55 protein-coding genes, 5 tRNA genes and 1 pseudogene (1 of these 61 running past the window's edge) are annotated in these 57,671 nt (G+C 42.5%); 36 read left to right on the top strand and 25 right to left on the bottom strand.

The window, feature by feature from the left end:
- The 4 genes in view from ACA086_RS13100 to rsfS are tightly spaced (at most 52 nt apart) and all read right to left on the bottom strand, a layout consistent with a single transcriptional unit that may run on beyond the window.
- Positions 1–483: the 5' portion of a phosphatidate cytidylyltransferase gene (locus ACA086_RS13100; protein WP_369747178.1), read on the bottom strand. Its footprint begins 318 nt before the window's first position; the window shows 483 of its 801 coding nt (coding positions 1–483); its start codon is at positions 481–483; its stop codon lies off the left edge, out of view.
- A gap of 1 nt (position 484) precedes the next feature.
- Positions 485–1,099: an LUD domain-containing protein gene (locus tag ACA086_RS13095; RefSeq protein ID WP_371003790.1), complete on the bottom strand. Its 615-nt coding sequence runs from the start codon at positions 1,097–1,099 to the stop codon at positions 485–487.
- A gap of 52 nt (positions 1,100–1,151) precedes the next feature.
- Positions 1,152–3,155 (bottom strand): ATP-dependent zinc metalloprotease FtsH, encoded by a 2,004-nt coding sequence (ftsH, locus tag ACA086_RS13090; protein ID WP_371003789.1) that lies wholly within the window; start codon positions 3,153–3,155, stop codon positions 1,152–1,154.
- A 3-nt stretch (positions 3,156–3,158) separates the two neighbouring features.
- Positions 3,159–3,536: a ribosome silencing factor gene (gene rsfS, locus ACA086_RS13085; protein WP_369747181.1), complete on the bottom strand. Its 378-nt coding sequence runs from the start codon at positions 3,534–3,536 to the stop codon at positions 3,159–3,161.
- A 97-nt stretch (positions 3,537–3,633) separates the two neighbouring features.
- On the opposite strand from rsfS, the gene ACA086_RS13080 reads away from it, so the two are divergent.
- On the top strand, positions 3,634–4,359 hold the full coding sequence (locus ACA086_RS13080; RefSeq protein ID WP_371003788.1) for a biotin--[acetyl-CoA-carboxylase] ligase: 726 nt from the start codon (positions 3,634–3,636) through the stop codon (positions 4,357–4,359).
- An 18-nt stretch (positions 4,360–4,377) separates the two neighbouring features.
- On the opposite strand, the gene ACA086_RS13075 is transcribed toward ACA086_RS13080, so the two are convergent.
- A complete protein-coding gene (locus tag ACA086_RS13075; RefSeq protein ID WP_371003786.1) occupies positions 4,378–4,770 on the bottom strand; it encodes an SRPBCC family protein in 393 nt (130 codons plus the stop codon).
- Positions 4,771–4,774: 4 nt separating this feature from the next.
- Entirely contained in the window at positions 4,775–5,416 is a 642-nt protein-coding gene (gene pyrE, locus ACA086_RS13070; RefSeq protein ID WP_371003785.1) for an orotate phosphoribosyltransferase, read from the bottom strand.
- A 7-nt stretch (positions 5,417–5,423) separates the two neighbouring features.
- On the opposite strand from pyrE, the gene ACA086_RS13065 reads away from it, so the two are divergent.
- The gene (locus tag ACA086_RS13065) at positions 5,424–6,023 is read left to right on the top strand and encodes an NUDIX hydrolase (protein WP_371003784.1); all 600 of its coding nucleotides are present in this window, start codon (positions 5,424–5,426) and stop codon (positions 6,021–6,023) included.
- Here the strand turns inward: ACA086_RS13065 and ACA086_RS13060 are convergent.
- From ACA086_RS13060 to ACA086_RS13045, 4 genes are all read right to left on the bottom strand, one after another.
- Positions 6,020–6,424, bottom strand: a complete 405-nt coding sequence (locus tag ACA086_RS13060; RefSeq protein ID WP_369747186.1) for a response regulator — start codon at positions 6,422–6,424, stop codon at positions 6,020–6,022. The two genes, ACA086_RS13065 and ACA086_RS13060, sit on opposite strands and share 4 nt — an antisense overlap.
- Positions 6,411–9,065: a PAS domain S-box protein gene (locus ACA086_RS13055; protein WP_371003782.1), complete on the bottom strand. Its 2,655-nt coding sequence runs from the start codon at positions 9,063–9,065 to the stop codon at positions 6,411–6,413. Before ACA086_RS13055 ends, ACA086_RS13060 begins: the two co-directional genes overlap by 14 nt.
- 181 nt (positions 9,066–9,246) lie before the next feature.
- Positions 9,247–9,702, bottom strand: coding sequence for a pantetheine-phosphate adenylyltransferase (gene coaD, locus ACA086_RS13050; RefSeq protein ID WP_371003781.1), 456 nt, complete (start codon positions 9,700–9,702; stop codon positions 9,247–9,249).
- 30 nt (positions 9,703–9,732) lie between these two features.
- Positions 9,733–10,713, bottom strand: a complete 981-nt coding sequence (locus ACA086_RS13045; RefSeq protein WP_371003780.1) for a D-alanine--D-alanine ligase — start codon at positions 10,711–10,713, stop codon at positions 9,733–9,735.
- Positions 10,714–10,823: 110 nt separating this feature from the next.
- On the opposite strand from ACA086_RS13045, the gene ACA086_RS13040 reads away from it, so the two are divergent.
- The 4 genes from ACA086_RS13040 (at position 10,824) to ACA086_RS13025 (ending at position 13,716) form a co-directional block, all read left to right on the top strand.
- Positions 10,824–11,411, top strand: coding sequence for a PASTA domain-containing protein (locus tag ACA086_RS13040; RefSeq protein WP_371003779.1), 588 nt, complete (start codon positions 10,824–10,826; stop codon positions 11,409–11,411).
- Between the two features lie 4 nt (positions 11,412–11,415).
- Complete coding sequence (locus ACA086_RS13035) at positions 11,416–12,441, top strand: RluA family pseudouridine synthase (RefSeq protein WP_371003778.1); 1,026 nt, start codon at positions 11,416–11,418, stop codon at positions 12,439–12,441.
- 94 nt (positions 12,442–12,535) lie between these two features.
- Complete coding sequence (yaaA, locus tag ACA086_RS13030; protein WP_371003777.1) at positions 12,536–13,297, top strand: peroxide stress protein YaaA; 762 nt, start codon at positions 12,536–12,538, stop codon at positions 13,295–13,297.
- Positions 13,298–13,350: 53 nt separating this feature from the next.
- On the top strand, positions 13,351–13,716 hold the full coding sequence (locus tag ACA086_RS13025) for a hypothetical protein (protein ID WP_371003776.1): 366 nt from the start codon (positions 13,351–13,353) through the stop codon (positions 13,714–13,716).
- Here ACA086_RS13025 and ACA086_RS13020 read toward each other — a convergent pair.
- Positions 13,713–13,841, bottom strand: coding sequence for a 30S ribosomal protein THX (locus tag ACA086_RS13020; protein ID WP_371003775.1), 129 nt, complete (start codon positions 13,839–13,841; stop codon positions 13,713–13,715). The two genes, ACA086_RS13025 and ACA086_RS13020, sit on opposite strands and share 4 nt — an antisense overlap.
- Positions 13,842–14,010: 169 nt before the next feature.
- Between ACA086_RS13020 and ACA086_RS13015 the strand changes: the two genes are divergently transcribed.
- From ACA086_RS13015 to ACA086_RS13005, 3 genes are all read left to right on the top strand, one after another.
- Positions 14,011–14,616: a uracil-DNA glycosylase family protein gene (locus ACA086_RS13015; protein ID WP_371003774.1), complete on the top strand. Its 606-nt coding sequence runs from the start codon at positions 14,011–14,013 to the stop codon at positions 14,614–14,616.
- A gap of 270 nt (positions 14,617–14,886) precedes the next feature.
- Positions 14,887–17,433 (top strand): phosphoenolpyruvate carboxylase, encoded by a 2,547-nt coding sequence (locus ACA086_RS13010; RefSeq protein ID WP_371003772.1) that lies wholly within the window; start codon positions 14,887–14,889, stop codon positions 17,431–17,433.
- Positions 17,434–17,443: 10 nt separating this feature from the next.
- Complete coding sequence (locus tag ACA086_RS13005) at positions 17,444–17,911, top strand: BLUF domain-containing protein (protein ID WP_371003771.1); 468 nt, start codon at positions 17,444–17,446, stop codon at positions 17,909–17,911.
- A 3-nt stretch (positions 17,912–17,914) separates the two neighbouring features.
- Here the strand turns inward: ACA086_RS13005 and ACA086_RS13000 are convergent, their stop codons facing one another.
- The 13 genes from ACA086_RS13000 to ACA086_RS12940 form a co-directional block, all read right to left on the bottom strand.
- Entirely contained in the window at positions 17,915–19,411 is a 1,497-nt protein-coding gene (locus tag ACA086_RS13000) for a M20/M25/M40 family metallo-hydrolase (protein WP_371003770.1), read from the bottom strand.
- 49 nt (positions 19,412–19,460) lie between these two features.
- Complete coding sequence (locus tag ACA086_RS12995; protein WP_371003768.1) at positions 19,461–19,682, bottom strand: hypothetical protein; 222 nt, start codon at positions 19,680–19,682, stop codon at positions 19,461–19,463.
- A gap of 2 nt (positions 19,683–19,684) precedes the next feature.
- Entirely contained in the window at positions 19,685–20,449 is a 765-nt protein-coding gene (gene trpA / locus ACA086_RS12990; RefSeq protein WP_371003767.1) for a tryptophan synthase subunit alpha, read from the bottom strand.
- A gap of 33 nt (positions 20,450–20,482) precedes the next feature.
- The gene (gene trpB / locus ACA086_RS12985) at positions 20,483–21,667 is read right to left on the bottom strand and encodes a tryptophan synthase subunit beta (RefSeq protein WP_371003765.1); all 1,185 of its coding nucleotides are present in this window, start codon (positions 21,665–21,667) and stop codon (positions 20,483–20,485) included.
- Between the two features lie 2 nt (positions 21,668–21,669).
- The gene (locus tag ACA086_RS12980) at positions 21,670–22,329 is read right to left on the bottom strand and encodes a phosphoribosylanthranilate isomerase (protein WP_371003764.1); all 660 of its coding nucleotides are present in this window, start codon (positions 22,327–22,329) and stop codon (positions 21,670–21,672) included.
- On the bottom strand, positions 22,326–23,111 hold the full coding sequence (trpC, locus tag ACA086_RS12975) for an indole-3-glycerol phosphate synthase TrpC (protein WP_371003763.1): 786 nt from the start codon (positions 23,109–23,111) through the stop codon (positions 22,326–22,328). The genes ACA086_RS12980 and trpC overlap by 4 nt, the downstream gene beginning before the upstream one ends.
- The gene (trpD, locus tag ACA086_RS12970; RefSeq protein ID WP_371003762.1) at positions 23,111–24,103 is read right to left on the bottom strand and encodes an anthranilate phosphoribosyltransferase; all 993 of its coding nucleotides are present in this window, start codon (positions 24,101–24,103) and stop codon (positions 23,111–23,113) included. Before trpD ends, trpC begins: the two co-directional genes overlap by 1 nt.
- Positions 24,100–24,669 (bottom strand): aminodeoxychorismate/anthranilate synthase component II, encoded by a 570-nt coding sequence (locus ACA086_RS12965; protein WP_371003761.1) that lies wholly within the window; start codon positions 24,667–24,669, stop codon positions 24,100–24,102. The genes trpD and ACA086_RS12965 overlap by 4 nt, the downstream gene beginning before the upstream one ends.
- 1 nt (position 24,670) lies before the next feature.
- A complete protein-coding gene (locus ACA086_RS12960; RefSeq protein ID WP_371003760.1) occupies positions 24,671–26,068 on the bottom strand; it encodes an anthranilate synthase component I family protein in 1,398 nt (465 codons plus the stop codon).
- Positions 26,069–26,308: 240 nt separating this feature from the next.
- Entirely contained in the window at positions 26,309–27,850 is a 1,542-nt protein-coding gene (locus tag ACA086_RS12955) for an aryl-sulfate sulfotransferase (RefSeq protein ID WP_371003759.1), read from the bottom strand.
- 109 nt (positions 27,851–27,959) lie between these two features.
- On the bottom strand, positions 27,960–28,541 hold the full coding sequence (locus ACA086_RS12950) for a YceI family protein (protein ID WP_371003758.1): 582 nt from the start codon (positions 28,539–28,541) through the stop codon (positions 27,960–27,962).
- 36 nt (positions 28,542–28,577) lie between these two features.
- Positions 28,578–29,210 (bottom strand): NAD(P)H-dependent oxidoreductase, encoded by a 633-nt coding sequence (locus ACA086_RS12945; RefSeq protein ID WP_371003757.1) that lies wholly within the window; start codon positions 29,208–29,210, stop codon positions 28,578–28,580.
- Positions 29,211–29,219: 9 nt separating this feature from the next.
- Complete coding sequence (locus ACA086_RS12940; RefSeq protein WP_371003756.1) at positions 29,220–29,666, bottom strand: MarR family winged helix-turn-helix transcriptional regulator; 447 nt, start codon at positions 29,664–29,666, stop codon at positions 29,220–29,222.
- A gap of 184 nt (positions 29,667–29,850) precedes the next feature.
- Between ACA086_RS12940 and ACA086_RS12935 the strand changes: the two genes are divergently transcribed.
- The 26 genes from ACA086_RS12935 (at position 29,851) to ACA086_RS12810 (ending at position 53,771) form a co-directional block, all read left to right on the top strand.
- Positions 29,851–30,159: a rhodanese-like domain-containing protein gene (locus ACA086_RS12935; protein WP_371003755.1), complete on the top strand. Its 309-nt coding sequence runs from the start codon at positions 29,851–29,853 to the stop codon at positions 30,157–30,159.
- A gap of 50 nt (positions 30,160–30,209) precedes the next feature.
- Entirely contained in the window at positions 30,210–31,490 is a 1,281-nt protein-coding gene (locus tag ACA086_RS12930) for a DUF2851 family protein (protein WP_371003753.1), read from the top strand.
- 12 nt (positions 31,491–31,502) lie between these two features.
- Positions 31,503–31,730: a PspC domain-containing protein gene (locus ACA086_RS12925; RefSeq protein ID WP_369747214.1), complete on the top strand. Its 228-nt coding sequence runs from the start codon at positions 31,503–31,505 to the stop codon at positions 31,728–31,730.
- A 1-nt stretch (position 31,731) separates the two neighbouring features.
- Complete coding sequence (locus ACA086_RS12920) at positions 31,732–32,742, top strand: TrkA family potassium uptake protein (RefSeq protein ID WP_371003752.1); 1,011 nt, start codon at positions 31,732–31,734, stop codon at positions 32,740–32,742.
- A gap of 91 nt (positions 32,743–32,833) precedes the next feature.
- Positions 32,834–34,897 (top strand): amino acid carrier protein, encoded by a 2,064-nt coding sequence (locus ACA086_RS12915; protein ID WP_371003751.1) that lies wholly within the window; start codon positions 32,834–32,836, stop codon positions 34,895–34,897.
- Positions 34,894–36,507, top strand: coding sequence for an alanine/glycine:cation symporter family protein (locus ACA086_RS12910; protein ID WP_371003750.1), 1,614 nt, complete (start codon positions 34,894–34,896; stop codon positions 36,505–36,507). Before ACA086_RS12915 ends, ACA086_RS12910 begins: the two co-directional genes overlap by 4 nt.
- Positions 36,508–36,520: 13 nt before the next feature.
- On the top strand, positions 36,521–37,363 hold the full coding sequence (locus ACA086_RS12905; RefSeq protein WP_371003748.1) for a ComEA family DNA-binding protein: 843 nt from the start codon (positions 36,521–36,523) through the stop codon (positions 37,361–37,363).
- An 11-nt stretch (positions 37,364–37,374) separates the two neighbouring features.
- Positions 37,375–38,538: an acyl-CoA dehydrogenase family protein gene (locus ACA086_RS12900; protein WP_371003747.1), complete on the top strand. Its 1,164-nt coding sequence runs from the start codon at positions 37,375–37,377 to the stop codon at positions 38,536–38,538.
- A gap of 70 nt (positions 38,539–38,608) precedes the next feature.
- On the top strand, positions 38,609–38,803 hold the full coding sequence (gene rpsU / locus ACA086_RS12895) for a 30S ribosomal protein S21 (protein ID WP_019671394.1): 195 nt from the start codon (positions 38,609–38,611) through the stop codon (positions 38,801–38,803).
- An 89-nt stretch (positions 38,804–38,892) separates the two neighbouring features.
- On the top strand, positions 38,893–39,783 hold the full coding sequence (locus ACA086_RS12890; protein WP_371003744.1) for a tyrosine-type recombinase/integrase: 891 nt from the start codon (positions 38,893–38,895) through the stop codon (positions 39,781–39,783).
- A gap of 39 nt (positions 39,784–39,822) precedes the next feature.
- Positions 39,823–40,140: a ribosome hibernation-promoting factor, HPF/YfiA family gene (hpf, locus tag ACA086_RS12885; RefSeq protein WP_369747220.1), complete on the top strand. Its 318-nt coding sequence runs from the start codon at positions 39,823–39,825 to the stop codon at positions 40,138–40,140.
- 85 nt (positions 40,141–40,225) lie between these two features.
- Positions 40,226–40,299, top strand: a tRNA-Thr gene (locus tag ACA086_RS12880).
- Positions 40,300–40,320: 21 nt separating this feature from the next.
- Positions 40,321–40,402, top strand: a tRNA-Tyr gene (locus tag ACA086_RS12875).
- A 104-nt stretch (positions 40,403–40,506) separates the two neighbouring features.
- Positions 40,507–40,579 (top strand) — tRNA-Gly (locus ACA086_RS12870).
- Positions 40,580–40,666: 87 nt separating this feature from the next.
- Positions 40,667–40,738 (top strand) — tRNA-Thr (locus ACA086_RS12865).
- Between the two features lie 54 nt (positions 40,739–40,792).
- Positions 40,793–41,980, top strand: a complete 1,188-nt coding sequence (gene tuf / locus ACA086_RS12860) for an elongation factor Tu (RefSeq protein WP_369747221.1) — start codon at positions 40,793–40,795, stop codon at positions 41,978–41,980.
- A gap of 65 nt (positions 41,981–42,045) precedes the next feature.
- Positions 42,046–42,118, top strand: a tRNA-Trp gene (locus tag ACA086_RS12855).
- A gap of 64 nt (positions 42,119–42,182) precedes the next feature.
- Positions 42,183–42,368: a preprotein translocase subunit SecE gene (gene secE, locus ACA086_RS12850; protein ID WP_369747222.1), complete on the top strand. Its 186-nt coding sequence runs from the start codon at positions 42,183–42,185 to the stop codon at positions 42,366–42,368.
- 8 nt (positions 42,369–42,376) lie between these two features.
- Complete coding sequence (gene nusG, locus ACA086_RS12845) at positions 42,377–42,928, top strand: transcription termination/antitermination protein NusG (RefSeq protein ID WP_163691264.1); 552 nt, start codon at positions 42,377–42,379, stop codon at positions 42,926–42,928.
- Positions 42,929–42,998: 70 nt separating this feature from the next.
- Complete coding sequence (gene rplK / locus ACA086_RS12840) at positions 42,999–43,436, top strand: 50S ribosomal protein L11 (RefSeq protein ID WP_369747224.1); 438 nt, start codon at positions 42,999–43,001, stop codon at positions 43,434–43,436.
- A gap of 21 nt (positions 43,437–43,457) precedes the next feature.
- Positions 43,458–44,147, top strand: a complete 690-nt coding sequence (gene rplA / locus ACA086_RS12835) for a 50S ribosomal protein L1 (RefSeq protein ID WP_369747225.1) — start codon at positions 43,458–43,460, stop codon at positions 44,145–44,147.
- An 18-nt stretch (positions 44,148–44,165) separates the two neighbouring features.
- Entirely contained in the window at positions 44,166–44,681 is a 516-nt protein-coding gene (gene rplJ, locus ACA086_RS12830) for a 50S ribosomal protein L10 (protein WP_369747226.1), read from the top strand.
- A gap of 32 nt (positions 44,682–44,713) precedes the next feature.
- Positions 44,714–45,115: a 50S ribosomal protein L7/L12 gene (gene rplL, locus ACA086_RS12825; protein WP_369747687.1), complete on the top strand. Its 402-nt coding sequence runs from the start codon at positions 44,714–44,716 to the stop codon at positions 45,113–45,115.
- A gap of 131 nt (positions 45,116–45,246) precedes the next feature.
- A complete protein-coding gene (rpoB, locus tag ACA086_RS12820; RefSeq protein WP_371003742.1) occupies positions 45,247–49,056 on the top strand; it encodes a DNA-directed RNA polymerase subunit beta in 3,810 nt (1,269 codons plus the stop codon).
- 45 nt (positions 49,057–49,101) lie between these two features.
- Positions 49,102–53,400 (top strand): DNA-directed RNA polymerase subunit beta', encoded by a 4,299-nt coding sequence (gene rpoC, locus ACA086_RS12815; protein ID WP_371003741.1) that lies wholly within the window; start codon positions 49,102–49,104, stop codon positions 53,398–53,400.
- A gap of 59 nt (positions 53,401–53,459) precedes the next feature.
- A complete protein-coding gene (locus tag ACA086_RS12810; RefSeq protein ID WP_369747229.1) occupies positions 53,460–53,771 on the top strand; it encodes a DUF3467 domain-containing protein in 312 nt (103 codons plus the stop codon).
- Between the two features lie 54 nt (positions 53,772–53,825).
- On the opposite strand, the gene ACA086_RS12805 is transcribed toward ACA086_RS12810, so the two are convergent.
- On the bottom strand, positions 53,826–55,415 hold the full coding sequence (locus ACA086_RS12805; protein ID WP_371003740.1) for a peptide chain release factor 3: 1,590 nt from the start codon (positions 55,413–55,415) through the stop codon (positions 53,826–53,828).
- 391 nt (positions 55,416–55,806) lie between these two features.
- Here ACA086_RS12805 and ACA086_RS12800 point away from each other — a divergent pair.
- Positions 55,807–57,671, top strand: a pseudogene (locus ACA086_RS12800) (hypothetical protein); the annotation flags it as partial.

Below are 57,671 nucleotides of genomic sequence, written 5' to 3'. Positions count from 1 at the left end.
TTTTGTTCTTCCAATGGATGATCCTACCAGGTAGGCAAAAGAGTCGTTCACCCAAATTAGGATAAAGATTCCCATGATCAACAGTTTTGCAAAATCATCATCCTTGTAGGGAATCATGGTCAGGAATATACATCCACCACCGATATAAAAGAGACCTATGACAAATTTTTCATAGGCTCTGTAGAATTTCTTTTTAGTGAACAGGAAGTAGATCATCGTTATGTTGACCGTAATGGAAAGAAACATCAGGATATTAATAAGAACTGCATCCCTGACGATGTAAATAAACAGCCACCACAGACCGAGATAGGCTGCAAATAGGTAGTAGCCTCTTAATCCCACAAGTTTCTTGAATTCGTATAAACAGGCAAGCCCAAATACCATAAAAAGGAAGTCGAAGGCGTCTGAACTTAAAAAAACGGCCGAAAGGAGTAAAATCACGTAAACAACCCCCGTAAGTAACCGCCGTAGAAGTTCCCTCATCCTATAAATCTTCCAGTAGTAAGAGGTATAGATGCTTGGAGCTGCTGCCGTATGTCAGGAAGTCATCGGCATTTTCATTTGTAGCCTGAAAGTGCTTTAAGGTGGTGATGTTAGCAGGAATACCCTGCTTGTATTTTTTCTTGATCGCCTTAAGGCCTTCTCCGATATTTTCTACGAGCTGACTGGTAGTTGCAAAGACAATAACGTTTTCCGGGAGTTCGTTGAGCTTCTTTTCCTTTAATTGATTTGAGCAAACGAGGATGGAGCCATTTTGGGCGATCAGATGTTCACAGGTGGTAAAAAAGATCTCGCTATTACTAGCCTTTTGTGTAAAAGATATGTCTTCTTTTGAGAATTTTTGTTCCAATCTCTCATCCATGATAAAGAAAGGCGAGTTCTTCCATTGATTTTCCTCAACGATATTCCGGAGTGCTTCAGACACTTCTTTAAAGGAATCACAGTAAAGGAATTTTCCCCCATTCTTTTTAAAATGGATGGTGAATTTTTCATCAATGGGAAGATTGAGGTCGGGCATATGTACCCCCCTGGTTTCCACGGTAGCCTTGGAAACCTTCTTCTTCTTACCTCCTCCAAATAAACTGGAAAATAGTCCCATTTCTTGATTTAATCAGCTGTAATGTACTAATTTCTAGAACGAACCGGGAACTTTATTTATTATCCTCGGTCAGTTCTTCAGGTTCTTCTGTTTCTTCTTCATTGACGGAGATTTCCTGGCCTTTTTTATCAAACTTCTTTTCAAAAGGTCTCTCACCAAAGATTTTTTCAAGGTCTTCTTTAAAAATAACCTCCTTTTCCAATAGTCGTTCCGCCAATTCGGTGAGTTTATCCTTGTTTTTTTTCAGAACATCAATTGCTCTGCTATACTGTTCCTCTATAAGTTTAGAGATTTCTTCATCTATCTTTTGAGCGGTCTCTTCGCTATAGGGTTTGGTAAAGCCATATTCATTCTGCCCTGAGGAATCGTAATAGGTTAGATTCCCAATCTGATCATTAAGACCGTAAATGGTCACCATGGCTCTGGCCTGTTTGGTCACTTTTTCAAGATCGCTCAAGGCTCCGGTAGAGATTTTATTAAAGATGACTTTTTCCGCTGCCCTGCCTCCTAAGGTGGCACACATTTCATCTTTCATTTGCTCGGGTCGCACAATTAGGCGTTCTTCAGGCAAATACCAGGCTGAACCCAGAGACTGGCCCCGGGGTACTATAGTTACCTTTACCAGGGGTGCCGCGTGTTCGAGCATCCAGCTCACGGTAGCGTGCCCTGCTTCATGATAGGCAATCGTACGTTTTTCTTCCTTGGTAATGATCTTATTCTTTTTCTCGAGTCCGCCTACGATTCGGTCAACCGCATCGAGGAAGTCTTGTTTTGTAACCGCCTTCTTTTCCTTTCTGGCTGCGATCAGTGCAGCTTCGTTACAAACATTTGCAATATCGGCACCGGAGAAACCTGGTGTTTGGCGTGCGAGAAAATCTAAATCAAGTGTTTCAGCAGTTTTAATAGGCCTTAAATGTACCTCGAAAATCTCTTTTCTTTCCCTGATATCCGGCAAGTCCACATAAATCTGACGGTCAAATCTACCCGCTCTCATTAGGGCTTTATCCAGGACATCAGCCCTGTTGGTGGCTGCGAGCACAATAACGTTGGTATTGGTTCCAAACCCATCCATTTCCGTTAATAGCTGGTTGAGGGTGTTTTCACGCTCGTCATTAGACCCAGTAAAATTATTCTTGCCTCTGGCGCGGCCAATGGCGTCAATCTCATCAATAAAAATGATCGCAGGAGCTTTGTCCTTGGCCTGTTTGAACAAGTCCCTTACCCTGGATGCTCCAACTCCGACAAACATCTCAACAAAATCAGAACCTGACAAGGAGAAAAACGGAACTTTCGCTTCACCGGCGACGGCCTTTGCCAGTAATGTTTTACCTGTTCCCGGAGGGCCCACCAGCAATGCACCTTTAGGGATTTTACCCCCCAGAGAGGTATATTTATCAGGATTCTTCAGGAACTCCACGATCTCTTCGATCTCTTCCTTGGCACCTTCCAGCCCGGCAACATCTTTAAATGAAGTTCTCGTATCTGTTTTCTCATCAAAGAGTTTAGCCTTTGATTTACCAATATTAAATATCTGTCCTCCGGCGCCTCCGGCTCCTCCGCCAGACATTCTCCTCATCAGGTAAATCCAGATTCCGATGATGAGTACAAAGGGAAGAATAGTAATCAGAAGGTCCATGAACAAATTCGATTCTTTGTCGAATTCCACAATGGTATTCAGTGAATTTTCCTTCTTTATTTCTGTAATCTCATTCTGAAAAATCTGTAGATCCCCATAATCAAGGACATACTGGGGAATTTCTGCCGTGGTCGGAAAGAAGGGTTTATTAGCTACCTCCTTATGCACGTCTTTCGCCAGGGCTTCCTCAGTAAGAAAGACCTTGGCCTGATTAGTATTTGTGATGATAAGGATTTTAGAAATGTCACCGGCTCTGAGATATTGTTGCAACTCAGAGGTAGTTGTTTTTCTGGTGGTCCCCAGACTTCCACTCCCAAAAAAATTGAATGCAATCAGGAGAACGGCGATAAGGCCATAAATCCACCAAGAGCTGAATTTTGGTCTTTTTTGCGGGGTATTATTATCTTTTTCTTTAGCCATTTTTTATTGATTAAAACTACTTTCTACCAGCGTCACTTTCGCATCGCCCCAAAGTCCTTCAATATCGTAGAATTCTCTCACCTGTTTTTGAAACACGTGAACCACGACGTTAACATAATCCAAAAGCACCCACTCGGCATTGTCAGAACCTTCAACATGCCAGGGTTTATCTTTTATGCCTTTGCTAACTGTTTTTTGGATTGAATTTACGATCGCATTGACATGCGTATTGGAGGTACCATTACATAAAACAAAGTAGTCGCAAACAGTATTTTCAATGTCCCTAAGGTCGAGTAAATTAATTTCTAGTCCTTTAACTTCTTCTATTCCTTGTAATATTAAAGAGATTAACTCATCTGCGCTAGGCTTTCCTTTCTGCATCCAAAATATTTAGTTTATACAAAGTTATTATTTTTTTATTTTCTTGCCCCTAGTTTTTAACATAACATTGTACAGTTCTCAGGGGTATTTATACACTATGCAAGTAATCAAAGTTAATGCCACGGATTCCACTAACCTCCATCTGAAGAGATTGATGGCTGATACTACCTTGATTGACTTTACGGTTTTGGTCGCTGATTCCCAGTTAAAAGGGGTAGGACAGGCAGGAACAAATTGGTCTTCTGAACCCGGTAAAAACCTGACAATTAGTGTTTTGAAATATTTTAAAGCGCTAAGAGCAGATCAGGGATTTTTAATTTCGATGGCCTTATCCCTTTCGTTGATTCAGCTATTCAAGGAACTGGAAATCCCGGAATTAGCTATCAAATGGCCTAACGACATAATGTCAGGTAATAAAAAGATTTGTGGCATCCTGATTGAGAATACCTTAAAGGGATTTATGTTAAAACAATCCGTTCTTGGAATCGGAATCAATGTAAATCAGGAAAAATTTTCAAACCTTCCCAATGCAGCTTCCTTAAAACAGATTACAGGAAAGTCGTATCCCCTTGATATATTACTCAATCGTCTGCTCGATCTCGTTCACGATTCAATGGAGGAAGTAGAACATGCTAAGAAGGACCTTTCGCCAGACTATAAAAGCTTATTGTATATGAGAGATCGGCAGTTAAATTATGAAATTCACGGGAAGCAGATAATAGGGGCTATCAGGGGGGTCACTTCGGAAGGAAGGCTGCTGGTGGAAGCCGAAGGAGGCCAGCTTTTATCCTGCGGCCTCAAAGAAATCAAGTATCCCTTGTAATTCCAGAATTAAAGTAGCTTACATTTTAGAAAGGTTGTCGGAGAGCGTGCCGATAAAATTCGTAATTGGATTTTTTATCATCATCGCCATCATTGCGTTGAATTCACCTTCAAAACTAAGTGTTACCTCGCTGCTGCTCGCGTCTATCTCATCTATTTGCGCACTAAGGGTAAAGGGTAGTTTTTCACTTGCAGCGCCGAGAACAACGCGCTCATGAGGAATTTGCTCCTTCCGTTTCAATACAATCTGAGGCATGCCGTTAAGGGCAAAAAGGAAGGTGTCCTCATCTAATATCTCGAATTTGTCAATGGATTCTGGCATCAATTTCTCAAAGTTTTTAAGGTCTGTAAGAAATGAGAATACCTCCTCTTTGTTTTTATTAACTGTCTTTTTAGGGCTTTCTATGTGCATAAGTTCAGGGTTTCCAGAGCGAAGGATTTTTTCTCCACTCCATTAGCGTATTAAGTTGTTCTTCTTTTATATAATGGCTGTCAGAGGCCAATTGAACAAGTGTTTCATAATTACTGAGGGTGTGGAGCTCAATACCTTTTTTCTTGAAATTTTCACTGGCGACATCAAATCCGTAGGTGAAAATCGCGATCATCCCTTTTACCTTGGCTCCGCTTTTGACCAGGGCATCAACTGCATTCAAACTGCTTTTGCCAGTACTGATAAGGTCTTCAATTACTACGACGGTCTGATCCTGTTCAAGCAGGCCTTCAATCTGATTTTGTCTTCCATGCGATTTTGCTTCCGGTCTTACATAGATAAAGGGAAGGCCAAGGTATTCTGCCACCAGGGCGCCAATTCCGATTGCCCCCGTAGCCACGCCGGCGATAATATCCGGTTTACCGTACAACTCCTCAACCTGCTTGGCAATCTCTTCTTTGATAAAGTTTCTGATTACTGGGAAGGACAACAAAATTCGGTTATCACAGTAGATGGGGGATTGCCATCCGGATGCCCATGTAAACGGATTTTCGGGTCTCAACTTAATTGCATTAATTTGCAGAAGAAGTTCAGCAGTTTTACTCGCAGTATGCTTATCCAAAATCATTTCGCAAATGTATAAAGTTTTTGTTAATGACGCTCCCCTGGTTTTAACAAACAAACTGTCGGAAACTGTTAACGGAGAATATTTTCCTCTTAATGGGACGGCGATCAAAACCGCGATCGATGCCCTGGCCAAAAAAAAACTGGAGGCGGCATATATTTATCATCCCAACCACGAAGAAATCCTCAAAAAATTCACCAAAAAGATTCCGCTTGCAGTGGCGGCAGGAGGGGTGGTCACCAACAAAAAAGGGCAAGTACTCTTTATCTACAGGAACGATAAATGGGATCTTCCTAAAGGCGGGATTGATAAAGGCGAGACTCTTGAGGAATGTGCGATACGGGAAGTGGAAGAGGAAACCGGGGTGAAAGGACTTAAAATAGAGAACTACCTTAAGACCACCTACCACGTTTTTAAAAAAGGCGGGGTGTACAAACTAAAGGAAGTTCACTGGTACGCAATGAAAACATCCTACAAAGGAAAACTTGTGGGGCAGAAGAGTGAGAAGATTGAAAAGGTGAAGTGGAAAGGCCCCAGAAAAATAAAAAAGGCACTTGAAAACTCCTATACGAATATCAAGAGTCTGTTCGAAGTGGATAAATTCCACTAAGCTGCCTTTGTAATTTCAAGAATATCATTCTTTCTAATAGGTTTGTTTTTGAATTCCAACAAATGGTGGGTAATTTCCTTAAATCGTTCCCACTGCTGTTTGTCATAAGGATCAATGGAAGAAGTAACGATGTTGATTCTTATCTTTTCCTCAACCTCGAGTTCAAGAAACTTTTCAAGAAATTGCCATCCATCCATAATGGGCATATTGATATCCAGGAAGATGACCTGTGGAATGGTTTCCTGATTTTTTACTCTCTTACTGATATCGTCTATTGCTTCTTTGCCATTGACATAGGTTTTGATTTCCTCCGCCAGATCGAGAAGACTCAGCATTTTCTTTATTCCAAATACGGTAATCGGATCATCATCAATGATGCAAACACTTTTAATTTTTGTCATTGAAGTAGATTTTAAATGTTGTGCCTTTCCCGACTTCACTATCAACAGTTACTTTTCCGTTCATTGCCTCTATCTGATTTTTGGTAATATATAGTCCGATCCCCCTGGCGTCAGGGTTCTCGTGAAATGTTTTGTACATCCCGAATAATTTGCTGCCGTGTTCTTCCAGATCAATACCAAGGCCATTGTCTTTAATGCTCAAGACGGTATAGTCTCCGTCTGATTCGGCCGTAACCCTGACCACGGGTTTTCGCATCGGATTCCTGTATTTTATTGCATTGGTGATAAAGTTCATCAGAATACTCTCTGCATAGGCTGGCACTGCTTTAACTTCAAGATCTTCCGCTACATCATTGATGATCACAGCATTGTGGTTTTTTAAGTAGGCCGTGAGGTTTTTCTCAACATTCTGGATTTTCTCGAAAAGACAAACCGGTTTTTTATCCAGGTTGATATTGGTACTTATCGCCACCACCTCATTGAGGTTTTCAAGGGTTTCCAGAAGATTGTCTGAAGCCTCCATCAGCATTTTTATAATTCTGTTTTTTTCTTCTGCATCCGTTTCACTCACCAGGAAGTCGAGAAGCATTGAGAAATTAGCTGTATGCGACCTGAGGTTATGGGAAACGATATGAGCAAAATTGACAAGCTTTTTGTTCTGTATGGAGGTCACATTAATCAGGTCGTGTAATTCGTCCTCCTTGCGCTTGAGGTCTGAAATGTCCAGACTGATACCGATCAGACCTTTCACTTTGTCATCACTGCCCACCAATGGGATTTTTGAACTTAAGAAGGATGTTGATGTACCATCTTTTTTAACACTTATGGTCTCCTTTCGTAACATCGGTTTACGGGAATTGATCACTTCCAGGTCTTCATCCCTTGAGATTTGAGCCGACTTTTTATCGTAGAAGTCGAAATCGTTTTTCCCGATAACATCCGATTCTGTCAGGCCTACATAGTCTAGTTCGGCTTTGTTTACCAGTATTTTCCTCGATTCGAGGTCTTTGATAAAGACATTAAGGGGTAAATTGTCAATAAGGGTTTTCAATAATTGTTTCTCTTCCCTGAGCTGCGCTTCTGTCAGTTTACTTTCCGAAATATCCTGGGCGGTAGACCAGAGTAATTTTCTTCCTTTTTTATTTCCTACAAGGGAGCCACTGACCAGTACGGGAAACTGTGTGCCATCCTTTTTAATATATTCCTGTTCTTCAGGACCGAAGGTGCTGGTTGTTTCAATTTCTTTTTTGATCCTGAGTAGCTGGGTTTTAGAAACGGTCAATAGGATGTCCTGTACCTTGAGTTTTCCAAGATGCTCTCTGGTATATCCGGTCGTTTCTTCAAAAGAGGAGTTGAAGTCCAGGATCTCGCCGGTTTCAAAATCACTCAGGATATAGCTGGTAGGAGACAATTCGTAAAGTGCACGGAATTTCTTTTCACTTTCCTTTAATTTACGTCTGGCTGCTACCATTTCTTTGATCATTCGTCCTTCAGCCAGAAGCGAAAAAATATTTCCTTGTTCGTCGTAAACGGGTTTTAAACTGAAATCTACGGGGATAGGATTCTTATCCTTGTCGAGCACTACGATCTCGCTTCTCATTACTTCTCCTTCCGAGGCAGCCCTGATGATTTCCTTAAGTCCGTCCTTCACATAATCCGGAGTTGGCCACCAGTAGGCATCCCAGAATTTTTTGTTGACAACTTCTTCTTCTTTCAGGCCTGAAAATCGCAATGCCGTTTCATTGACCTCAAGAAAAGTACCCTGAGTATCGAGGATTCCCGTAAACTGATAGGAGGAATTGAAAATACTTTTAAAGTGGCGCTCCTGCCGTTTGCTTTTTAATTCGGATTTGATCTTGGGCGTAATATCCCGGAATGTACCTACGAGCCCAAGTAGTTTACCTTTTTTAAAAATTGGCTTTCCTGTAGCTATAACTGTAATCTCATTTCCTTTGGCGGTAATAAGTTCACAGCTAACTTCGTAGGCTTCGCCTTTCTGAATAGCGTTATCAAAGGCCATTGCAATTGTATTTCTACCGTAGCCTTCCTTGTAGAAGTTTATTGCTGTATCTATATTGGGTTCATAAGTTGGGACAACTTCGTGAATTTTTTTTGTGATCTCACACCATTGAAGCCGATTGCGCTCCAGATCAAATTCCCAACTACCTACATCAGTAATTTCCGATTTTGCCGCCAGAAGGGTTTCCAGCTTTTCGGCCTGCAATTCTACATTGATTCGCTCGGTGACATCTTCTGCTTGCAGGATTACACCTACGATATTTTCCTTTTCGTCATACCAGGGTATATTTTGCCATTCAAACCACTGAAGGGCTCCATCTGCTCCAAGGTGCTGATGTACACTTTCTCCACTTGCAATCCCCTTAAGACAATCTTTAAGAGCTTTTCCCCAGTCCTTATCAACACTGCCAAAAAGTTCTGTCAGGTTACGTCCTATAACGTCCCTGTTATCAAAATCAAAATCATTGATCCACTTATCAGAAACATGGACGACCTCGTAATTTTTATTAATAAAAGCAGTTGCCGTTGGCAACTGTTTTACGAGGTAGTTTAAGGTTACTGTAGGCGTTCCACGCAACATATTGTTGTAATTTCCTACTAAAGTATTCTGATTATTCATCATTACTTAATGATTGTTGTGAACCTGCCTAAAGACGTTGTGTGCGTACAATATTCTATGGAATGTAGGCAAATACAACACAAAAGTAAGAAAAAACTTACAATACTAAATAATAAGTGAATGATCGCTGATGCTGAATCCTTGGGGTAAAGTCACTGTTTTTTCCTTATCTACTGGAAATAAATCAGTTAAACCTTACCGTGTCGGGAACAAGGGAGGTGTAGTCACCTCCGTTTCTAATGACATCGCGAACAATGGAAGAGCTGATGTAGGATTTCCCGGAAGAGGTAAGAAGGAAGACCGTTTCAATACCAGAAAGTTTTCTGTTGGTATGTGCAATGGCCTTCTCAAATTCAAAGTCGGCCGGATTTCTGAGACCGCGAAGAATAAAGTTTGCATTTACTTTTTTACAATAGTCGATAGTTAACCCCTCATAGGTATCAACCTTGATCTGCTCTTGGTTTTTAAATGCTTTTTCGATAAAAGATTTCCGTTGATCCTCATCAAACATATAGGCCTTCTCAGCATTGGTTCCTATAGCTATGATGATCTCATCAAAGAGATGAATGCCCCGTTCAATGATGTCGTAATGTCCTAAAGTGATGGGGTCAAAAGATCCCGGGAAAATAGCGCGTTTCATGTACCGACTTCTATGTAGGGTTAAAGGTACTTAATTTTCATGTAAAGCCTCCTCCACGGCACTTTCAAAGAGTTCAGATAGGGAAATACCTTCCGCCAGGGCCTGTTGTGGTAAAATGCTCTGCTCTGTGAGTCCGGGAGTTGTATTCATCTCCAGCATATGAGGAACTCCGTCTATCAATATAAATTCACTTCTGGTATATCCTTTCATCCCCAGGGTGTTATAGATCATTTTGGAAACCCTACTCACTTCTTTTTTATCTTTTTCAGAAATTCGCGCCGGAGTGATTTCCTGCGATTTTCCCTGGTATTTGGCCTCATAATCAAAAAAGTCATTTTCACTCACAATTTCGGTGATGGGCAGTACCTTTGTTTCACCTTTGTAAGTAATGACGCCTACAGAAACTTCTGTTCCTACCAGACAGGATTCTATGATTATCTCCGGATCTTCCCTGAAGGCGTGTTCAATCCCTTTGCTCAACTCTTCGGGTTTGTGGACTTTGGTGATCCCGAAACTACTTCCTGCCCTGTTCGCTTTTACAAAACAGGGAAGCCCTACTTTCTTTAAAATCTCCTCTTCGTTTATTTTATCACCCTCATTCAGGTAATAGGAAGTAGCCATATTAATACCATAAGCTTTTAAAACACTCAAAAGATCTCTTTTGTTAAATGTAAGTGCAGCCTGATAATATCCGCATGATGTCTGCGGCAGGCCGAGTAAGCTGAAATAGGCCTGCATTAAGCCGTCTTCCCCCGGCGAGCCGTGAATGGCGTTGAAAACGCAGTGGAAGGAGATCCTTTTTCCCTCTATCTCAACTGAGAAGTCGGCCCTATTTACCGGATATTCCTTATCCGAATCGTCCAGGCATACCCATTTATTCGTAGATATCACTACCCGGTACGGATTATATCGTTCCCTGCTGAGGTGTTTAAATACATTTTGCCCGCTTAGTTGAGAAATCTGGTGCTCACTGGAATAGCCGCCCATGATTATGGCAATATTCAATTTCATAAGTACTGAGGTGATTGCATTTGAATGATATAATGAGCCGTTATAACTCTTTCAAAGTAAAGAAAAAAGCATTCGGTTTCCTATCTTTGCCAGGCGTTAAGCTAAACTTTATGAGGAATTTTATTGATTTTCTTCGCAGCAAGACATTTCTGATTAACCTGGGCCTGGCCCTTCTGGCCGGATTTTTAATCTCCTGGCTGGCGCTCGAATGGTTAAAATCGTCAACTCAGCACGGGGAACTCGTAGAGGTTCCCAATGTTTCAAAAATGTCGGTGATGGAGATGCGGGAAGCCATTGAAGCATCCAATCTTAGATATGAGGTTCTGGATTCGGCTAACTATGATCCTGATTACCCTCGTTTTTCAGTTATTGAACAGAATCCGCCAGCAGGAAATATGGTTAAGGAGAACCGAAAAATTTACGTTACCATAAACCCTTCAGGCTACAAAAAAATCACCGTCCCTAATATTGTCCAGGTTACCCAGCGCAACGCAGCATCTATGCTCAGGGCAGTGGGTCTCGACATTGAACGTGTCACATATATTGATGAATTGGGAAAAGACATGGTCTACTACGCCAGGTATAAGGGTAAAAATATTCAGCCCGGCGACAAACTCCCCAAAACTTCAAAGATAGAGCTCATCTGCGGGAATGGGAAGATACCGAGTCAGGCCAGGATAAGATCTGAAGCCCAATAGATTTATGGAAAGCAAAGCCGCCCAGGACCCCGGAGAAGACGATCTCTTTGAACATTACCGTTTTACAGCCGGAAAAGGTCAGGAACCCCTAAGGGTTGATAAATTTCTGATGAACTTTATTGAAAATGCTACCAGAAATAAGATTCAGCAAGCTGCTAAAGGCGGAAATATATGGGTTAACAACCAGGTTGTAAAACAGAATTACAAGGTAAAGGCTGAAGATGAAGTACGGGTGCTCTTTGAACATCCCCCTTATGAATTCCTTCTTACACCTGAAAATATCCCCTTGGATATTGTATATGAGGACGACTCCCTTTTGGTGGTTAACAAAGCTGCAGGGATGGTTGTTCATCCGGGACATGGAAATTATTCAGGGACGCTTTTAAATGCACTGGCCTACCACATAGGTGATCTTCCGGAAAATTCAAGTGGACGTCCCGGACTTGTTCATCGTATAGACAAGGATACCTCAGGACTCCTGGTTATCGCAAAAACCAGTGAAGCCATGACCCATCTGGCAAGACAGTTTTTTGAGAAATCGAGTGAAAGACAATACGTTGCCCTTGTATGGGGGAGTATTGAAGAGGATGAAGGCACTATAGAAGGACATATCGCCAGGAATCCAAAAAACAGACTACAGATGCAGGTATTTCCGGAAGGTGAACAGGGGAAGGAAGCGATTACTCATTTTAAGGTAATGGAACGACTTGGCTATGTAACCCTGGTCTCCTGCGAGCTTGAAACCGGCCGAACCCACCAGATCAGGGTGCATATGAAATATATTGGTCATACCCTTTTTAACGATGAGCGATACGGGGGTGATAAGATTTTAAAAGGCACAACATTTACCAAGTACAAGCAATTTGTTGAAAATTGTTTCAAAATTCTACCCAGACAGGCCCTTCATGCCAAAACGCTCGGATTTATCCATCCAAAAACGGGAAAAAAAATGAAATTCGATACAGATATTCCGGAAGATATGGCTGGCTGTATTGATAAATGGAGACATTATTCCCAACATAGTCGATAGTATAAGTCCTTTCAATATCTCTATCAGAAACAATTAGACAGTGTATTGAAAAATTCTAATTTTCCTTTATATTTTCGTTTGAAATTGCAGCTTTATGAAAATTGTTATATCCCCGGCAAAGTCACTTGATTTTGAAACTAAAGTGCCTGTAGATCAGCACAGCATTCCATCCTTCCTGAAAGAGACAGAAAGGATTCAGAAAGTTATGGTTAAAAAGAAACCCAGGTCGCTGATGAAATTGATGGATATTTCAGCATCCCTGGCAGAACTCAACTGGGAACGCAACCAGAATTTTAGCCTGCCTTTTACGCCGGAAAATGCAAGACAAGCTATGTACGCCTTTGACGGTGATGTTTATACGGGCCTTGATTCTTATACAATTGCAGAGGATAAATTAGCCGATGTCCAGGAAAAATTGCGCATCCTTTCCGGCTTGTATGGAATTCTAAAACCACTAGACCTAATTCAGCCATACCGTTTGGAAATGGGAACATCCCTGAGAATTGGCAGGAAAAAGAATCTCTATGAATTCTGGAAACCTATCCTTACCAATGCCCTGAATGATGAGATGGAGGATGGCGAAATGCTGGTAAATCTGGCGAGCAATGAATATTTTACTGCCCTGGATTCCAAAAAGCTCAAGGCAAAGATCATTACTCCCGTTTTTAAGGACTGGAAAAATGACAAGCTTAAAGTGCTGAGCTTTTTTGCCAAAAAGGCCAGGGGTTCCATGGTTAGGTATCTGATAGTTTCGGGTGCTGAATCTATTGAAGACATAAGGGGATTTGCGGAAGACGGATACCAGTTTAGCAGGGAACATACCCTAAAAGAGGATCAACCGGTCTTTATTCGGTAATATTTCGCAGAAGTTTACGTTTAATTTCTTGTAAGCTCTTAGATATTCAATTTATGAAAAAGGTACTCTTTCTTTTCGTCACAATGGCTGTAATGAACCTGGGCTGTACCGACAGGGACGACGATTTATCTGCGGTAAATATTAGGATAAAGAACTCGAGTTCCCTAGCATTCGACGAGGTTGTCGTAGCAGATGAAGAACATATATTTGAGAATTTAGGTTCTGATTCCTATTCGGAATATCAGGAATTCGAAATGGCATACCGTTATGCCTATATCAGAATTACTTCAGGAGAAGAGTCTTTTGTACTGCAGCCAATCGACTTCGTTGGGGAAGAAGAGTTACCCCTTGGCCTTTATACCTATGATCTCAGCCTAACAGAAGAGGGCGAGGTTATACTACAATTTGTAATTGATTAAGTTTTACTTTTTGTACTGATTTTTTCCTCTACTGTAGGTCTTTTCTTTATTTTCCTGCGTCGTCTTACTCCGTAGGACTTGTTAGCTATTTTACCGCGCTTACTGCTTTTATCTCCTTTACCCATTTTATAAAATTTTCTATAAGTTAATTATTGTTTCTCAAAGCAACAAGTTGCTAGTGGAGCTGTATTTGAACTAGTCGGGGAGAAATAGTACCTTGTTCCCCAAGTTTCAGATTCCTTGTTCCTGCACACTCATCCATATCCGCCCTTCCTTTTTCATAGCGCCACTAAGATGATTGTCGGTACATTACCTCCGCCACGTTTTACTCAGGGCGAGTTGAAATCCGGAGACGTAAATTTCTGCTACGGCAGCCGAGATGGGCAACTTTGGCGTATTCTTGATACTATTTTTGATCTTAATCTCAGTTATGAAACCTCTGAAAAAGCAATTGAAGAGCGAAAGCAGTTTTTGCTTGAGAGGCGTATCGCCATATGTGATATTGTAGCGAGTGCACGACGACAAAAAGTGGATGCTTCGGATTTGGGGATGAAGGATATTGAACTGCGTGATATTATTGGTTACCTCAGGGAATACCCGAATATTAACACACTGTTATTTACAGGAGGAAATAGTGCCAACGGTCCTGAATACCTCTTCCGAAAACAAATCAAAGAACAGGGATTGCACTTAAAAGCTGTTGTGACTGAGGTCCCCCGGATTCACGAGTTTCAGCTCGACCTTCCCCGGAGAACCATTCGTACGGTTTCACTCACTGCACCATCAGGGGCGGCGAATCGCGCAGTAGGGAGCATGGAGACTTATAAGGCAATAAAAGCGACTCGTCCTGAATTTAATACATTCGACTTCCGGGTGATGCAGTACAAATCCTATTTCTGAGCAAAAAAAAGAACCCTGCTTTAAAACAGGGCCCTTTAACGAGAACACTATGTGAAAATGAAAAATTGTTATCAATAATTACATCTGCAATATATGACCGGGGATGGGAAAGGGATAATCATTGTTGTGAAGGCTGTTGGTTTTGTTGTCAGTATGCCTTATTTTGTTATTTCGGTTCTCCAAAACAGATTAGAATCGGATTAATGATGATCTTTACCGCGCTAAATCCGATTAAATTATCGGTTCAACCAAACTAGTATAGTTAATCATATGCCACAAAGCAAACGCCTTGAAGAATTTAAAAAACTGGTCACCAACAAGTTCTATGTTTACAACAGCTTGTTTCTCAACCTCCCATACCAAAATATTGAAAATATAGGGGTAATGATCCCCCTTCTTTTCTATCAGTGTGAAAAGGGCCTGCAATCCGGACTGAAACCACAGGAAATACTCGATCATTTTTTTGAGAATTACGCCGAGATTTCCAGTGAAAAGGATAAAGTCGACTTTATGTTCAGGATCATACAATACGTGGAAAGACAAGTTGTATTGTATGATAGCGTAGAGGATGCGGCTTTTCCCAAACTACACGAATACAGCACTTCGAGGTCTATCAGGGATTATTTCCAGATGGTCGACAAGACGAAGAACTGGAATACAATATCGAAACAACTGGAGTCCTTTAGCGCCCGCATCGTCCTAACCGCACATCCCACACAATTCTACACGCCGGCTGTGCTTGATATTATTGAGGAGTTAAGACAATTGATTCTAGAGGATAAAATCAATGATATTGATGTGGTATTACAGCAACTGGGCCTTACTTCTTTGATCAATGCCAAAAAACCAACTCCTCTTGAGGAAGCTAAAAATATTATTTATATCCTCAGAAATATCTACTACGATGCGGTTGGGGAACTCTACAGCTATATAAAAGCCAATGTTCACAAGGAAAATTTCGTCAACTATGATATTTTAAAACTGGGATTCTGGCCCGGGGGAGATCGCGATGGGAACCCTTTTGTAACGGCTGAAATTACTAAAAGTGTAGCCGATGAGCTTCGGATTACCCTTATGAAGTGCTATTACAATGAACTAAAAAGACTCAGGAAGAAACTTACTTTTAAAGGACTTCAAAAGCCACTAAATCAATTGCAGGACCAACTCTATGTTGCTATGTTCGACGCAGGTAAGGCCCTGAGTTTCGATGAGATCATGGCCCCCCTGAAGGAGATTAGCGAAATGCTTGAAAGTAGGTATCAGAGCTTATACAGTGAGGACCTCGAAAAGCTTATGGATAAGGTGAGTATTTTCAGAACTCATTTTGCTACGCTTGACATCAGACAGGATCACAGTAAGCACTATCAATTGATAGAGCAAATCCTTTTAAAGCAAGGAATCGCAAAAGAATCGCTTACTGAAATACCGGAGAAAAAACTAATTGACATTCTGCTTCATAAGGAAATACGATTAGAGGAAAAGGATTTCGATGACGATATTCAGAAAGACACAATTCGCAATATTAAACAACTTAAAGCTATCAAAGCAAAGAATGGCGAAGACGGGTGTAACCGATATATCATCAGCAATTCTGAAGATGTCAATTCGGTGCTTTTTGTTCATGCGCTATTTCGCTGGTGCGGATATGCAGCTGAGGATATTGCCTTTGACATAGTGCCACTTTTTGAGACTATGATAGGGATGGAACGATCTGAGGAGATCATGAATACCCTGTTTTCACTTCCGGAATACCAAAGTCATCTGGCCAGACGCGGACAGAAGCAAACTATGATGCTAGGTTTCTCAGATGGGACTAAAGACGGAGGCTATCTCAAGGCCAACTGGTCTATATTTAAAACGAAAGAAACTCTTTCCAAAGTATGTTCGAAACACGGGTATAAGGCCATCTTTTTTGATGGCAGAGGCGGTCCTCCTGCCCGGGGTGGAGGAAAAACACATCGCTTCTATGCGGCACAAACACGGGATATCGCCAATAATGAGATTCAACTTACCATTCAGGGGCAAACGATTACCAGTACCTACGGGACAAAAGAGCAGTTTATTCACAATTCAGAACAATTACTCACTGCAGGACTTTCTAATAACCTCTTTGGGAAAGAACATGTGATCAATGCGGCCTCTCGGAAACTCATAGAAGAATTGTCTCAGTTGAGTTATAAGAAGTACGACGCCTTAAAACAGCACCCCAAATTTATTCCTTATCTGGAGAATAAAAGTACGCTGAAGTATTATACCAAGGCCAACATTGGAAGCAGACCCGGCAAGAGAGGGCAAAAGGCCAAACTGGAACTTTCAGATTTACGCGCCATATCTTTTGTAGGCTCCTGGAGCCAGCTGAAGCAGAATGTTCCGGGCTATTACGGTATAGGAACAGCCCTCAATGCCCTTGTTGAACAAGGGAGGCTTAGTGAACTAAAAAAACTCTACAAGGAAGTACCCTTTTTTGAAGCCCTGATGCTCAATAGTATGATGTCTTTATCTAAGTCCTATTTTGAACTTACTGCATATATGAAAGATGATCCGGAATTTGGTGAGTTCTGGGAATTATTGCATGAAGAGTACGAACTCTCTAAACGCATGCTGCTTAAAATCAGTAACTTTAAAATCCTTATGGAGAACGAGGTAGTTTCACGTGAATCTGTAAAAATTCGCGAAAATATTGTATTACCCTTGTTAGTTATTCAGCAATACGCACTTCATAAGATCAGTCAGGAAACCTCAAACAGAGAGGTATACGAGAAAATCGTAACACGGTCCTTGTACGGCAATATTAATGCGAGTAGAAATTCAGCATGATAAAAAAGTCATGAATTCGTATGGTATAAATAATAATATATTTCAGCTAACCTATCGTTCCAGGGCAGCAGAGGGCCTTACTGCCTCGAAGATCATGGAGATTGTCGGTGAGGCTGTTACCTTTAATAAACAGCATGATATTACAGGCTGCCTGGTGTTCGATCAGGGTTTTTTTATACAACTGCTGGAGGGTGAAAAAGGAATCGTTGAACAGCTATACACCCAAATAAAAAAGGACAAGCGTCATTTCCAATTTGAAATTTTGTCAAAAGGGTCGACATCAATGCGGCAGTTTAAATCCTGGGACATGGGATATATTTCGATGGACGAATACGCATTGGGAGAAAAGGCTGAATTGGTTAGTAAAGCCAGAGAAGCATTAGATACCATTTCCACAAAAAACGATTTTACCCCTAAAGTATTCTGGTATAATATATTTACGCTGCTTACGGCTTCAAAATTCTACAAAAACCTCTGATTGTTACAGGGTGTTGCTCAGAATTTGATAAAATACCTGAATACCATAGGCGAGTTGCCCAATCCTGAGATTTTCATTCGGACTGTGCTGGTTGTTATCCGGATTCACCATGGGAACGATAAAAGCCGGGATCTGTAATTCATTTACAAAAGGTGCAATAGGCACTGTACCTCCCATAATCCTGATTTGAACCACATCCTTATCAAAAGCATCCGCCAGGCTACGGACTAAAAAATCACCGTATTTATTATTTAAATCAGTCCTGAAAGCATCAGTTACAGGTCCTTCCCTAACAGTTATGAGCCTGGGGTAATTTAAGCGCTCTTCCCGTGTAGGGATAGAATCGGTTATATAAAAGCCCTGCTCTTTAATATGCGACCTAACCAGCTTCTTAAGTGTAGTGCCATCAGACTCCGGTACGAGTCGGATATCGATTTCGGCGGTGGCCGTAGCCGGAACTATGGTCCTGGCTTTTTCTCCAATCCATCCCGATCCCAGGCCTCGGATGTTCAGGGATGGATATTGCAGTGATTCCTGGTAAAAATCACCTACTTTATCAGGACTATTAATGGCCAGATGTTCGTTGATTTTTAAATCGTCATCGGGTACGCTTTTTAAAACAGCCATGGTGGCCTCATCGATCTCGATCCCCTTGTAAAAACCTGGAATAACTACTTTTCCATCGGTATCTTTCATTTCTGCCAGTAATTGTGCCAGCTGAAATCCCGGGTTAGGGGCATAATTTCCATAATGTCCACTGTGTTGAGGTAATTCAGGCCCGTAGGTGGTAAGACTCAAGGTTGTTATACCACGGCAACCGTAAACCACGGTTGGGCTACCCGAGGGATGCACAGGTCCATCATTAATTATAAGAAAATCGGCGGCCAGTAGATCCTTGTATGCCTTTACCGCTTTAGGCAATGGCTTACTGCTTTTTTCTTCCTCCCCATCGAGGATGACCTTGATGTTGAACGGGATTTCTTTGTTATCCTTCTGCAGTAAATCAATGGCATTCAGTAACATTACAATGGGACCTTTATCATCCGAAGTAGACCTGCCAAAGAGTCGCCAGTCATAATTGACATCTTCCTGTAAATCATCGAAGGACCTGGAAGTAAACACCCCGTTTTCAAGGGATTTTAATTCCACTTTATAGGGATTGGGTTGGTTCCATTTTGCAGGCTCGACTGATTGCCCGTCAAAATGCATATAGATCAGTATGGTGGGCTTGTCATCTTCCATTGGGAGGGCTGCAAAAAACAGCGGTCTTCCTTCTGTGGGAAGTACAGAAGTATTAAATCCCCGATCATTAAATCGGGTAGTAAGCCAGCTGAGGTTTCGATTGATGTCGGCTTCTTCAAGCGCATCATTAGGGATAGCCACAAATTGTACTAACTCGTCAATGGCATGTCTTACCTGTGATTTTATAGCAATATCGGTCTGCGGATAGGCCATCATCCCAATACAGACAATCGTAATCAGTGTAAAAAGCTTGTTCATGGTATCAGGGCTCTATAAAAAAAAATTAAATGTAAACAATTCTCAACTCCTATTGCTTAGGGGTTCTTATTTTAATTATGACTGCACGAAGCAATAATAAAAATGGGGTGCCGTGCAGAAGAAGGTCGAACCAGTCCATAAAAGCCATTCCGGTAGCACCACCGGCTACCCACTTGATTTTGCCCCAGAGATGAGGTTCGGGGAAATAGGGTGCAAGGCCCAGGGTAAGGCAGAGCAAAAGCATCAATTTCCAGTTATTAAGTAGTTCCAATTTTACGGTTTTATGGATTTAACAAAAGAGTCGATTCCCTGAGTTCCTTTTTCGGTCAGCATTTTAATAAAGGCAGAACCGATGATGGCCCCTTTTGCTTTCGAAGTCGCCTGATTAAAAGTGGCCGCATTACTTATTCCAAAACCTACGATTTGAGGATTTTTTAGTTCCATTGCTGCAATTCGATCAAAATACTCTTTTTGCTCCTCACCAAAACCAGACTTGGCCCCGGTGGTACTTGCAGAACTCACCATATAGATAAATCCTTCTGAACCACCATCTATTTTTCTAATCCGATCATCACTGGTCTGAGGAGTGATCAGGAAGATATTGAGTAATCCATGAGCCCTGAAAATCTCCTCGTATTCTTCCTGATAGACATCAAGGGGAAGGTCGGGGAGAATGAGTCCGTCAATTCCAATCTCCTCACATTTTTCGCAAAATGCTTTTACTCCATATTGAAGAACAGGATTAAAATAACCCATGATGATAAGGGGTATGGATACTGTCTTGCGAATATCCTTAAGATGTTCAAAGAGGAGCTGTGTATGCATTCCATTTTTAAGGGCAGCAGTTGAACTCTCCTGTATGGTAGGCCCGTCTGCTAGGGGATCGCTGAAGGGTAAACCTATCTCAATCATATCGACCCCGGATTTCTCCAATTTTTCAATAACGGAGACCGTGTCCTCTAATTCTGGATAACCGGCTGTGAAATAGATCGACAGCAACTTGTGATCTTCCTTAAGTTTTTCTTGAATTCTGTTCATGTTTTTATCAGATAAACCGGATTTGTCAACACTCTACAAATTAAAATAGTCGATATAGGTCTGCAGGTCTTTGTCCCCACGTCCCGATAAGTTGATTACCACTATATCATCTTCTTTAAATTTTTTATAATCGAATATGGCGAAGGCATGTGAAGTTTCAATAGCCGGGATAATCCCCTCCAGTTTGGAGACCATCAGGCCAGCTTCCATAGCTTCTTCGTCTGTGATTGCAATAAATTCGGCCCGACCTGTTTTGTACAAATTGGCATGCATGGGTCCAACCCCCGGATAATCGAGTCCGGCAGAAATAGAGTAAGGTTCTGTGATTTGCCCGTCTGCGGTTTGCATTAGCAGCGTTTTACTCCCATGAATTATCCCTACTTTTCCAAGAGCTGAGGTGGCGGCACTTTCACCTGAATTCACACCTTTTCCGGCGGCTTCCACGGCTATAATTCCTACCTCTTCATTATCGAGGTAATGGTAATAAGTGCCTGCGGCGTTACTTCCCCCACCAACACAAGCCACAAGATAATCCGGTTGTTCCTTCCCCTCTTTCTCTTTAAGCTGCCATTTAATTTCTTCAGAGATTACAGCCTGAAACCGCGCTACCATATCGGGGTAGGGGTGAGGACCAACTACAGAACCAATGATGTAGTGGGTGTCAACAGGATTATTGATCCAGTCGCGTATAGCTTCATTAGTCGCATCTTTTAATGTTCTGCTTCCCGAGAGTGCAGGCCTTACTTCAGCACCCAGCATTTTCATTCGTGCAACATTGGGCGCCTGACGGGCAATGTCGATTTCCCCCATATAGACTATGCACTGGATTCCCATTAGCGCACAGACTGTAGCTGTAGCAACACCGTGCTGTCCTGCCCCTGTTTCTGCGATGATGCGATTCTTTCCTAACTTTTTGGCCATCAGGATTTGCCCGATGGTATTATTTACCTTATGGGCTCCGGTATGACAAAGATCTTCCCGTTTCAGGTAGATTTTGGTCTGATATTTCTCGGATAGGCGTTTGGCGAAATAGAGCGGAGTAGGCCTTCCCACATAATCTTTTAAAAGTTGATGGAATTCCGACTTAAAAGCCGGGTCTTCCATAATACTGAGGTAATTCTGCCGGAGTTCTTCAGTATTGGGATAGAGCATTTCGGGAATAAAAGCTCCTCCGAATTCTCCGTAATAACCTTTCTCATCGGCTTGATAAGTATTCATTTTCACTGCTTTATTTTTTTAATAAAAGTATCTAAATCTTCTTTTTTCTTTAATCCAGGTTCGATTTCAAAGGCACTGTTTACATCAACAGCATGACATTTTGATGCCAGGGAGCTGTTCAGGAACTTCCTTAGTTTGTCCATGTCGTTTAATCCAATTCCTCCGCTCAGGAAAAAAGGGGTTTGCAAGGTGTAGGAATTCAGAAGCTCCCAGTTAAATGCATAGCCATTTCCCCCGGGTAAGGGGCCTTTAGTGTCAAATAAAAAATATTCCACAACCTCCTCATAGGGCTTCAGATTCTCAAACGGAAAAGAATCACCAACCCCTATAGCCTTGATAATTCCAACGCTGTTCCGGACTTCATCCTTCAATTCATTGTTTGTGGATAGCGCCTCTTTCAGCCGGGAACAAAATTCCGGAGTTTCAGCGCCGTGCAATTGAACATAGTCCAGTGACATGGTTCGGACTTTTTCAACTATTTCATTCAAAGGTGCATCTACAAATACGCCTACCTTTTTCAGGGTTTTGGGAAGGGAGCTGATTTTGCCATTAAAAAACCTGGGGGATTTTTCCCATAGAATAAATCCCAAATAATCAGGTTGCAGACCTGTCACCTCTGCTATATTTTCTTGAAATTTCATCCCGCAAACCTTGATCTTCATTGTTCAAGTGTTTTTATAAATTCGGTAGCCTTCCGCCCTGGATCTTCTGTTGCCATAAAGGTTTCCCCGATGAGGAATCCACGATATCCCATCCCCCTCAGTTCGCGAATCGACTCAATATTGGAAAGGCCACTTTCTGAGACTTTTACAATCTCACCGGGAATATCAGCAGCCAGTTTTCTGCTGGTTTCAAGGGAGACTTCAAATGTTTTTAAGTTCCTGTTATTAACTCCTATCATATCGATATCCGGCAGAAGGGACCGCATTAATTCTTTTTCGTCATGGACTTCCAGTAATACTTCTAAACCCAGTTCGTGCGCCAGATCTGTAAATCTTCTGATCGTATTTTTATCCAGGATGGCCGCAATCAGTAAAATGACGTCGGCTCCGTGGGCCCTGGCTTCAAAGAACTGGTATTCATCGATCATAAAATCTTTTCTCAGCAACGGTATGTTTGTGGTCGCCCTCGCCATTTGCAAATCCTCCAGACTGCCCCCGAAGAAATGCCCATCTGTAAGTACAGACATCCCACAGATGCCGGCTTGCTCATAACCCATGGCTACCTCGTGAACGGGGCTGTGATGGTTGATTACCGATTTTGAAGGGGATCTTCTCTTGAATTCGGCTATAACACCGGATGCGCTTTTTCTCAATGCAGCTGAAAGGGATAGGGCAGGGCGTTGAAACAGACTACTTGCCTCTAGCTGATGGACCGGGACCAGCTCTTTTTTTAAAGCGACCTCGCGCTTTTTGTGCTTAACTATTTTTTGAAGGATGTCCATTATTTACTGAGTTCTTGAAGTGTTCTCAATGCTTTTAAACCGGCACCACTCATCAGAGATTCCCGGGCGGAAATAAATCCTTCTGCCGGAGTGAGACCCTTAACGGTTGCTATGGCGATACCTGCGTTTGCACATACCACATGGTTCTGGGCTTCGGTACCTTTTCCCTGCAAGATATCCATAAAGATCTGAGCTGAATCTTCTATAGTTGCCCCTCCCTGGATGTCTTCCTTTTCGATTTTTAAAATACCAAAATCTTCGGGTGAGAGCATGGCTTCGGTAGCATTAGAAATAGTTTTCGTGAGTCCGGTAAGGGAGATCTCGTCATAGCCGTCGAGGGCATGTAAGATTGTATATCTTTTGTCTGTATTCTGATAAAGATATCCATACATCCGGGCTAATTCAAGATTGAAGACCCCTACGATCTGATTCTTTGGAAAAGCCGGATTAACCATGGGTCCCAGCATATTGAAAAAGGTCTTTACGGCCAGTTCACGGCGTATAGGTGCAACATTCTTCATTGCAGGGTGAAACAGAGGGGCGTGGAGAATGCAAATTCCGGCAGAATCAATACTCCTGCGTAAAAAATCGGGTTCATTGCTAAACCGAATTCCCAAAAATTCCATCACATTACTGCTTCCACATGTTGAAGAAACACCGTAATTACCGTGTTTGGTTACGTTTATTCCCGCTCCGGCGGTGACAAAAGATGCCAGGGTGGAAATATTAAAAGTGTCTTTACCATCCCCACCGGTTCCACAGAGATCAACAGGATTGTATTCATCCAGATCGACTGCCAGGCATAGTTCGAGGAGGGCGTCTCTGAAACCTTCCAATTCCTCTATGGTGACACTCCTCATCATATAAACAGTAAGAAAGGCTGCGGTCTGGGAAGGATTGTATTTTCCCCCGGCCATATTAATCAGGATTTGCCTGGCATCTTCTTTGCTCAGGATTTCCTGGTTGATCAAACGATTTAAAGTCTCTTTCATACCGTATTTCGTATCCAGTTATCTAATATTTTTTTACCCTCCGGAGTCAGTACAGATTCCGGATGGAATTGAACAGCAGACACGTCGTACTTACTGTGTCTCAGAGACATCAGCTGACCGTTGGAGTCAAATGATGTTGCGATCAGTTCGTCGGGAAGTTGAGGGTCGACTACCCAGGAATGGTATCTCCCTACGACTATTTTTTCAGGAAGGCCTTTAAAATTTGGATCTTCTTTTGTGATCTCGATTTCAGTAGCTACCCCGTGGTAAACCTTATCGAGATTGATAAGCCTTCCTCCAAAAACTTCACCAATAGCCTGCTGACCCAGACAAACCCCGAAAATACTTTTGGTTGGGGCATAAGTCCTGATGATTTCTTTTAGCAGTCCGGCTTCATCTGGTATTCCGGGCCCCGGAGACAAAACGATCTTATGAAAAGGCGCTACTTCCTCCAAGGTGAGTTTGTCATTTCTTTTTACTACTACTTCGCAATTCAACTCTTCCAGGTAATGAACGAGGTTATAGGTAAAGCTGTCGTAGTTATCGATTACCAATACTTTTATCATATCAGAGATCTTCAGCGATTTCCAGTGCCTTGTTTAAGGCACCCAGTTTGTTATAAGTTTCCTGCAATTCATCTTCCGGGTCTGAAGCTGCAACCAAACCAGCACCAGCCTGGTAATACAAGGTGTGATCTTTGCTTAGGAAAGTCCTGATCATAATGGCATGGTTAAAATTGCCATGAAAATCCATGAATCCTATGGCACCTCCATAATAGCCGCGGTTAGTGGGTTCGTAATCCTCTATCAGTTGCATGGCCCTGTGTTTGGGTGCACCACTGAGGGTTCCTGCCGGAAATGTATCAGCGACTACTTTTAATGTTGGAATATCTTTTTTCTTCTGAGCGCTAACTTTAGAAACCAGATGAATAACATGTGAAAAAAACTGAACTTCCCTGTAATTTTCAACATGGACCTCGGAACCATTTCTGCTGAGATCATTTCGCGCCAGGTCTACCAGCATCACATGCTCGCTGTTTTCTTTGGCATCTTCTGATAACTTTTTTGCCAGAATAGCATCTTCTTCATCATTCCCTGTTCTCCGGAAAGTTCCGGCGATCGGGTGGATTTCAGCTTTGCCGTCCTTGACAATAAGCTGTGCCTCCGGGGAGCTGCCAAAGATTTTAAAATTACCGTAATCAAAGTAGAACAGATAAGGGGAAGGGTTGATGGACCTAAGTGCCCTGTAGACATTAAATTCATCCCCCTTAAATTGCTGTGAGAACCTTCTTGATAGTACCAGTTGGAAAACATCGCCCCGATGACAATGCTCTTTGGCCAGGTTTACAAATTCTTTGAATTTATCATCGTGGAGATTGGTTTCCCTTTCCCCTGATTTACTAAAGGTATAGGAAGCAAAATTACGGGCATTGAGTAATTGCTCTATCGTATCCACATTGCTCTCGCGCTCATAACAATGGGCAAAGATATAGGCTTCGTTTTTAAAGTGATTGATCGCAATGATGTTCTGGTAGACCGCATAGAAAACATCCGGTATTTGATTCCTGTCCTCCTTTTTACGGATCTCAACGTCTTCAAAATACCTCACGGCGTCATAGGCCAGATAACCAAACAAACCATTGTTGATGAATTTGAAACCCTGCTCAGAAACTTTAAATTGTTTGGCAAAGCTGTGGATAGCACCAGCTACATCTGTAGTTTCAGTAATTTCGGTTTCGCTAAAGGAGCCGTCCGGAAATTTCTCGCGGATCTTTTCATCTTCAATAGTAATGGAGGCAATGGGATTGCAGCAGATATAGGAAAACGTATTGTCATTTGCCCTGTAATCACTGCTTTCGAGCAGAATGCTGTTGGGAAACTGATCCCGGATCTTGAGATACACGCTAACCGGAGTAATGGTGTCTGCCAGGATTTTCTTGTAATGGGTCTTAAGTTGATACGGCATTTTATTATGCTAAATTCGTTGGGTATGCTAGTGCTTAAGAATGCAAAAAGGCTTGTCGTGATAGACAAGCCTTTTCGTACAGTAGTACTTCAATGTGCTTCGCTCACGACATCTGACGTAAGTTACTCCACCACCAAGTATTTACTGTAATTCTTTTCATGGCATCAAATATAGAAAGGAATTTGAAATATTCAAATCTATTTAAGTGAATCTTGGGAAACTCTTTTGGTTAATATGTATTTAATATTTCAAGGGCATCCGCTCCGATCTGTAAAGGATGTCTGTTTGACCCCATGAAGGGGTGCTGTTACCTTTCAAACTCTTTAAATAAAGGGTGGCTTCAAAAACTTCCTTCCCGCTGCTTCGGTCTACTTCCACAATTTTGGCAGCCAGGCGCCCATTTTCCTTAAGATACCCAGAGGTCACAAGTATATTTTGAGTTTCCGGCAGGTAGTCCACGTCACTTACAATAGTGGAAAAGAAATTGAGGCCCCTTTCCTTCCCATACTGCCAGAGCTGTTCTGCTGTCTTATTTTCCTCATCAATGTTGTATTCCACGGCCCGGGAATACTGAATTTTTGGATTGTAGTTTCTGTAGGTCCCATTGTCAAAAACGAGCAAAGTTCCGTCAGGTGTGAGTTTTGGTGCATGTGGACCCCATGAAAAATCGAATTCCTCCGAACTTTCAACGCCTTGCTGGATATTTTCCGGATAGGGTTCTCCTGCTCCATTCACTGCGGTAAGTAAGAAAGGAGCGGTTTCAAATCCATCGCCATTTCTTCCAGACTTCCCCCAATTTTTTGTTGGAGCCAGGATCCATTGCAGTTGGTTGTTCCATGAAATTTTAAAGAGCCCCTGGTTCTTTGCTGAGACGATGATGGAATTATCTCGGGGGTCAAATGCCAGGCCATTCATATGCAACCAATCCCCGGGTCTGAAGAAATTGAGTTCCTTCCGACTTACATCTAATACTTTGGCGACGTCCCACTCTCTGACAATTTTAGATTTTTTCCGATCGAACAAAATGATAAAATCACTATCCGATTCAACGTAATTACCATCGAGTTTAATAAAGTTATTCCGCTTCCCTACACAGATCAGTAAATTTCCATCAGGCAATTCTACTACATCGTGGTGCATTCCATAATTATTATTGATGGAAGTTTCCCTGACGATTTTTCCCAGCATATCAAACTCGTAAATCACATGCCTGCTCACCATCAATATAGTTCCGTCCCTGAGGCGTTGGAAGGGACTTACCATTTTGCCGGCAAAACTCAGGTCGAGATACCACCTAACTTCCCCCTGGTCATCAAAAATTAATGGCCCTGAGCTAAATTTTCCCCTGTTGGCAAAATGCAAATCGCAGCCGTGCATACCGGAAGTCATTTTGCTCCGATCCAGTGTGTTAATTACGATTTGGGGAATTCTCGTAGGGAGTTTGCCCGTTTTGATCTCAAGGGTGTCGTGGATCACTCCTCCTTCATACTCCAGTTTTACGGCCACCTGGTTGTTCTTATCAGGGTACAGACCTAGTACTGGTATTTCAGAATTCGTGAACTCTTCATCGAATTGTTGTTCCCATGGAATATCACCCAGCACTTTCACACTTGCTTTTACCGGTTGTTCAGCTTCAATCTGTAAAACTGCAGTCAGCGGGGCAATGTTATTAGGATTTAAAACGGGTTCTATAGAATAATCAAATCCCGAACTACAACCGCTCAGGATCCAGAAGCCAATGAGGAAAATAAAAATTGATGAAATTGTTTTTTTTGGTGTCATCTTTAAAAGTATGCCCAAAAATAGAATTTTGAGATGATATTCTCTGGTTACCTTAAAAAAAATCCCGGACAAAAACATGTCCGGGACTTTAATTTTGAATGTTTAAAATCTAGAATTCCAGGTCAACCACAAGATCAAATTCATCGTAGATGGTTTTGTCTCCGAGGTTGTCGAAGAAACTACCTGATCCGTAGCGTACGTCGTATTGAGCTCTGTCAATCTTGGCTGTAGCAGTGGCTTTGCTTCCGTAAACTGAAACATCAAATGTGATTGGCTTGGTGATACCTTTAATGGTTAGGTCACCGGTAACTTCATAAGAATTTTTCCCTACCGCTTTCACTTCGGTAAATACCAGCGATGCTGATGGATGATTCTCAACACTAAAAAAATCATCCGATTTCAGGTGACCTTCCAGTTTCGCTTTGGATCCACCTTCCAGATCTGTAGAGATTAAAGAGGTCATGTCTACGGTAAAATTTCCACCTACCAGTTTATCGCCGTCAAAAGACAACTGTCCTTCTTTAAGCTGAACAAGTCCGGTATGCGACCCTGTTACTTTGTAGGCTTTCCACATAACCGAGCTCTCTTCGGTCTTTACTGTTTTGGTGATGACATTTGTCGGTTCGGTAGCTGCCGAGGCAAAACCTCCGAAAACAAGAGCCATAGAAATACTGAGAATTGTTTTTTTCATGATTTTAAATTTAATAATTGAACTGTTTTTAAATAATTATATATGTGTAAATAAACTTTCTTTAGGTCTTCGCACCTTTTTAAGGTGCTGGGTTTCGTCCTGTTCTGATCGATATCCCAGGGCAACAACCACGGAGGTTGTCAGGTCCTGCTCATCCAGGTTCAGAATCCGGTCGTAGGCCTCCGCTTCAAATCCTTCCAGAGGGCAGGCATCAATGTGCATTGCCCCTGCAGCTGAGAGCAGATTGCCCAGGGCCAGATAGGTTTGCTTGGCGGTCCAGTTTTGTTTGTCCTCTTCTGGAAAGGTTACCAGTTTAGACTTCATAAATTCCCCGTAGGCTTTTAATCCTTCTGATGGAATTTCACGAACATCGCTAACTTCTTTTAAATAGCTGTCTATCAGTTCAGGACCAAAGGTTTTGATATTGGCAAAGACAAATAAATGGGAAGCGTCTGTAATTTGCGACTGTCCCCATGAGACTTCTCTCAAAGAGCTTCTTATTTCAGGATCAGTAATTACAAATACGTGATATGGCTGAAGTCCAAAGGAGGAGGCACTCAAACGAGTGGCTTCGAGTAACAATTCAAGATCTCTGGCCGATATCTTTTTTTTGTCATCAAATTTCTTCGTGGCATACCGCCATTTCAAACTTTCTAAATATGAATTCATAGCAATTTTTTAAAATTTATCTAAGAGCGTATTGAGTTGAATTAGTTCTTTTTCATTCAAAGCTGAAACCAGAGAATTCTCGGTCTTTTTTATTACTTCATCCATTTCCTGGAGAAGGCCGAGACCTTTTTTAGTGATTGTTATTTCGACTTTCCTTCTGTTGGCCTCACAAACGGAGCGGTCTACAAGTCCCTTGAGCAGGAGTTTGTCTACCAATCTTGTCGTATTGCTCATTTTAGTTACCATACGTTCATTGAGGGTAGAGAGATTCGCAGGCTGGTTTCCCTGACCCCTTAAGATCCTAAGTACGTTGAATTGTTGCAATGATACTCCAAAGGGTTTAAGCGCATGGGTAATGGTTTCAACTACCTTGTTATTAACCAGCATTAGGTGAATCAGCGTTCTGCTGGTGAGCGGAATTTCTTTCTTGGTTTTTATAATAGCTTCAACATTCATGTAACTACAACAATTGTATATACAAATGTATGTATTCCTTTTGATTTAAAAAGAAATTGAATGATAAAAATCTGTTAAATTATCTGGCAACATTATTCAATACCTTTTGCAGCATGCAAGTCGAATCAACAAATCCTTTCTATAAAGGGAAGTATTGCTATTTTTGCAATTCAAAATAGAAAACATGGCAGATCTTACTCAGGAAGAATGGACTAAGAAGTTAAGTGAAGACTCCAATGCAGTAATTCTGGATGTCCGTACTCCGGAAGAAGTTGAAGAGGGGATTATCAAAGATGCGATGCATATTGATATCTATACAGGGCAGGCTTTTGTCGATGCTCTACAGGAACTCGATAAAAGCAAAAACTACTATGTGTATTGCCGTTCCGGGAATAGGAGCGGGCAGGCGTGTGCCATCATGAACAGTCTCGGTTTTGAGAGTGCCTATAACCTACAGGGTGGTGTGCTTGAATGGGAGGGCGACTTGTCATAATTTACTTCTTTTCTGAATTCTGATTGCAGGCTACGATCGTACATTTACAGATGTATGAGATCGTTCTGCACCGTATTTGGGAATCACAGAATTTTCCCATCAATGCTCTTTTCACCACCAGGGGAGAAAGCATCCATGTGGTTTCAGCGGGAGAACCCAATTCTCTCTCAGGCCCCGATTTTCATCACTCGAAAATAAAGATTGGTGATAGCGAATGGAGTGGCCATGTGGAATTGCACATAAAGGCTTCCGACTGGTATTTGCATGGACATCACAAAGACCACGCTTATAATACGGTGATTCTTCACGTTGTCTGGGAAGCTGATACCGAAGTCCTTCGAAAGGACGGTACGGCAATTCCCACCTTGTCACTTTCTGAGCTTGTTTCGCAAAAAGTGTTGAATAGGGTTCGGAAATCCACCAGACAAAATATACCTAAGGAACTAGCTTGTAAAGGAATACTTTCCGGGGTACCCGATGATATGCTGAATTCATGGAGGGAAGAACTGTTCTGGCAACGCCTTGAGGTGAAATGTTCTCAAATAGAACTCTGGCTGCACAAATTCGATAACGATTGGGAATACGTAATGTTTAAGGCGTTGTTAAAGGGCTTTGGCCTTAACCTCAACGGACAGGCATTTCTCAGCCTGGACCGGGCACTTCCATTTTCCGTATTTCGAAGATTAACACCGGATCCTCTTGCCCTGGAGAGTGTACTCTTCGGACTCAGCGGTTTGCTGGAGGAAGATAAATGCGACAGTTCATATTTTTCCTCTCTGAAAAGGGAGTATTTGTTTTTAAAAACAAAATATAATCTGATAGCTGATGCCTGCCAGCATCCTGAATTCTTTTCGCTAAGGCCCTATAATTTTCCTACGATCAGGCTATCACAATTTGCCCACTTATACCATAGGAGGCCCAATCTTTTCGATCAGATCAGAAAAGCAGATTCACTATCCTCATTAAAAACCCTGCTTCATGCCCAGGCTAGTCCGTATTGGAATTCTCATTTTACTTTTGGAAGGGAAGCACCTTCTGGTGTTAAGGAACTCAGCGATACTTTTAAGGACATACTCCTTTTAAATGCTGTTTTTCCTATACTGATATGCTACGGTGCTTCTGTCGGAAAAAAGGTCCACCACAGAATAAAACAATGGGCAGAGGAGATGAAAGCAGAACAAAACAAAGTGATCCGAATTTTTAAAAAAGAAGGGATTCCCTCAAGAAATACACTGGAATCCCAGGCGATTATTCATCTCTATTCAAATTTCTGCAGAAAAAATAAATGTCTACAATGCCACTGGGGCAGTTATTTATTGTATGGAAAATAGTAATTTTAAGGTATGAATTTGTTTTATCGCCTGCTATACTTTTTTCAAAAACGGGGGTTTGAGGTTTCAAGACGAATAGCTGAACGTCTGGGAATAAGAGCCCGTGTGGTGCGCACAACCTTTATATATCTGACCTTTGTGACTTTGGGTTTCGGATTTGCTTTGTATCTGTTTTTGGCATTCTGGCTGCGAATAAAAGATCTAATGTATACCAAACGCACTTCAGTTTTTGACCTTTAATATGTTACGACTTTTTCGTTCCAAGATCTACCTAGCTATCGCACTGATGATTACTGTGCTGATCATCGGAGTTATGGGTTATCGGTATATATCAGATTATGACTGGTTAGATGCCTTGTATATGACCATCATTACGGTAACGACCGTCGGATTTATGGAGGTAAAACCATTAGATGCCGAATCAAAGATTTTTACCGTGATGCTCATTATAAGTAGTGTCATTATCTTTTCCTTTGCGCTTTCGGTAATATCAGAATACATCCTGAGCAGAAATTCTTTACAACTTTTAAAAAAGAAAAAAGTGAGAAATCAAATCAACAGTTTATCTAACCATGTAGTGGTCTGTGGTTTCGGGCGAAATGGCATGCAGGCTGCAGAACGATTAAAGGCTTATAATCGTCCGTTTATTGTCATTGAAAGAGACAGGGAGGTCATAGAAAAACATGAAAACGAGGTGCTTTTTATTGAAGGCGACGCCAATGAAGACAGCGTATTGATAGAGGCCGGTGTAGAACGAGCCAGTTACTTAATCGCAGCACTTCCGGATGATGCAGAGAATTTGTTTGTCGTTCTCTCAGCCAGACAGCTTAATAAAAACCTATTTATCATCAGCCGGGCATCAAAGGTTACTTCTCAAAAAAAATTGCATTTAGGCGGTGCCGATAAGGTGATCATGCCCGATAAGATAGGAGGGGACCATATGGCTTCCCTGGTAGTAATACCAGACCTTATCACCTTTATGGATAAACTTTCTATGGAAGGGGAGCATACTACCAATCTTGAAGAAGTGGCTATCGAAGACTTTTCTGATCAGGTGGAATGTAATTCGCTGAGAGATCTCGATCTGAGAAGGAAAACCGGCTGTACCATCATTGGCTATATTGAACCAGATGGCAATTATATCATCAATCCCGAAGCTGATTTGCCACTGAAGCCCAAGAGTAAGGTAATTGTCCTGGGTCGCCCCGAACAGATTAGGAAACTAAATGAAATGTTCCATATCCAAGCCTGACATTTGGGAAAGAATATTTGATTGGGATTATATTTTTTAGGATATTGCCCGACAGTTCAACCGACTGCCTATTTTAATCCTATATCACTTTATGAAGTTATCTCCCTTCTTTATTCTGATCTTTTTCAGTGTTTCCATGGTATCACAAGACCTGGACGTCAAAGGCAAGACGATAAATCCATCCGACAATATTAATGACGGGGTAATCCAATTAGAAGTGGAAGGCGGTACGCCTCCTTACACTTATAAATGGAGTAACCAGCAAACCCCCCTTACCTCCAATACTGCGAGCGGCCTCGTTGAAGGGGTGCCCTACACGGTAACTGTAAGCGATAATTCTGGAATTTCAGTTACAAACGAGTACACTATAGAAACTCAATCCATTACGGAGATTTTCAATGGAAATATGGCTCCGGCAGTTAGTGCCCTTGGCAGTGTTCTCTTCTGGGATCCTTTTGAAGCCACCGGCATTTATGATCCTGTGGTTTATGCCGATGTCAAACTCATTGCCACTCCAGGCTGGTCTGCCACGGTGGACGACCGTTTTGTATTGAAGCAATGGTTAGTGGAAGAGGGTGCTCATGTTGTGAAAGGACAGGAGATTGCCCTTGTGTCAAGTAGGGATGGATCTTTGGATACAGTAAGTTCTTTGGCTGATGGAAAACTTAAATACCTGGTAGGCGAGGGGAAAGTGATTTATAATTCAGATAATAAAGAACATGTCATTGAACAAGGCGCTCATTATCTGGCCGAAGTGGAATACGATACCCCTGAGATTATTAGACATCCAAACGGTGACCCAGTAACAAAGAATATACCTTTTATTGTGATCTGGCTGGTCCTTGGAGCAACATTCTTCACCATCAGGATGGGCTTTATCAATATCCGGGGATTCAGACACTCTATCAGCCTTGCAAAAGGAAAATACGATGATCCTGATGCACCGGGGCAGGTAACTCACTTCCAGGCCCTGGCTACAGCGGTTTCAGGGACAGTAGGATTAGGAAATATAGCCGGTGTGGCAGTTGCCGTATCACTGGGCGGGGCGGGAGCAACCTTCTGGATGATTGTTTGTGGCTTGCTCGGTATGTCTTCCAAGTTCGTGGAATGTACCCTTGGGGTAAAATACCGTGACATCCTTCCTGATGGTCGCGTTTTTGGCGGACCGATGAACTATTTGCGTTATGGCCTTGAAAAAAGAAATATGAAAGGATTTGGAAAGGTTCTGGCAGGTTTGTTTGCCGTGCTTGCCGTGGGTGCTTCATTTGGCGGGGGTAACATGTTTCAGGCTAACCAGTCTTTTGAACAACTGGCAGGACAATTTTCAATGCTCGAAGGCAACGGATTCTGGTTTGGCGTGATAACAGCAATCCTGGTTGGGGTAGTTATTATCGGGGGAATCCAAAGTATAGCCAAGGTAACGGGAAAGGTAGTGCCAATTATGGCATCCATTTACATCATTGCAGCCCTGGCTGTAATCATTGTGAATATTGAGAATATAGGTCCGGCCTTCTCGGCCATCATAGACGGAGCTTTTAGCCCCAGCGCCCTCAAAGGGGGTGTGATCGGGGTGCTGGTGGTAGGTTTTCAACGGGCGGCATTCTCTAATGAGGCAGGAGTAGGTTCGGCGGCTATTGCGCATAGTACGGCCAAAACAAACAACCCTCCCTCAGAAGGTTTCGTTGCTCTTTTAGAGCCCTTTATCGATACAGTAGTTGTTTGTACCCTTACTGCCCTGGTTCTTATTTTTACCGGAATGCACGAAGTAGAGGGTATGGCAGGTGCACAACTTACTTCGGACGCTTTCGGCAGTGTCATTTCCTGGTTTCCTTATGTGCTTGGAATCGCGGTTTTCCTCTTTGCTTTTTCAACAATGATTTCCTGGTCGTATTACGGGATGAGGGCATGGACGTATTTATTTGGAAAGAGCAAGCGTTCCGAAATGCTTTATAAAATATTATTTCTTGTGTTTGTTGTAGTAGGTGCCTCAGTGAGTTTGGGTGCTGTTCTCGACTTCTCAGATATGATGATTCTGGCCATGTCATTCCCGAACATTATCGGACTTTACATTATGTCTGGTGAAGTAAAAGGAGATCTGCGGGAATACTGGACCAAACTAAAAAACAATCAACTCTACAAGAAGCAAAAATCATGAAGAAGATATTAGTTGCCCTGCTTGCCGTGCTATTTCCTTTATCCGGCTTTTCACAGGAAACAGCAGAAATGGGACTCGATGAACGCATCAACGCATGGTTTGAACCTATCACCGCAGTTTGGGAAGCAATTGTATTCTGGCAGGTTCCCGGTACGGGCATTCCTCTGGTCGTGATAATTTTAGTCCTTGGTGCTGGCTTCTTTACCCTTTACTTTGGCTTTGTCAATATTAGAAAATTTCCCCTCGCGATCAATGTAGTCCGTGGGAAGTTCGACGATGTAGAAGGTCCAGATGGACACGGTGTTGAAAAAGCCAATGTCAATATTGTGGATGGGGATTTACCCGATACTATAAGAGATGAAAGCAAACAGGGAGAAGTAAGTCATTTTCAGGCATTGGCCACAGCAGTTTCAGGGACAGTGGGTCTGGGAAATATTGCAGGTGTCGCTCTGGCTATTGCCATTGGCGGACCGGGGGCAACTTTCTGGATGATCGTTTGCGGCTTGCTAAGTATGAGTACTAAATTTGTTGAATGTACCCTGGGAGTAAAATACAGGGATGTGGATGAAACGGGAACCGTCTACGGTGGCCCGATGTATTATTTGTCCAGAGGACTTAAGGAAAGAGGTTTTGTCCGTCTTGGGAAGATCTTAGCCGTGGTATTTTCCGTTCTGTGTGTGGGCGCTTCCTTTGGAGGTGGCAATGCCGTGCAATCTAACCAGGCTGCAGAGCAACTGGCTGCCATGATGGGTCTGCAGGGCGGATCGATTGGTTTTATTATAGGTGTAATTCTGGCTATCATCGTTGGGATTGTAATCATTGGGGGAATCAAGCGAATTGCTGCAGTGACCGAAAAAGTAGTGCCATTTATGGCGGTGATTTACGCATTGGCGTGCTTTGCCGTAATCTTTGCCAATTTCTCATATATCGATGACGCCTTTGTCCTTATTTTTAAAGGAGCCTTTACCCCTGAGGCCGGACTGGGTGGATTATTCGGGGTGTTGATCGTTGGCTTCAGACGAGCTGTTTTTTCAAACGAAGCAGGAGCAGGTTCGGCGGCCATAGCCCACTCAGCCGTAAAGACAAAATATCCCGCTAGTGAAGGTATTGTTGCTCTTCTCGAACCTTTTATAGATACTGTAGTGATCTGTACGATGACCGCCCTGGTGATTATTTTTTACAACAGTGGCGGAGTATTTGAATATGGAGGCGACGGGGCAGGAAATGTAATCGTTAACGGTGCATCCCTTGGGGGCGTAACACTGACGTCTCTCGCATTCGAATCGGTACTCCCATGGTTTCCGTATGTACTTACCCTTGCGGTTGTTTTATTTGCCATCTCAACCATGATATCCTGGTCTTATTACGGCCTGCAATCCTGGAAATATTTATTCGGACGCAGTAGAACTGCAGATTTAACTTATAAATTGCTGTTCATAGCATTTGTCATTATCGGGGCGTCTGCTTCAATGGGCGCTGTCTTTGCCTTTTCCGATGCCATGATTCTGGCTCTTGTATTCCCTAATATGCTGGGATTGATGTTTCTGTTTCCCAGTGTGAGGGATGAACTGGCAAAATACCTCGATGCCATTAAGGCTTTAAAAAAATAAAGGATATAGTTAAATGAAATCCCATTTCCGGTACAGCAAGCAGGAAAAACGAGGGATCTTCTTTTTACTCTTCCTGATTGCCTCCTTGCAATCCGGATTTTATTTTGTCAATTTAAAATCGACTCGGGAGAAAGAGCCGTACTTTACTGTGGATACACTGGCACAGGCATTTATCGACAGCGTTAAGGCATCTCCGGCAAAGAATGAAAGGTTAAAACTAAATCCCTTTAATCCAAACTTTATTACAGATTACAGGGGCTATGTCCTCGGCATCTCTCCGGAAGAACTCGACAGACTTTACGCCTTTCGAAAAACAGGACGGTACATCAGAACCACAGAAGAATTTCAGGCAGTTACCAAAATCAGTAAGGAGCTACTCGGGCAGGTAGAACCGTATTTTAAGTTTCCCAGACTTAGACAGAGAAATAAAACCCGATCAGGGGCAGATCAGATCAGCATTCCCAGGGACCTGAATTCTGCAACGGCCAGAGAATTACAGCAGATCTCAGGGATTGGACCGGTTCTGTCTTCCCGTATTATAAGATTCCGTGATCGTTTGGGGGGATTTATAGTGACCGAACAACTCCTTGATGTTTATGGCCTCGACAGGGAAGTTGCGGAAAAAGCTATGAAAATGTTTCAGGTTTTTAATGCTCCTGAGATTCGGAAGATTAACCTGAATCAAGCTCAGGTGAACGAACTCACGGGCCTGGTCTATCTAAATCAGGAAATCGCCAGAAAGATAGTAGCGTATCGTGAGGAACTTGGGAGATACGACTCTATCGAACAATTAACAAAAATTGAAGATTTTCCAACAGATAGGATTCAGAGAATTAAGCTATATTTGGCCCTGTAAAAATTGCTATTATGATCACAGGAACAATGACTGAATTTGGGTTCGACTATTCGGAAACCCAACGTATGATTGCCGAGTCCGCAAAGCAATTTGCTGAGCAGCACATAAAACCCTATGTAATGCAATGGGACGAGTCTCAGGAATTTCCCGTTGAAGTTTTTAAGAAAGCCGGAAAAATGGGATTTATGGGGGTTCTCGTACCAGAGACACTCGGGGGTTCAGGCCTGGGATATCACGAGTATATCGCTATTATTGAAGAGATTTCCAAGGTGGATCCTTCGATAGGATTGTCTGTCGCAGCTCATAATTCGCTTTGCACTAATCATATTTTAACTTTTGGGAATGCCGAGCAGAAGGAGCGCTGGATCCCCAGACTAGCATCTGCAGAATGGATTGGAGCCTGGGGTCTTACCGAGCACAATACCGGTTCAGATGCAGGAGGGATGAACACCACAGCGGTTAGAGATGGAGATGATTGGATTCTCAACGGAGCAAAGAATTTTATTACCCATGGTATTAGCGGGGATATTGCAGTAGTAATTGCTCGCACAGGTGAGAAGGGAGACAGTCATGGGATGACGGCCTTTGCCATTGAAAAAGGTACTAAAGGCTTCTCAAGTGGTAAAAAGGAAGATAAACTGGGAATGCGCGCCAGTGAAACAGCTGAGCTCGTTTTTGACAATTGCCGAATTCCTGATGAAAACAGAATTGGCGAAGTGGGGGATGGGTTCATTCAATCCATGAAAATTCTCGACGGAGGCAGGATATCCATCGGTGCACTCTCCCTGGGCATCTCTAAAGGAGCGTACGAAGCAGCCCTGAAATACTCCAAGGAGAGGATTCAGTTCGGGAAACCTATCAGTTCCTTCCAGGGGATTTCCTTTAAACTGGCAGACATGGCTACCGAGATTGAGGCTTCAGAATTGTTACTGCACAAGGCCGCATTTTTAAAGAACCAGGGCAGAAAAATGACCAAGTGGAGTGCCATGTCAAAGATGTACGCATCTGAGGTTTGTGTAAAAGTGGCAAACGAAGCTGTACAGATCCATGGCGGGTATGGTTATACAAAGGATTTTCCCGTAGAGAAATTTTACAGGGATTCCAAGCTCTGCACCATCGGAGAAGGCACTACTGAAATCCAAAAAGTGGTCATCGCGAAGAATATTTTGAAATAAGTTTGTTTCTAACCGATTTTTCGTTTTATCTTTGCAGTCCCGAATCCCTAAAGAAAGGAGGTTGTAGCCCATGTTAATAATACCAGTTAAAGAAGGAGAAAATATAGACAGAGCGCTAAAGCGTTTTAAACGTAAGTTTGACAGGACAGGTACGATGAGGCAATTGAGAAAGCGCCAGCAGTTTACCAAACCTTCTGTAGAACGAAGACAACAGATCCAGAAGGCCCAATACATTCAAGGTCTTAGGGACCAGGAAGAGATATAATACTCAAAAATTACACTCAAAGAAAAATCTTGCTCAGGCGAGATTTTTTTTTGCCCTTATCTCAAAAGGGGCTTTTGTATCTTTGATATATGGCTGTGGATGCATTTATATCTTACCTCGCTCAGGAGAAAAATTATTCCCCTCATACCCTTAAGGCCTATAGGAGGGATCTACAAGACTGTAGTTTATTTTTGGAGTCCTCAGCAAATGAGATCTCCCTTGAGGAAGTTAATTACAATGACATCAGGAACTGGATCGTTTCCTTAGTTGAAGGCGGACTAAGTAATCGAAGTGTGAACAGAAAGATCACTTCGCTAAAATCTTATTACAAATTCCTACTTAAAATAGGTGCCATTCAGACGAATCCCCTCGCCAGGCATAAGGCGTTGAAAACGTCAAAAAAAATTGAAATTCCATTTTCTCAGGCCGAGATGTCCACCTTATTCAACGAGTTTCCTTTTACAGATGATTTTGAGGGAATCAGGGACAGATTGATCATAGAATTGTTTTATGCAACCGGAATTCGCCGATCTGAGCTGATAAACCTCCGATTATCCGACCTGGATCTCCCCAATGGAAATATCAAAGTGCTGGGCAAGCGCAATAAAGAGCGAATTATTCCCCTGCTGGCAAGTACAAGAGGTCTTTTTGAGGCCTATCTCACAGCAAGGGAGGAGGTTGAAAATTCAGCCCTGTCTGAATACCTGTTTATAACATCAAAGGGGAAGAAAGTCTACGAAACACTTGTTTATAGAATTATAAATGGATATTTTAGTAAGGTGTCAAGTAAGGTAAAAAAAAGCCCACATATCCTTCGGCACACATTTGCCACACATATGCTCAATCAGGGAGCCGACTTAAATTCGGTTAAGGAATTGCTGGGGCACTCCAGCTTGGCATCGACACAGGTTTATACACACAATAGTATAGCCGAACTTAAAAAAGTTCATTCCAGGGCACACCCCAGGAATAAAAAGTGACAGAATTCCATCATTGTTTAACTCAAAATTTTTTAATGTATGAAAGTAAATACGCAATCTGTAAATTTCAATGCTGATATTAAATTGATAGAGTTTATACAGAAACGCCTGGACAAACTCGAATTGTTTTATGATAGGATCATCAATTCGGATGTGTATTTAAAAGTTGAAAATACAAGTGAAAAGGAGAACAAAATTGTTGAAATCAAGGTGCATATTCCCGGAGACACTTTTATCGTAAAAAAACAGTGTAAAACCTTTGAAGAAGCAGTTGATTCTGCCTGTAGCTCCGTTGAGAGGAAACTATTGAAAAAGAAACAAAAACCGAGGGTTTCCCCAGCTTTAAAATTTTTGTAAAATAGTTTTGTTTAAAATAAAAATTATCTACATTTGCAGTCCGTTAGAAATAGCGGACTTTTTTATGCATTTAAAGGCGCTTAAAGCCGATGTAGCTCAGCTGGCTAGAGCAGCTGATTTGTAATCAGCAGGTCGTGGGTTCGAGTCCCTCTATCGGCTCTAAAAAAGGAATAAAAAAGAGGGGAGATACTCAAGCGGCCAACGAGGGCAGACTGTAAATCTGCTGACTATGTCTTCGCAGGTTCGAATCCTGCTCTCCCCACGAAAATTATCTGAGAGCAGTGCCACATTGAATTGCGGAGCATTGCAGAAGAGAAAAAAGCGTTCGGGAGAAATCCCCTGACATATTGGAATACCAAAATTAATGCGGGAGTAGCTCAGTTGGTAGAGCGTCAGCCTTCCAAGCTGAATGTCGCCGGTTCGAACCCGGTCTCCCGCTCTAGAACTTTGAGTAAACGTTTGCTGTTTGGGGTGATGGTTGCAAGGGTGTGGTCACGTCCCTGAACATAAACTAAACACCCAAAATGCCGACGTAGCTCAGGGGTAGAGCGTTTCCTTGGTAAGGAAGAGGTCACGGGTTCAATTCCCGTCGTTGGCTCTGCGAAGAAAAACATTTGTACACTAATATAAACTAAGATTAAAATTCACAAAAATGGCAAAGGAAACTTTTGATCGTTCCAAACCGCACTTAAATATTGGTACTATTGGACACGTAGATCACGGTAAAACTACATTGACAGCAGCTATTACTACAGTATTATCCAACGCAGGATTGTCTGAAGTAAGAAGTTTTGATTCTATTGATAATGCTCCTGAAGAAAAAGAAAGGGGTATTACGATCAATACGTCACACGTTGAGTATCAGACTGCAAATCGTCACTATGCTCACGTAGATTGTCCTGGTCACGCCGACTATGTAAAGAACATGGTTACAGGTGCTGCTCAGATGGACGGAGCGATCCTAGTTGTTGCTGCAACTGACGGACCGATGCCACAAACCCGTGAGCACATCCTTTTAGGACGTCAGGTGGGAATTCCACGTATTGTTGTATTCCTTAATAAGGTAGACATGGTGGATGATGAAGAATTGTTAGAGCTTGTTGAAATGGAAGTAAGAGAATTGCTTTCTTTCTACGAGTACGATGGTGATAACGGACCTGTAATTTCTGGTTCTGCTCTTGGAGCCCTCAACGGGGAGCAAAAATGGGTAGATACTGTAATGGAGTTGATGGAAGCTGTTGATACATGGATCGAATTGCCGGAAAGGGATGTAGACAAGCCATTCCTTATGCCAGTTGAAGATGTATTCACTATCACAGGACGTGGAACAGTTGCTACCGGAAGAATTGAGACCGGGGTGGCTAACACAGGAGATCCAGTAGATATCATCGGGATGGGAGCTGAAAAATTGACTTCTACAATTACAGGGGTTGAAATGTTCCGTAAAATCCTTGACAGAGGAGAAGCTGGTGATAACGTAGGTATCCTTTTAAGAGGTATTGAGAAGTCTGACATCAAAAGGGGTATGGTTATTTGTAAGCCGGGATCGGTTACACCACATGCCAAATTTGAAGCGGAAGTTTATATCCTTAAAAAAGAAGAAGGCGGAAGACACACTCCATTTCACAACAACTATCGTCCACAGTTCTATGTAAGAACAACCGACGTTACTGGAACTATTAATCTTCCTAGTGGTGTTGAGATGGTAATGCCTGGGGATAACCTTACCATTACTGTTGATCTTCTTCAGCCTATTGCCCTTAGCGTCGGACTGCGTTTCGCTATCCGTGAGGGAGGTAGAACTGTAGGAGCCGGACAGGTCACCAAAATTTTAGATTAAAAAGTAAAAGTTTATATAATTAAGGGTATCCCGCTACGGCGGGATGCCTTTCAATGTAAATAAATACGGGTGTAGCTCAGTTGGTAGAGCACTGGTCTCCAAAACCAGGTGTCGGGAGTTCGAGTCTCTCCTCCCGTGCACAAACAGAGACGGTTGGAAAAATTATCTAAGAAGAATTTCACAACCCAAAAACAAGTACAAGATGATTACCTATATTAAAGAATCTTTTGAAGAATTGAAGCACAATGTTACTTTGCCCACCAGGGCAGAGTCTTCAAACCTGATGGTAATTGTCGCTGTATTTTCCATTTTATTCGCCTTGGCTACCTGGGGTGTGGATACGGTTTTTAGCAAGTTAATTCAACTGTATTTTGATACCTTAAATTAATCGGTTCTATGTCTGAAGTATTGGAGAAAAAATGGTATGTGGTAAGAGCCGTTAGTGGTCAGGAAAACAAGATCAAAGGCTATATCGAATCTGAAGTAGAAAGAGCCGGTTTTGGTGACTATCTGGAAGAGGTTCTTGTACCAACAGAAAAAGTTGTTCAGATCAGGAATGGAAAAAAGATCAACAAGGAGAGAGTATACTTTCCTGGATACATTATGATCAAAGCCAACCTGGGAGGAGAAATGGTACATATTATAAGGTCTATTACCAATGTAATTGGCTTTTTAGGAGAAACTAAAGGTGGTGATCCTGTCCCGCTGAGGAAATCGGAAGTAAACCGTATGCTTGGTAAGGTGGATGAACTGGCTGTAAATACAGACAGTGTAGCCATACCTTTTGTTTTAGGTGAGACCGTAAAAGTAATAGATGGTCCATTCAACGGCTTTAATGGAACCGTTGAACGTATCAATGAAGAAAAGAGAAAGCTGGAGGTGATGGTAAAGATTTTTGGGAGAAAGACTCCTCTGGAACTCAGCTATATGCAGGTAGAAAAAGTTTAATACAAGTGTTACATATATAAGAGCTGTGTTGCTTCCAAATTAAACACGGTTTGAAATTTAATTTTAAACAATGGCAAAAGAAGTAAGTAAAGTAGTTAAACTACAAGTTAGGGGAGGTGTCGCGAATCCATCGCCACCGGTTGGACCCGCTTTAGGTGCTGCCGGCGTTAACATCATGGAGTTCTGTAAGCAATTTAATGCCAGAACTCAGGACAAGCAGGGTAAGATCCTGCCTGTGGTTATCACCGTGTATAAAGACAAGTCGTTCGACTTTGTCGTAAAGACACCGCCAGCGGCAGTACAACTTATGGAAGCGGCTAAGATTAAAAAAGGATCTGGCGAACCTAACCGAGTAAAATCAGGAAACGTTACCTGGGATCAGGTTAAGGCAATTGCAGAAGACAAAATGGTAGATTTAAATGCATTTACTGTTGAATCGGCAATGAGCATGGTCGCCGGTACTGCGAGATCTATGGGTCTCAAAGTTGCAGGTAAAAGACCTTTTTAAAATCTTATAAAGCATTTTTATATGGCAAAGTTAACTAAGAAGCAAAAGGAAGCCAGGGCTAAAATTGAAAAAGATAAGCTCTATTCCATAGAAGAGGCTTCGTCCCTTATAAAGGAAATTACCAATACTAAATTTGACGCATCCGTTGATCTGGCTGTTCGTTTGGGAGTAGATCCCAGAAAAGCAAATCAGATGGTTCGTGGAGTAGTAACCCTACCACACGGAACAGGAAAAGATGTAAAAGTTTTAGCACTGGTAACTCCAGATAAAGAGGCGGAAGCTACAGAAGCCGGTGCAGATTTCGTCGGATTAGATGAGTATCTGGATAAGATCAAGGGCGGTTGGACCGATGTTGATGTGATCATCACCATGCCAAGCGTAATGGGTAAACTTGGACCTCTGGGAAGAATTCTCGGACCTCGTGGACTCATGCCCAATCCAAAGACCGGAACAGTAACCATGGATATCGCTAAAGCGGTCTCTGAGGTAAAAGCAGGTAAAATCGATTTTAAGGTAGATAAGACTGGAATTGTCCATGCGGCCATCGGAAAAGCTTCTTTTTCGGCTGACAAGATCGCTGGCAACGCCAAAGAACTTTTAGATACCCTGAATAAGATGAAGCCCACAGCGGCCAAAGGTGTGTACATGAAAAGCATTTACATGTCAAGTACCATGAGTCCCAGTGTACAATTAGATCCAAAAGCGGTTTAATTCTGAAAATGTAACGTAATGACAAGAGAAGAAAAAGCTATAGTAATAAAAGATCTGACTGCGCAACTGGCCGAGAATACTACCATTTATCTGGCAGATATTTCGGGCTTGGACGCTATGACCACTTCAGATTTGAGAAGAGCCTGCTTTAAGGCAAATATCAAGTTGTCAGTGGTGAAGAACACTTTATTGGCAAAAGCCATGGAGGCTTCTGACAAAGAATTTGGTGAACTTCCGGAGGTGCTTGCGGGCAATACCTCTTTAATGTTCTCCGAAACCGGGAATGCCCCGGCAAAACTTATCAAAACCTTTCGTAAAAAATCGGATAAACCCTTACTTAAAGGTGCCTTTATTGAAGAGGCCATCTTTGTAGGAGATGATAAGTTGGAAACCCTGGTAGGTATTAAATCGAAGGAAGAAGTAATCGGTGATATCATCGGATTGCTCCAGTCTCCTGCTAAGAATGTAATCTCCGGCCTTAAGTCGGGTGGTGGCAAACTGGCCGGTATCCTGAAAACCTTATCAGAAAAATAATCAGTACGCACTAAAACAAGCATAATTTTAAAATTTTATTAAACGATAGAAAAATGGCAGATTTAAAAGATTTCGCAGAACAATTGGTTAATCTCACTGTAAAAGAAGTGAACGAATTAGCTGATATCCTAAAAGAAGAATACGGTATTGAGCCCGCTGCTGCAGCTGTAGCTGTTGCTGGTGGTGCTGCCGGAGGTGGAGAAGCTGAAGCCGCAGAAGAGAAAACAGAATTTGATGTTATCCTTACAGCTGCAGGTGGATCTAAACTCGCCGTAGTTAAATTGGTGAAAGAATTAACTGGTCTTGGACTGAAAGATGCTAAAGACATTGTTGACAGCGCACCAAAAGCCGTTAAAGAAGCTGTGTCTAAAGACGAAGCTGAAGGCATCAAAAAATCTTTGGAAGAAGCAGGAGCAGAAGTTGAGCTTAAATAATTGCGACGACCATATGGTTTTGGTTTAGGTCTTTCCGCCCTCTGGGTGGCTAGACCTAAACCCTTTTATAGATAGTATACGAAGTCGTATACAACCCATTATAGTATTCACGTTCAAAATTTTGTCCATAGATGTTCACAAAACAAACTGAAAGAATAAGTTTCGCATCCGCTAAGAACATACCGGATTATCCGGATTTCTTGGACATTCAGATTAAGTCATTTCAAGATTTTTTTCAGCTTGAAACAAAATCTGACGAAAGGGGCAATGAAGGCTTGTACAACACCTTCATGGAAAACTTTCCCATCACCGATACGAGGAACCAGTTTGTGCTGGAGTTCCTTGATTATTTCATAGATCCGCCACGTTACTCCATCCAGGAGTGTATTGAGCGGGGTCTCACCTATAGCGTGCCACTGAAGGCAAGGCTAAAACTCTACTGTACAGATCCCGAACATGAGGATTTTGAAACCATTGTACAGGATGTATACCTGGGAACGATTCCTTACATGACCCCCAGTGGAACTTTTGTGATCAATGGAGCCGAGCGTGTTGTAGTTTCTCAGCTGCACCGTTCTCCGGGAGTTTTCTTCGGACAGTCGTTCCACGCAAACGGAACTAAATTATACTCTGCCCGGGTAATCCCATTTAAAGGATCCTGGATTGAATTCGCGACCGATATCAACAGCGTTATGTACGCTTATATCGACCGAAAGAAAAAATTACCAGTAACCACTTTATTCAGGGCTATTGGTTTCGAAAGAGATAAGGATATCCTTGAGATCTTCGACCTATCTGAGGAGGTAAAAGTTTCCAAAACTGGCCTTACCAAGGTATTGGGCAGAAAACTCGCTGCCAGAGTTCTCAATACCTGGCATGAAGATTTCGTGGATGAAGATACTGGGGAGGTTGTTTCTATTGAAAGAAACGAGATCGTCCTCGACAGGGATACTGTACTGGAAAAAGATCATATTCAGCAGATCATTGACGCTGATGTAAAAACGATTTTATTGCACAAGGAGAATAATGCGCAGAGTGATTATGCCATTATTCACAATACCCTGCAAAAAGACCCTACCAACTCTGAAAAAGAAGCGGTTGAACACATCTACCGCCAGTTGAGAAATGCTGAACCGCCGGATGAAGAAACAGCCAGAGGTATTATCGACAAGTTGTTCTTCTCTGATCAGAGATACAACCTGGGTGAAGTAGGAAGGTACCGGATGAATAAAAAACTGGGACTTGATATCGGGATGGACAAACAGGTCCTTACTAAAGAGGATATCATCACCATCATCAAGTATCTTATTGAATTGATTAATTCCAAGGCAGAGATTGATGATATCGATCACCTTTCTAACCGAAGGGTAAGGACAGTTGGGGAACAACTTTCTTCTCAGTTCGGTGTTGGTCTTGCCCGTATGGCAAGAACAATCCGTGAAAGGATGAACGTAAGGGATAATGAAGTATTTACCCCGATCGATCTGATTAACGCGAAGACACTCTCTTCTGTGATCAATTCTTTCTTTGGGACGAATCAGCTCTCACAGTTTATGGACCAGACGAACCCCCTCGCGGAAATTACGCACAAAAGGAGGTTGTCTGCACTAGGGCCAGGTGGTTTATCAAGGGAAAGAGCCGGTTTTGAGGTAAGGGACGTTCATTATACTCATTACGGCCGACTTTGTCCTATTGAAACGCCGGAAGGACCTAATATCGGACTTATTTCTTCTCTGTCTGTTTTTGCAAAAGTCAATTCAATGGGCTTCCTGGAAACTCCTTATCGTAAGGTTGTTAAAGGAAAAGTTGATACCAAAGAATTTATCTACCTCAGTGCGGAAGAAGAAGAAGGAATGAAGATCTCTCAGGCGAATATCCCTCTGAAGAAAGACGGAACCATTGATCGTGAAAAGGTCATTGCCCGTGAAGAAGGAGATTTCCCCGTAGTAGATCCTTCAGAAGTAAACTATACAGACGTTGCACCTAATCAGATTGCCTCTATTTCGGCTTCTCTTATTCCTTTTCTGGAACACGATGATGCCAACAGGGCGTTGATGGGATCAAACATGATGCGTCAGGCTGTACCTCTCTTAAAACCCCAGTCGCCTATTGTTGGGACCGGACTAGAAAGACAGGTGGCTTCAGATTCAAGAGTATTGATCAATGCTGAGGGAGACGGAGTAATTGAGTATGTAGATTCCAAGAAGATCACCATCAAATACAGCAGATCCGAAGAGGAACGTATGGTGAGTTTTGAGGACGATTCAAAGACCTACGAGTTGGTTAAGTTCAGGAAAACCAACCAGGGAACCAGTATCAACCTTAAGCCGATCGTTAAGAAAGGTGACAAGGTTAAGAAAGGTCAGGTTCTCTGTGAGGGTTATGCCACCGAAAGTGGAGAACTGGCCCTAGGTAGAAACTTGAAAGTGGCCTTTATGCCATGGAAAGGATACAATTTTGAGGATGCTATAGTAATCTCAGAAAAGGTGGTCCGTGAAGATATTTTCACCTCCATCCATATCGATGAATATTCTCTGGAAGTTAGGGACACTAAGCTGGGAGCTGAAGAGCTTACCAATGATATTCCCAACGTTTCAGAAGAAGCAACCAAGGACCTTGATGAATACGGAATGATTCGTATTGGGGCCGAGGTAAAACCGGGAGACATTCTAATCGGGAAGATTACTCCTAAGGGAGAATCAGATCCAACTCCGGAAGAGAAACTGCTCAGGGCAATTTTCGGGGATAAAGCCGGAGATGTAAAAGACGCCTCCTTAAAAGCATCTCCTTCATTGAGGGGTGTGGTAATCGACAAGAAATTATTCTCCAGGTCGATCAAGGATAAGCGAAAGCGATCTGAAGACAAGGAAGCGATCAACGCGCTGGAACTTGAATATGAAGTAAAATTTCAGGAGCTGAAAGATGTTCTGGTGGAAAAACTTTTTAAAATGATCAATGGAAAAACCTCTCAGGGGGTTGCCAATGATCTGGGGGAAGAAGTATTACCTAAGGGTAAGAAATACACCATGAAGATGCTGAACGCTGTGGATGATTTCGCCCACCTGGTTAGCGGAAGCTGGACAACAGACAAGGCAACCAATGCGATGGTAGCTGATCTTCTGCACAATTATAAGATCAAGTTAAACGATCTGCAGGGGAATCTCAGAAGAGATAAGTTTACTATTTCTGTCGGGGATGAACTTCCTGCTGGGATCATGAAACTGGCTAAGGTATATATCGCCAAGAAGAGAAAACTGAAGGTAGGGGATAAGATGGCAGGACGACACGGAAACAAAGGTATTGTTGCCCGTATTGTTCGCCAGGAAGACATGCCTTTCCTTGAAGACGGAACGCCCGTAGATATCGTATTAAACCCTCTGGGAGTACCTTCGAGGATGAATATCGGGCAGATTTACGAAACAGTTCTCGGATGGGCAGGTCAGAAATTAGACAAGAAATTTGCCACTCCGATCTTTGATGGGGCCACCATTGAACAGATCGATAATCTGACAGAAGAAGCAGGTGTTCCTCAATTCGGGCATACCTATCTGTACGATGGAGGAACCGGTGAACGATTCGACCAGGCAGCAACTGTAGGTGTGATCTACATGCTGAAATTAGGACATATGGTCGATGATAAGATGCACGCACGTTCCATAGGACCGTATTCTTTGATAACGCAGCAACCCCTGGGAGGAAAAGCCCAGTTTGGTGGACAGCGATTTGGAGAGATGGAAGTTTGGGCACTGCAGGCATATGGCGCGTCGGCAACATTAAGGGAAATCCTTACTGTAAAGTCGGATGACGTTATCGGAAGGGCCAAAACTTACGAGTCGATCGTAAAAGGCGAAACCATGCCGGAACCTGGATTACCAGAATCTTTCAACGTATTGATGCACGAACTTAAAGGTTTGGGCTTGGATATCAGATTGGAAGAATAATTAGAGTACCTGTTACACATTTAATTTAGTATCACTAATAGCATTATGGCTAGACATCACGATAACACAGCAGTAAAGAGGTTTAACAAGATTTCCATTGGCCTGGCATCTCCGGAATCCATTCTGGCGGAGTCGAGAGGTGAAGTCCTCAAACCTGAAACAATTAACTACAGAACACACAAGCCTGAAAGGGATGGTTTGTTCTGTGAGCGCATCTTTGGGCCGGTAAAAGATTACGAGTGTGCTTGTGGAAAGTACAAAAGGATCCGATACCGCGGCATCGTATGTGATCGTTGTGGGGTTGAGGTAACTGAGAAAAAAGTACGTAGAGACCGGGTAGGACACATCAATCTGGTGGTTCCTGTTGCCCATATCTGGTATTTCCGTTCCCTTCCCAACAAAATAGGTTACTTGCTGGGCTTGCCCTCCAAGAAGCTCGATATGATCATTTACTACGAGCGCTATGTAGTTATTCAGCCCGGAATTGCACAAGGACCGGAAGGAGAAGAACTGAAGATGCTCGATTTCCTCACAGAAGAGGAATATCTGAACATCATGGAATCGATTCCACCGGAAAATCAATACCTGGAAGATTCTGACCCCAATAAGTTTATTGCTAAAATGGGTGCTGAATGTTTGATTGATTTGTTGTCGAGGATCGACCTTAAAGAGCTTTCCTATAATCTGAGACACAAGGCCAATACGGAAACCTCGAAGCAGCGTAAGACGGAAGCCCTGAAGCGACTTCAGGTAGTGGAGGCTTTACGTGAATCTCAGGATAACCGGGAGAACAGGCCTGAATGGATGATTATGAAGGTAGTTCCTGTGATCCCACCAGAACTGAGGCCATTAGTACCACTTGATGGTGGTCGATTTGCCACTTCTGACCTTAATGATCTGTACAGAAGGGTGATCATCAGAAATAACCGTTTAAAGCGATTGATGGAAATCAAAGCCCCCGAAGTCATCCTCAGAAATGAGAAAAGGATGCTTCAGGAAGCTGTTGACTCCCTTTTTGATAATACAAGAAAAGCATCGGCTGTTAAAACCGAGTCGAACCGACCATTAAAGTCTCTTTCCGATTCCCTTAAAGGGAAACAAGGTAGGTTCCGTCAGAACCTCCTGGGAAAACGTGTTGATTATTCTGCTCGTTCAGTGATCGTAGTAGGTCCTGAAATGAGTTTGTATGAGTGCGGTTTGCCGAAAGATATGGCTGCAGAGCTTTACAAGCCATTTGTAATCAGGAAACTGATTGAAAGAGGGATCGTTAAGACTGTAAAATCAGCCAAAAAGATCATCGATAAGAAAGAGCCGGTAGTTTGGGATATACTTGAAAATGTTCTTAAAGGACATCCTGTATTACTCAACAGGGCCCCCACGCTACACAGATTGGGAATTCAGGCCTTTCAGCCAAAATTGATCGAAGGAAAGGCTATTCGCCTGCATCCCCTGGTATGTACTGCATTTAACGCAGATTTTGACGGGGATCAGATGGCAGTTCACCTTCCGTTAGGCCCTGAAGCAATCCTGGAATCACAACTGTTGATGCTAGCCTCGCACAACATACTTAATCCCGCAAACGGTTCACCTATTACGGTTCCTTCTCAGGATATGGTACTCGGATTGTACTATATGACCAAAGAAAGGAAGTCGACCAAGGAAAGGCCGGTTAAGGGAGAAGGACTTACTTTTTACTCTTATGAAGAGGTAGTGATTGCCTTTAATGAGGGCAGGGTTGAACTCAACGCTGGTATTAAAGTAAGGGCGAAGGATTTTAATGAAGAAGGAGAGCTGGTTAATCAGATCATACAGACAACAGTAGGAAGGGTTCTATTTAATATGGTAGTACCTGAACAAGCTGGTTATGTCAATGATGTACTGAACAAAAAATCGCTGAGGGATATTATCGGAAAGATACTTTCTGTAACTGATGTGCCAACAACAGCTGATTTCCTTGACAAAATCAAGACAATGGGATACGAGTTTGCCTTTAAAGGTGGCTTGTCCTTTAGCCTCGGGGATATCATTATCCCACAAGAAAAACACGAAATGATCGATGATGCCAACCAACAGGTTGATGGCATTATGATGAATTATAATATGGGTCTGATCACCAACAACGAACGCTATAATCAGGTGATCGATGTATGGACCTCCACAAACGCCATGCTTACAGAGTTGGCTATGAAGAGGATTCGGGAAGACCAGCAGGGATTCAACTCTGTGTATATGATGCTCGATTCCGGAGCAAGGGGGTCTAAAGAACAGATCAGACAGCTTACCGGAATGAGGGGATTGATGGCAAAACCAAAGAAATCCACAGCAGGAGGAGGAGAGATTATCGAAAACCCGATTCTTTCTAACTTTAAAGAGGGACTTTCTATTCTGGAATACTTTATATCCACTCACGGTGCACGTAAAGGATTGGCAGATACCGCCCTAAAAACAGCAGATGCTGGTTACCTTACGCGACGACTCGTTGATGTTTCTCAGGATGTAATCGTCAATATTGAAGATTGCGATACACTGAGAGGTATTGAAGTTGAAGCGCTTAAGAAGAATGAAGAGGTGGTGGAAACCCTGGGAGAAAGGATTCTTGGCCGGGTTGCCTTACACGATGTATATGACCCGCTGACAGAAGAACTTCTTCTCAAGGCAGGACAACAGATCATGGAGGCCGATGTAAGAAAAATTGAAGCTTCTCCAATTGAAAGGGTTGAAGTGAGATCAGCACTTACATGCGAAGCTCAGAAAGGAATCTGTGCGAAATGCTACGGAAGAAACCTGGCGACCAATAAAATGGTACAGCGAGGTGAAGCGGTTGGTGTTGTGGCTGCACAGTCAATCGGGGAACCGGGAACACAGCTTACGCTGCGTACCTTCCACGTTGGAGGCATTGCCGGTAACATTTCGGAAGACAATAAGCTGGAAGCCAAATTCGACGGCAAGGCTGAAATTGAGGACCTGCGTATCGTAAAAGGCGAGAACAGTGAAGGTAAGCCTGTAGATATTGTGATCTCCAGAACCTCTGAGGTAAAGATTGTAGATGGTAAAACAGGAATTACGCTGAGTACCAATAACATTCCTTACGGATCTCAGATATTTATCAAGAACGGAGCGAAACTGAAAAAAGGTCAGTTGATCTGTCAGTGGGATCCATATAACGGTGTTATTGTTTCTGAATTCCCGGGTAAAATTGCCTATGAAAATATAGAGCAGGGAGTAACTTACCAGGTGGAAATTGATGAGCAAACCGGATTCCAGGAGAAAGTAATTTCAGAATCGAGGAATAAAAAGCTTATTCCAACGCTGCTGATCAAAAATACCAAAGATGAAGTGCTGCGTTCCTACAATTTACCTGTAGGTTCTCACATCATGGTTGATGACGGAGATAAGATTAAGGAAGGTAAGATTCTGGTGAAAATACCACGTAAATCTGCAAAAGCAGGAGACATTACAGGAGGTCTGCCAAGAGTAACTGAATTATTCGAAGCGCGTAATCCTTCTAATCCAGCTGTAGTTTCAGAAATTGACGGGGTTGTTTCCTTTGGTAAAATCAAAAGAGGAAACCGAGAGATCATCATTGAATCAAAGTTGGGCGAACAGAAGAAATACCTTGTCAAACTTTCGAACCAGATCCTTGTACAGGAAAATGACTATGTGAGGGCAGGAATGCCATTGTCTGATGGTTCTATCACGCCTGAAGACATCCTGGCCATAAAAGGTCCTTCTGCTGTTCAGCAGTATCTTGTAAATGAGGTACAGGAGGTATATCGTCTGCAAGGGGTGAAGATCAATGACAAGCACTTTGAAGTGGTTGTTCGCCAGATGATGCGTAAAGTGCGTATTGAGGATCCGGGAGATACAATATTCCTTGAAAATCAATTAGTCCACAAGGACGATTTCATTAGGGAGAACGACGAGATCTACGGCAAAAAAGTTGTTGAAGATGCCGGAGAATCTGAAAACCTTAAACCCGGGCAGATTATTTCTGCACGTGATTTAAGAGACGAGAATTCTATCCTGAAACGCTCAGATAAAAATCTGGTTACTGCCAGAGATGCCGTTGCAGCGACTGCTACACCGGTTCTCCAGGGTATTACCAGGGCATCACTGCAAACTAAATCGTTTATTTCGGCCGCATCCTTCCAGGAAACGACCAAAGTATTAAACGAGGCAGCGGTAAGCGGTAAGGTTGATGATCTTGAAGGCCTGAAGGAAAATGTTATTGTTGGGCATAAAATACCCGCCGGTACAGGAATGCGAGATTATGAATCTATCATCGTGGGCTCCAAACAGGAGTACGATGAGATCATGGCCCGCAAGGAAGAATTAAAATTCTAATACCAAAACCCTCAACCTTCAGGTTGGGGGTTTTTTGTTTAACTCTAAAATATCAGGCCATGGCCGAAAAAGACAAAAAGCAAAAACAAATCAATATAGAACTGGATGAAAAAATGGCCGAAGGGGTGTATTCAAACCTGGCTATCATCAATCATTCCGTGTCCGAGTTTGTTATAGATTTTATCAGTCTGATGCCGGGGGCTCCCAAAGCCAAGGTAAAGAGCAGGATCGTACTCACTCCTCAGCACGCCAAGAAATTCCTCAAGGCGCTGAGTGACAATGTTAGTAGGTTTGAAAACGCACATGGAACCATTAAGGACTATGAACAACCTCCTATCCCGTTGAATTTCGGGCCAACTGGGGAGGCATAAAACAAAAAATCCGGAATATGTTCCGGATTTTTTTTGCCTAATTTATACTGTATTTTATGCGAATTCAGACGTAAAATGCAATTTCACCTTAGAGTATTTCTGTTGAGTCATTTGCAATGAAAATGCCGAATCAGCCAGGAATACCAGCTGCCCTCGTTTATCAGTAGCCAGGAATTTTTGCTTTACCCTTTTAAATTCCCTGAATTCTTCACTGCTTGGGTCCTCGGGTTCTACCCAACAGGCTTTGTGTACCGGGAAATTCTCATAGGTGCATTTGGCGCCGTATTCGTGCTCGAGACGATACTGAATAACCTCATACTGCAGAGCTCCCACTGTACCGATCACCTTTCTTCCATTGAGTTCAAGGGTAAACAACTGGGCTACCCCTTCATCCATAAGCTGGTCGATCCCTTTGTACAACTGCTTCGCCTTCATTGGGTCGGCATTGTTGATATATCTGAAATGTTCTGGGGAAAAACTGGGTATTCCTTTGTAATTTATGCTTTCCCCTTCTGTTAGGGTGTCGCCGATCTTAAAGTTCCCGGTATCGTGAAGGCCAACAATATCCCCTGGAAATGAGGTGTCTACAATCTCTTTTTTCTCAGCAAAAAAAGCATTGGGACTGGAGAATTTAAGCTTCTTGTCCTGCCTGACGTGCAGGTAGGGTTTATTGCGCTCAAAAGTCCCGGAGACTACTTTTACAAATGCGAGACGATCCCTGTGTTTTGGGTCCATATTGGCGTGTATCTTAAATACAAAGCCGGTCATTTGTTTCTCATCGGCCTTTACCAGGCGTTCTTCAGCCATTTTATCCCTGGGGGGCGGGGCGATCTCTATAAAACAATCAAGCAATTCCCGAACTCCAAAATTATTCAGTGCCGAACCGAAGAAAACAGGTTGCTGATTTCCTGCCAGATAGGCTTCCTTGTTAAAAGGGGGATAAACACCTTCTATGAGCTCGAGATTTTCCCTGAGGGCATTGGCTGAGGAGTCCCCAATTATTTTATCGAGATCCGGATTACTTAGGTCGTCAAAAGCGATGGTCTCTTCAATATTTTTTTTACTGTCCCCGCTAAATAGGTTGATGTTTTTCTCGTAGATGTTGTAGATACCTTTAAAATCGTATCCCATGCCAATGGGAAAACTCAAAGGGCTAACAACAAGGCCTAATTTCTGTTCCACCTCGTCAAGAAGATCAAATGCATCTTTTCCTTCCCGGTCGAGTTTATTGATAAAAACGATCATAGGAATTTTCCTCATCCTGCAGACTTCCACCAGTTTTTCGGTCTGTTCTTCCACTCCTTTGGCAACATCAATTACGACAATTACACTGTCTACTGCCGTTAAAGTTCTGAAAGTATCCTCTGCAAAATCCTTGTGTCCTGGGGTGTCGAGAATATTGATCTTTTTGTCCCTGTATAGAAATGCAAGAACAGAAGTGGCAACGGAAATTCCCCTTTGTCTTTCAATCTCCATAAAGTCGCTGGTAGCCGACTTTTTTATCTTGTTATTTTTAACTGCTCCGGCCTCCTGGATGGCTCCCCCGAATAAGAGTAATTTTTCGGTAAGGGTGGTCTTTCCCGCATCAGGGTGGGAGATGATACCAAATGTTCGCCGTTTTGCTATTTCCTGTTTAAAATTCACAAAAAAAATTTTTGCAAAAGTAATGGATTTTATCTGGATGAGATCAGTATGGCGGACTTATAGGAGGAATGGTTCAGTTTTGTTTTTGAAATTTGAAAATCAGACCAAATAAAAGGTAAAAAGGATGAGCTGCAGAAAACTTCGATAAAGGGATGGAAACTGTATGGGGGTTGGAAATAATTCAGGGATATAAACTGTAGGAAAAAACTGTATTAAATTCAGTTTATCGATTATTCAGGTCAATAAAAGATAGTAATAAAAGAAAGGCTGGAAACAATTTGATGATCTTCTTATATGCCATATATTGCATGCTACTATATAGATTCCCAAAATCTTACCTAAAGTAATTTATCCCCCGTTATGGTGCTTGAGATAAACAAAGCTAGCCTATATGGAGAACATTACTTTTTATAAGGGACAAAAGACTCTTTTTGTCACTTTTTTAATTTCCTTTTTCCTGTTAATACATTCTCCGGATTCCTATGGAAGTATAGATCCGATCGCTGATACTTTGGAGCTTTCCAAGGGTAAGGACACCGATGGGGATGGTGTAAAGGACAAAGATGATATCGATGATGACAACGATGGTATCCTCGATACCGTTGAAGGTGAAGAAACTGATACGGATGGTGATGGAATTCCTAACTCTCTTGACATCGATTCGGATAATGACGGGATTCCTGATAATATAGAGGCTCAGACAGACGCAGGCTACCTGGCTCCTTCGGGAATTGATGCCAATGGTGACGGTCTTGATGACATATATGCCTGTAATGATGAAGGTGACGATGAGGACGATGATGATGACGATGATGATGACGATGATGATGATGATGATGATGAGGATGATGAGGATGACGACAACAACGGAGACGGAGTCTGTAATTACAATAGTAAAGAGGCTAAGTACAAAGGTAAAGACAAGGTTACCCTCTGTCATAAAGAAGATAAAAGTCCGAACAACCCACGCAACGGGTATCACGAGATCACTGTAGCACCATCAGCAGTACAGGCTCACCTCGATCATGGTGATACATTGGGACCATGTCCTGAAATACCCGATCCATGCGGCCTTACTCCTGTTGACACAGATGGGGACGATATTCCGGATTATATCGACATCGATTCCGATAATGATGGGATTATAGACAACTTGGAAGCTCAGACTACCTCCGGATTTATACCGGTATGTAACAATGATAGCGATGGCAATGGCCTGGATGATCATTATGAAAGTGCTCCCGGGGCTGGGGAAGGATTAGACCCTGTTAATACAGATGGTGACAACAATCCCGATTACAGGGATATCGATTCTGACAACGATGGAATTCCTGATAATGTAGAAGCTCAGACGACAGCCGGCTATGTGCCACCTACCGGGATGGATGCAGACAATGACGGCCTCGACGATGCTTACGAGAATAATGGGATTACTCCCCAAAACACCGACGGGACCGATGAGGTTGATTTCAGGGACCTCGATACAGACAATGATACTGTTCCTGATAATAATGAAGGGAATGATTTTAATTTTGACGGTATCCCCGATCAGACCTTTACTGGGAATGATTCGGATGGAGATGGTCTGGATGACGGTTATGAAGGTTCCAATGTCAATGACGGATTTGATGTAAATGACGAAATAAATGATCCGGCCAATGACCTTCCTGATACTGACGGGACAGATGATGTAAATTACCGTGATCTTGATGATGATGGAGATGGTATTGATACTCCGGATGAAGATGACAATGAAAATGGAGACCCCACAGATGATGATACCGATGATGATGGTACTCCAGACTATCTGGATCCCGATAATGACGGGGATTCTGACGGGGATGGAGTAACAGATGATGACGAAGACGATGATGGAACCGATCCGAATGATCCATGTGATTTTATCCTTGCCAGTCAGACCGTAGACCCTTCAGCCGACTGGAATGCAGCTGATTGCGATGGTGATGGGGTTACCAATAGTGATGAAGTTACCGATGAAACCGATCCTTTGGATCCATGTTCCTATAACCCGGACAGTGTAACCCTTGATCAAAGCGGGGATTACCTGGTTGAAGATTGTGACGGTGACGGCGTAACCAACGGTGACGAACTAACCGATCATACGGACCCACTCGATGCCTGCGACTTTGTACTGGCGAGCCAGACTGTTGATCCTTCTGACGATTGGAATTCAACTGATTGCGATGGCGATGGGGTGACCAATAGTGATGAAGTAACCGATGGAACCGATCCCCT

This window comes from Muriicola sp. E247, assembly GCF_041358175.1.
Taxonomy (GTDB): Bacteria; Bacteroidota; Bacteroidia; order Flavobacteriales; family Flavobacteriaceae; genus Muriicola.
The sequence above is the reverse complement of the archived record's forward strand: the minus strand, read 5'-3'. Positions and strand labels throughout refer to the sequence as shown.

Coding starts and splice junctions, on each gene's coding strand:
- ACA086_RS13025 (WP_371003776.1), top strand. CDS start 13,351: ATGAAAAAGGTACTCTTTCTTTTCGTCACAATGGCTGTAATGAACCTG.
- ACA086_RS12810 (WP_369747229.1), top strand. CDS start 53,460: ATGGCCGAAAAAGACAAAAAGCAAAAACAAATCAATATAGAACTGGAT.
- secE (WP_369747222.1), top strand. CDS start 42,183: ATGATTACCTATATTAAAGAATCTTTTGAAGAATTGAAGCACAATGTT.
- ftsH (WP_371003789.1), bottom strand. CDS start 3,155: ATGGCTAAAGAAAAAGATAATAATACCCCGCAAAAAAGACCAAAATTC.
- ACA086_RS13045 (WP_371003780.1), bottom strand. CDS start 10,713: ATGAAATTGAATATTGCCATAATCATGGGCGGCTATTCCAGTGAGCAC.
- ACA086_RS12935 (WP_371003755.1), top strand. CDS start 29,851: ATGGCAGATCTTACTCAGGAAGAATGGACTAAGAAGTTAAGTGAAGAC.
- ACA086_RS12960 (WP_371003760.1), bottom strand. CDS start 26,068: ATGCCGTATCAACTTAAGACCCATTACAAGAAAATCCTGGCAGACACC.
- ACA086_RS13015 (WP_371003774.1), top strand. CDS start 14,011: ATGATTGTCGGTACATTACCTCCGCCACGTTTTACTCAGGGCGAGTTG.
- rplJ (WP_369747226.1), top strand. CDS start 44,166: ATGACAAGAGAAGAAAAAGCTATAGTAATAAAAGATCTGACTGCGCAA.
- ACA086_RS12965 (WP_371003761.1), bottom strand. CDS start 24,669: ATGATAAAAGTATTGGTAATCGATAACTACGACAGCTTTACCTATAAC.
- ACA086_RS13010 (WP_371003772.1), top strand. CDS start 14,887: ATGCCACAAAGCAAACGCCTTGAAGAATTTAAAAAACTGGTCACCAAC.
- ACA086_RS12920 (WP_371003752.1), top strand. CDS start 31,732: ATGTTACGACTTTTTCGTTCCAAGATCTACCTAGCTATCGCACTGATG.
- trpD (WP_371003762.1), bottom strand. CDS start 24,103: ATGAAAGAGACTTTAAATCGTTTGATCAACCAGGAAATCCTGAGCAAA.
- ACA086_RS13005 (WP_371003771.1), top strand. CDS start 17,444: ATGAATTCGTATGGTATAAATAATAATATATTTCAGCTAACCTATCGT.
- trpA (WP_371003767.1), bottom strand. CDS start 20,449: ATGAACAGAATTCAAGAAAAACTTAAGGAAGATCACAAGTTGCTGTCG.
- ACA086_RS13095 (WP_371003790.1), bottom strand. CDS start 1,099: ATGGGACTATTTTCCAGTTTATTTGGAGGAGGTAAGAAGAAGAAGGTT.
- ACA086_RS12930 (WP_371003753.1), top strand. CDS start 30,210: ATGTATGAGATCGTTCTGCACCGTATTTGGGAATCACAGAATTTTCCC.
- ACA086_RS13075 (WP_371003786.1), bottom strand. CDS start 4,770: ATGCACATAGAAAGCCCTAAAAAGACAGTTAATAAAAACAAAGAGGAG.
- ACA086_RS12910 (WP_371003750.1), top strand. CDS start 34,894: ATGAAGAAGATATTAGTTGCCCTGCTTGCCGTGCTATTTCCTTTATCC.
- ACA086_RS13055 (WP_371003782.1), bottom strand. CDS start 9,065: ATGATGAATAATCAGAATACTTTAGTAGGAAATTACAACAATATGTTG.
- ACA086_RS12925 (WP_369747214.1), top strand. CDS start 31,503: ATGAATTTGTTTTATCGCCTGCTATACTTTTTTCAAAAACGGGGGTTT.
- rpsU (WP_019671394.1), top strand. CDS start 38,609: ATGTTAATAATACCAGTTAAAGAAGGAGAAAATATAGACAGAGCGCTA.
- ACA086_RS13020 (WP_371003775.1), bottom strand. CDS start 13,841: ATGGGTAAAGGAGATAAAAGCAGTAAGCGCGGTAAAATAGCTAACAAG.
- pyrE (WP_371003785.1), bottom strand. CDS start 5,416: ATGATTTTGGATAAGCATACTGCGAGTAAAACTGCTGAACTTCTTCTG.
- ACA086_RS12915 (WP_371003751.1), top strand. CDS start 32,834: ATGAAGTTATCTCCCTTCTTTATTCTGATCTTTTTCAGTGTTTCCATG.
- ACA086_RS13080 (WP_371003788.1), top strand. CDS start 3,634: ATGCAAGTAATCAAAGTTAATGCCACGGATTCCACTAACCTCCATCTG.
- yaaA (WP_371003777.1), top strand. CDS start 12,536: ATGAAAATTGTTATATCCCCGGCAAAGTCACTTGATTTTGAAACTAAA.
- rpoB (WP_371003742.1), top strand. CDS start 45,247: ATGTTCACAAAACAAACTGAAAGAATAAGTTTCGCATCCGCTAAGAAC.
- ACA086_RS13000 (WP_371003770.1), bottom strand. CDS start 19,411: ATGAACAAGCTTTTTACACTGATTACGATTGTCTGTATTGGGATGATG.
- ACA086_RS12980 (WP_371003764.1), bottom strand. CDS start 22,329: ATGAAGATCAAGGTTTGCGGGATGAAATTTCAAGAAAATATAGCAGAG.
- ACA086_RS12955 (WP_371003759.1), bottom strand. CDS start 27,850: ATGACACCAAAAAAAACAATTTCATCAATTTTTATTTTCCTCATTGGC.
- hpf (WP_369747220.1), top strand. CDS start 39,823: ATGAAAGTAAATACGCAATCTGTAAATTTCAATGCTGATATTAAATTG.
- tuf (WP_369747221.1), top strand. CDS start 40,793: ATGGCAAAGGAAACTTTTGATCGTTCCAAACCGCACTTAAATATTGGT.
- ACA086_RS12890 (WP_371003744.1), top strand. CDS start 38,893: ATGGCTGTGGATGCATTTATATCTTACCTCGCTCAGGAGAAAAATTAT.
- trpB (WP_371003765.1), bottom strand. CDS start 21,667: ATGAATACTTATCAAGCCGATGAGAAAGGTTATTACGGAGAATTCGGA.
- ACA086_RS13040 (WP_371003779.1), top strand. CDS start 10,824: ATGAGGAATTTTATTGATTTTCTTCGCAGCAAGACATTTCTGATTAAC.
- ACA086_RS12900 (WP_371003747.1), top strand. CDS start 37,375: ATGATCACAGGAACAATGACTGAATTTGGGTTCGACTATTCGGAAACC.
- coaD (WP_371003781.1), bottom strand. CDS start 9,702: ATGAAACGCGCTATTTTCCCGGGATCTTTTGACCCCATCACTTTAGGA.
- nusG (WP_163691264.1), top strand. CDS start 42,377: ATGTCTGAAGTATTGGAGAAAAAATGGTATGTGGTAAGAGCCGTTAGT.
- ACA086_RS12950 (WP_371003758.1), bottom strand. CDS start 28,541: ATGAAAAAAACAATTCTCAGTATTTCTATGGCTCTTGTTTTCGGAGGT.
- rplK (WP_369747224.1), top strand. CDS start 42,999: ATGGCAAAAGAAGTAAGTAAAGTAGTTAAACTACAAGTTAGGGGAGGT.
- trpC (WP_371003763.1), bottom strand. CDS start 23,111: ATGGACATCCTTCAAAAAATAGTTAAGCACAAAAAGCGCGAGGTCGCT.
- ACA086_RS12945 (WP_371003757.1), bottom strand. CDS start 29,210: ATGAATTCATATTTAGAAAGTTTGAAATGGCGGTATGCCACGAAGAAA.
- rsfS (WP_369747181.1), bottom strand. CDS start 3,536: ATGCAGAAAGGAAAGCCTAGCGCAGATGAGTTAATCTCTTTAATATTA.
- rpoC (WP_371003741.1), top strand. CDS start 49,102: ATGGCTAGACATCACGATAACACAGCAGTAAAGAGGTTTAACAAGATT.
- ACA086_RS13065 (WP_371003784.1), top strand. CDS start 5,424: ATGTATAAAGTTTTTGTTAATGACGCTCCCCTGGTTTTAACAAACAAA.
- ACA086_RS12905 (WP_371003748.1), top strand. CDS start 36,521: ATGAAATCCCATTTCCGGTACAGCAAGCAGGAAAAACGAGGGATCTTC.
- rplA (WP_369747225.1), top strand. CDS start 43,458: ATGGCAAAGTTAACTAAGAAGCAAAAGGAAGCCAGGGCTAAAATTGAA.
- ACA086_RS13035 (WP_371003778.1), top strand. CDS start 11,416: ATGGAAAGCAAAGCCGCCCAGGACCCCGGAGAAGACGATCTCTTTGAA.
- ACA086_RS12940 (WP_371003756.1), bottom strand. CDS start 29,666: ATGAATGTTGAAGCTATTATAAAAACCAAGAAAGAAATTCCGCTCACC.
- ACA086_RS13060 (WP_369747186.1), bottom strand. CDS start 6,424: ATGACAAAAATTAAAAGTGTTTGCATCATTGATGATGATCCGATTACC.